Annotated in this window: 51 protein-coding genes (2 of these 51 only partly in view); 34 read left to right on the top strand and 17 right to left on the bottom strand. The window is 73.4% G+C overall.

Features of this window, described 5'->3' with window-relative positions:
- From Sdagh_RS11490 to Sdagh_RS11455, 8 genes are all read left to right on the top strand, one after another.
- A protein-coding gene (locus tag Sdagh_RS11490) for a DNA translocase FtsK (protein ID WP_190077944.1) crosses the window boundary here: on the top strand, nt 1-1985 show its 3' portion. It extends 739 nt beyond the left edge of the window; only the last 1985 of its 2724 coding nucleotides appear in the window; the start codon falls outside the window, past its left edge; its stop codon occupies nt 1983-1985.
- Between the two features lie 262 nt (nt 1986-2247).
- On the top strand, nt 2248-3120 hold the full coding sequence (locus Sdagh_RS11485) for a helix-turn-helix domain-containing protein (RefSeq protein ID WP_189420807.1): 873 nt from the start codon (nt 2248-2250) through the stop codon (nt 3118-3120).
- 118 nt (nt 3121-3238) lie between these two features.
- Entirely contained in the window at nt 3239-4774 is a 1536-nt protein-coding gene (gene rimO, locus Sdagh_RS11480) for a 30S ribosomal protein S12 methylthiotransferase RimO (protein WP_226535036.1), read from the top strand.
- Nucleotides 4771-5691, top strand: coding sequence for a CDP-diacylglycerol--glycerol-3-phosphate 3-phosphatidyltransferase (pgsA, locus tag Sdagh_RS11475; RefSeq protein ID WP_189420809.1), 921 nt, complete (start codon nt 4771-4773; stop codon nt 5689-5691). The genes rimO and pgsA overlap by 4 nt, the downstream gene beginning before the upstream one ends.
- Nucleotides 5688-6233, top strand: coding sequence for a CinA family protein (locus Sdagh_RS11470; RefSeq protein WP_189420812.1), 546 nt, complete (start codon nt 5688-5690; stop codon nt 6231-6233). The genes pgsA and Sdagh_RS11470 overlap by 4 nt, the downstream gene beginning before the upstream one ends.
- A 109-nt stretch (nt 6234-6342) precedes the next feature.
- Nucleotides 6343-6726 carry a helix-turn-helix domain-containing protein gene (locus Sdagh_RS11465; RefSeq protein ID WP_189420814.1) on the top strand — a complete coding sequence of 128 codons (384 nt, stop codon included), beginning with the start codon at nt 6343-6345 and terminating at the stop codon, nt 6724-6726.
- 224 nt (nt 6727-6950) lie between these two features.
- Nucleotides 6951-7421 carry a Dps family protein gene (locus Sdagh_RS11460; RefSeq protein WP_189420816.1) on the top strand — a complete coding sequence of 157 codons (471 nt, stop codon included), beginning with the start codon at nt 6951-6953 and terminating at the stop codon, nt 7419-7421.
- A gap of 44 nt (nt 7422-7465) precedes the next feature.
- Nucleotides 7466-7774 (top strand): hypothetical protein, encoded by a 309-nt coding sequence (locus Sdagh_RS11455; RefSeq protein ID WP_226535034.1) that lies wholly within the window; start codon nt 7466-7468, stop codon nt 7772-7774.
- Nucleotides 7775-7880: 106 nt separating this feature from the next.
- Here the strand turns inward: Sdagh_RS11455 and Sdagh_RS11450 are convergent, their stop codons facing one another.
- Complete coding sequence (locus Sdagh_RS11450; RefSeq protein WP_190077945.1) at nt 7881-8702, bottom strand: DNA-formamidopyrimidine glycosylase family protein; 822 nt, start codon at nt 8700-8702, stop codon at nt 7881-7883.
- 35 nt (nt 8703-8737) lie between these two features.
- Complete coding sequence (locus Sdagh_RS11445) at nt 8738-13762, bottom strand: ATP-dependent helicase (RefSeq protein WP_190077946.1); 5025 nt, start codon at nt 13760-13762, stop codon at nt 8738-8740.
- Between the two features lie 117 nt (nt 13763-13879).
- Between Sdagh_RS11445 and Sdagh_RS11440 the strand changes: the two genes are divergently transcribed.
- The 3 genes from Sdagh_RS11440 to Sdagh_RS11430 all read left to right on the top strand — a co-directional run bounded on the left by Sdagh_RS11440 (nt 13880) and on the right by Sdagh_RS11430 (nt 15911).
- Complete coding sequence (locus Sdagh_RS11440) at nt 13880-14776, top strand: AraC family transcriptional regulator (RefSeq protein ID WP_189420822.1); 897 nt, start codon at nt 13880-13882, stop codon at nt 14774-14776.
- A 125-nt stretch (nt 14777-14901) separates the two neighbouring features.
- Nucleotides 14902-15606 carry an AzlC family ABC transporter permease gene (locus Sdagh_RS11435; RefSeq protein ID WP_189420824.1) on the top strand — a complete coding sequence of 235 codons (705 nt, stop codon included), beginning with the start codon at nt 14902-14904 and terminating at the stop codon, nt 15604-15606.
- Nucleotides 15603-15911, top strand: a complete 309-nt coding sequence (locus Sdagh_RS11430; protein WP_189420826.1) for an AzlD domain-containing protein — start codon at nt 15603-15605, stop codon at nt 15909-15911. The genes Sdagh_RS11435 and Sdagh_RS11430 overlap by 4 nt, the downstream gene beginning before the upstream one ends.
- Nucleotides 15912-15987: 76 nt before the next feature.
- On the opposite strand, the gene Sdagh_RS11425 is transcribed toward Sdagh_RS11430, so the two are convergent.
- Nucleotides 15988-16887, bottom strand: a complete 900-nt coding sequence (locus tag Sdagh_RS11425) for a hypothetical protein (protein ID WP_190077947.1) — start codon at nt 16885-16887, stop codon at nt 15988-15990.
- Between the two features lie 79 nt (nt 16888-16966).
- Between Sdagh_RS11425 and Sdagh_RS11420 the strand changes: the two genes are divergently transcribed.
- The 4 genes from Sdagh_RS11420 (at nt 16967) to recX (ending at nt 20903) form a co-directional block, all read left to right on the top strand.
- The gene (locus Sdagh_RS11420) at nt 16967-17161 is read left to right on the top strand and encodes a DUF3046 domain-containing protein (protein ID WP_189420831.1); all 195 of its coding nucleotides are present in this window, start codon (nt 16967-16969) and stop codon (nt 17159-17161) included.
- Between the two features lie 60 nt (nt 17162-17221).
- Complete coding sequence (locus Sdagh_RS11415) at nt 17222-18565, top strand: AI-2E family transporter (RefSeq protein ID WP_226535033.1); 1344 nt, start codon at nt 17222-17224, stop codon at nt 18563-18565.
- A gap of 364 nt (nt 18566-18929) precedes the next feature.
- Complete coding sequence (recA, locus tag Sdagh_RS11410; RefSeq protein WP_189420833.1) at nt 18930-20054, top strand: recombinase RecA; 1125 nt, start codon at nt 18930-18932, stop codon at nt 20052-20054.
- A gap of 3 nt (nt 20055-20057) precedes the next feature.
- Nucleotides 20058-20903 carry a recombination regulator RecX gene (gene recX / locus Sdagh_RS11405; protein WP_190077948.1) on the top strand — a complete coding sequence of 282 codons (846 nt, stop codon included), beginning with the start codon at nt 20058-20060 and terminating at the stop codon, nt 20901-20903.
- A 601-nt stretch (nt 20904-21504) separates the two neighbouring features.
- Here recX and Sdagh_RS11400 read toward each other — a convergent pair.
- From Sdagh_RS11400 to Sdagh_RS11370, 8 genes are all read right to left on the bottom strand, one after another.
- Entirely contained in the window at nt 21505-21963 is a 459-nt protein-coding gene (locus tag Sdagh_RS11400) for a rhodanese-like domain-containing protein (protein WP_189420841.1), read from the bottom strand.
- Nucleotides 21960-22487, bottom strand: a complete 528-nt coding sequence (locus tag Sdagh_RS11395) for a cupin domain-containing protein (protein ID WP_190077949.1) — start codon at nt 22485-22487, stop codon at nt 21960-21962. The genes Sdagh_RS11400 and Sdagh_RS11395 overlap by 4 nt, the downstream gene beginning before the upstream one ends.
- A gap of 80 nt (nt 22488-22567) precedes the next feature.
- Nucleotides 22568-22654 carry a putative leader peptide gene (locus Sdagh_RS36965; protein ID WP_311605579.1) on the bottom strand — a complete coding sequence of 29 codons (87 nt, stop codon included), beginning with the start codon at nt 22652-22654 and terminating at the stop codon, nt 22568-22570.
- A gap of 285 nt (nt 22655-22939) precedes the next feature.
- Nucleotides 22940-24619, bottom strand: a complete 1680-nt coding sequence (locus Sdagh_RS11390) for an FAD-dependent monooxygenase (protein WP_190077950.1) — start codon at nt 24617-24619, stop codon at nt 22940-22942.
- 188 nt (nt 24620-24807) lie between these two features.
- A complete protein-coding gene (locus Sdagh_RS11385) occupies nt 24808-25689 on the bottom strand; it encodes an amino acid ABC transporter permease (protein WP_189420848.1) in 882 nt (293 codons plus the stop codon).
- The gene (locus tag Sdagh_RS11380; protein ID WP_189420850.1) at nt 25686-26351 is read right to left on the bottom strand and encodes an amino acid ABC transporter permease; all 666 of its coding nucleotides are present in this window, start codon (nt 26349-26351) and stop codon (nt 25686-25688) included. Before Sdagh_RS11380 ends, Sdagh_RS11385 begins: the two co-directional genes overlap by 4 nt.
- Before the next feature lie 84 nt (nt 26352-26435).
- A complete protein-coding gene (locus Sdagh_RS11375) occupies nt 26436-27269 on the bottom strand; it encodes a glutamate ABC transporter substrate-binding protein (protein ID WP_189420852.1) in 834 nt (277 codons plus the stop codon).
- A 119-nt stretch (nt 27270-27388) separates the two neighbouring features.
- Nucleotides 27389-28165, bottom strand: coding sequence for an amino acid ABC transporter ATP-binding protein (locus tag Sdagh_RS11370; protein WP_189420855.1), 777 nt, complete (start codon nt 28163-28165; stop codon nt 27389-27391).
- Between the two features lie 297 nt (nt 28166-28462).
- Between Sdagh_RS11370 and Sdagh_RS11365 the strand changes: the two genes are divergently transcribed.
- Together Sdagh_RS11365 and Sdagh_RS11360 are read left to right on the top strand one after the other, a co-directional pair.
- A complete protein-coding gene (locus Sdagh_RS11365; protein ID WP_190077951.1) occupies nt 28463-29146 on the top strand; it encodes a response regulator transcription factor in 684 nt (227 codons plus the stop codon).
- A gap of 12 nt (nt 29147-29158) precedes the next feature.
- A complete protein-coding gene (locus Sdagh_RS11360) occupies nt 29159-30556 on the top strand; it encodes a sensor histidine kinase (RefSeq protein WP_189420862.1) in 1398 nt (465 codons plus the stop codon).
- A gap of 8 nt (nt 30557-30564) precedes the next feature.
- Here Sdagh_RS11360 and Sdagh_RS11355 read toward each other — a convergent pair whose 3' ends face one another.
- Nucleotides 30565-31560 (bottom strand): TAXI family TRAP transporter solute-binding subunit, encoded by a 996-nt coding sequence (locus tag Sdagh_RS11355; RefSeq protein ID WP_189420866.1) that lies wholly within the window; start codon nt 31558-31560, stop codon nt 30565-30567.
- Nucleotides 31561-31642: 82 nt separating this feature from the next.
- Here Sdagh_RS11355 and Sdagh_RS11350 point away from each other — a divergent pair, with 82 nt between their 5' ends.
- Nucleotides 31643-32050: a pyrophosphohydrolase domain-containing protein gene (locus tag Sdagh_RS11350; protein ID WP_189420868.1), complete on the top strand. Its 408-nt coding sequence runs from the start codon at nt 31643-31645 to the stop codon at nt 32048-32050.
- Between the two features lie 200 nt (nt 32051-32250).
- Here Sdagh_RS11350 and Sdagh_RS11345 read toward each other — a convergent pair whose 3' ends face one another.
- Nucleotides 32251-33492, bottom strand: a complete 1242-nt coding sequence (locus Sdagh_RS11345) for a cation:proton antiporter (RefSeq protein ID WP_226535031.1) — start codon at nt 33490-33492, stop codon at nt 32251-32253.
- Between the two features lie 4 nt (nt 33493-33496).
- A complete protein-coding gene (locus Sdagh_RS11340; RefSeq protein WP_189420871.1) occupies nt 33497-33982 on the bottom strand; it encodes a cation:proton antiporter regulatory subunit in 486 nt (161 codons plus the stop codon).
- 224 nt (nt 33983-34206) lie between these two features.
- Between Sdagh_RS11340 and Sdagh_RS11335 the strand changes: the two genes are divergently transcribed.
- The 4 genes from Sdagh_RS11335 (at nt 34207) to Sdagh_RS11320 (ending at nt 38340) form a co-directional block, all read left to right on the top strand.
- Nucleotides 34207-35238 (top strand): HAMP domain-containing sensor histidine kinase, encoded by a 1032-nt coding sequence (locus Sdagh_RS11335; RefSeq protein ID WP_226535029.1) that lies wholly within the window; start codon nt 34207-34209, stop codon nt 35236-35238.
- Complete coding sequence (locus Sdagh_RS11330) at nt 35235-35906, top strand: response regulator (protein WP_189420877.1); 672 nt, start codon at nt 35235-35237, stop codon at nt 35904-35906. The genes Sdagh_RS11335 and Sdagh_RS11330 overlap by 4 nt, the downstream gene beginning before the upstream one ends.
- A gap of 67 nt (nt 35907-35973) precedes the next feature.
- Entirely contained in the window at nt 35974-37491 is a 1518-nt protein-coding gene (gene miaB, locus Sdagh_RS11325; RefSeq protein ID WP_189420880.1) for a tRNA (N6-isopentenyl adenosine(37)-C2)-methylthiotransferase MiaB, read from the top strand.
- A gap of 114 nt (nt 37492-37605) precedes the next feature.
- Nucleotides 37606-38340 carry a class III extradiol dioxygenase subunit B-like domain-containing protein gene (locus Sdagh_RS11320; RefSeq protein ID WP_189420885.1) on the top strand — a complete coding sequence of 245 codons (735 nt, stop codon included), beginning with the start codon at nt 37606-37608 and terminating at the stop codon, nt 38338-38340.
- A gap of 110 nt (nt 38341-38450) precedes the next feature.
- Here the strand turns inward: Sdagh_RS11320 and Sdagh_RS11315 are convergent, their stop codons facing one another.
- Both Sdagh_RS11315 and Sdagh_RS11310 read right to left on the bottom strand, forming a co-directional pair.
- Nucleotides 38451-38726 carry an antitoxin gene (locus tag Sdagh_RS11315; protein WP_189420887.1) on the bottom strand — a complete coding sequence of 92 codons (276 nt, stop codon included), beginning with the start codon at nt 38724-38726 and terminating at the stop codon, nt 38451-38453.
- A 54-nt stretch (nt 38727-38780) separates the two neighbouring features.
- The gene (locus Sdagh_RS11310) at nt 38781-39008 is read right to left on the bottom strand and encodes a hypothetical protein (RefSeq protein WP_190077952.1); all 228 of its coding nucleotides are present in this window, start codon (nt 39006-39008) and stop codon (nt 38781-38783) included.
- Nucleotides 39009-39189: 181 nt separating this feature from the next.
- On the opposite strand from Sdagh_RS11310, the gene miaA reads away from it, so the two are divergent.
- The 10 genes from miaA (at nt 39190) to Sdagh_RS11260 (ending at nt 53776) form a co-directional block, all read left to right on the top strand.
- Nucleotides 39190-40128 (top strand): tRNA (adenosine(37)-N6)-dimethylallyltransferase MiaA, encoded by a 939-nt coding sequence (gene miaA, locus Sdagh_RS11305; protein WP_190077953.1) that lies wholly within the window; start codon nt 39190-39192, stop codon nt 40126-40128.
- A 107-nt stretch (nt 40129-40235) separates the two neighbouring features.
- Nucleotides 40236-40745: a hypothetical protein gene (locus Sdagh_RS11300; protein ID WP_189421039.1), complete on the top strand. Its 510-nt coding sequence runs from the start codon at nt 40236-40238 to the stop codon at nt 40743-40745.
- Nucleotides 40746-40791: 46 nt separating this feature from the next.
- Entirely contained in the window at nt 40792-41661 is an 870-nt protein-coding gene (dapF, locus tag Sdagh_RS11295; RefSeq protein WP_189420894.1) for a diaminopimelate epimerase, read from the top strand.
- Between the two features lie 216 nt (nt 41662-41877).
- Complete coding sequence (locus tag Sdagh_RS11290) at nt 41878-44049, top strand: RelA/SpoT family protein (protein WP_189420896.1); 2172 nt, start codon at nt 41878-41880, stop codon at nt 44047-44049.
- A 97-nt stretch (nt 44050-44146) separates the two neighbouring features.
- Nucleotides 44147-45634 (top strand): M1 family metallopeptidase, encoded by a 1488-nt coding sequence (locus Sdagh_RS11285; RefSeq protein WP_190077954.1) that lies wholly within the window; start codon nt 44147-44149, stop codon nt 45632-45634.
- A gap of 261 nt (nt 45635-45895) precedes the next feature.
- Nucleotides 45896-47386, top strand: a complete 1491-nt coding sequence (gene hflX / locus Sdagh_RS11280; protein WP_189420898.1) for a GTPase HflX — start codon at nt 45896-45898, stop codon at nt 47384-47386.
- A 297-nt stretch (nt 47387-47683) separates the two neighbouring features.
- Entirely contained in the window at nt 47684-48946 is a 1263-nt protein-coding gene (locus Sdagh_RS11275) for an aminotransferase class III-fold pyridoxal phosphate-dependent enzyme (protein ID WP_190077955.1), read from the top strand.
- A gap of 136 nt (nt 48947-49082) precedes the next feature.
- Nucleotides 49083-51014: an IucA/IucC family protein gene (locus Sdagh_RS11270; RefSeq protein ID WP_372478437.1), complete on the top strand. Its 1932-nt coding sequence runs from the start codon at nt 49083-49085 to the stop codon at nt 51012-51014.
- Nucleotides 50909-51625: a GNAT family N-acetyltransferase gene (locus tag Sdagh_RS11265; RefSeq protein WP_190077978.1), complete on the top strand. Its 717-nt coding sequence runs from the start codon at nt 50909-50911 to the stop codon at nt 51623-51625. Before Sdagh_RS11270 ends, Sdagh_RS11265 begins: the two co-directional genes overlap by 106 nt.
- 168 nt (nt 51626-51793) lie before the next feature.
- Complete coding sequence (locus Sdagh_RS11260; RefSeq protein WP_190011130.1) at nt 51794-53776, top strand: ATP-dependent DNA helicase; 1983 nt, start codon at nt 51794-51796, stop codon at nt 53774-53776.
- A 140-nt stretch (nt 53777-53916) separates the two neighbouring features.
- Here Sdagh_RS11260 and lexA read toward each other — a convergent pair whose 3' ends face one another.
- Nucleotides 53917-54696 (bottom strand): transcriptional repressor LexA, encoded by a 780-nt coding sequence (lexA, locus tag Sdagh_RS11255; protein ID WP_189420901.1) that lies wholly within the window; start codon nt 54694-54696, stop codon nt 53917-53919.
- 758 nt (nt 54697-55454) lie between these two features.
- Here lexA and nrdR point away from each other — a divergent pair.
- A complete protein-coding gene (gene nrdR, locus Sdagh_RS11250; RefSeq protein ID WP_189420902.1) occupies nt 55455-56006 on the top strand; it encodes a transcriptional regulator NrdR in 552 nt (183 codons plus the stop codon).
- 164 nt (nt 56007-56170) lie between these two features.
- Nucleotides 56171-57671, top strand: the 5' portion of a protein-coding gene (locus Sdagh_RS11245) for a vitamin B12-dependent ribonucleotide reductase (protein WP_190011131.1). It continues 1391 nt past the right edge of the window; the window shows 1501 of its 2892 coding nt (coding positions 1-1501); the start codon lies at nt 56171-56173; its stop codon lies beyond the right edge, outside the window.

Here is a 57671-nt window from a genome sequence, read left to right as displayed (position 1 = left end):
TCGGCGTCCGCCTCGGCCTCGTCCGCGATCCGGTGGTCCTCACCGACGACGACGAGCGGTACGAGGAGCAGTGGCGGGAGGCGCTCCCCGCCGCCGGGTCCCGCGGACGCCGGGGGCCCGCCCCGCGGTCGTACGACCCCGACCCGGCGGAGGAGGAGGCGCTCACCACCCGGCGCCGCGGCCGGCCCCGGCGGTCCGCCCTGCCGGGGCCCGACGGGGAGCGGCAGCCGGACGCCGTGGACGTCGCCGCCGCCGCGGCGGCCGCGCTGGACGGTGCCGTGCTGCACGGGATGCCGCCGTCGCCGCTGGTCGCCGACCTCACCCAGGGCGTCGGCAGCGGGGAACGGGAGCAGACCACGCCGACCCCCCTCCCCGCGACCAAGCCGGTGCCGGGTGCCCGGTCCCAGCGGGAGAAGTCGCCCAGCGGCCCGGTCCCCGACCTCACCAAGAAGCCGCCCGCCGAGGAGCGCGAGCTGCCGCCGCGCGCCGAGCAGCTCCAGCTCTCCGGGGACATCACCTACGCCCTGCCGTCCCTGGACTTCCTCACCCGCGGCGGCCCCGGCAAGGCCCGCAGCGCCGCCAACGACGCCATAGTGGAGTCGCTGACCACCGTCTTCACCGAGTTCAAGGTCGACGCCCGGGTCACCGGCTTCACCCGCGGGCCGACGGTCACCCGGTACGAGGTCGAGCTGGGCCCCGCCGTCAAGGTCGAGCGGATCACCGCGCTGACCAAGAACATCGCGTACGCCGTCGCCAGCCCCGACGTGCGGATCATCAGCCCGATCCCCGGCAAGTCGGCGGTCGGCATCGAGATCCCGAACACCGACCGGGAGATGGTCAACCTCGGTGACGTGCTGCGGCTCGCGGAGTCCGCCGAGGACGACGACCCGATGCTGGTCGCCTTCGGCAAGGACGTCGAGGGCGGGTACGTCATGCACTCGCTGGCGAAGATGCCGCACATGCTGGTCGCCGGCGCCACCGGCTCCGGCAAGTCCTCCTGCATCAACTGCCTGATCACCTCGGTCATGATGCGGGCGACCCCGGAGGACGTCCGGATGATCCTGGTCGATCCCAAGCGCGTCGAGCTGACCGCCTACGAGGGCATCCCGCACCTGATCACGCCGATCATCACCAACCCGAAGCGGGCCGCCGAGGCCCTCCAGTGGGTCGTACGGGAGATGGACCTCAGGTACGACGACCTGGCGGCCTACGGCTACCGGCACATCGACGACTTCAACCGAGCGGTGCGCGAGGGCAAGGTCAAGCCGCCCGAGGGCAGCGAGCGCGAGCTGCAGCCGTACCCGTACCTGCTGGTGATCGTCGACGAGCTGGCCGACCTGATGATGGTCGCGCCGCGGGACGTCGAGGACGCGATCGTGCGGATCACGCAGCTCGCGCGCGCGGCCGGCATCCACCTGGTGCTCGCCACCCAGCGGCCCTCCGTCGACGTCGTCACCGGTCTCATCAAGGCGAACGTGCCCTCCCGGCTCGCCTTCGCCACCTCCTCGCTCGCCGACTCGCGGGTCATCCTCGACCAGCCGGGCGCCGAGAAGCTCATCGGCAAGGGCGACGGGCTGTTCCTCCCGATGGGCGCGAACAAGCCGACGCGCATGCAGGGCGCCTTCGTGACCGAGGAGGAGGTCGCGGCGGTCGTCCAGCACTGCAAGGACCAGATGGCGCCCGTCTTCCGGGACGACGTCACCGTCGGCACCAAGCAGAAGAAGGAGATCGACGAGGACATCGGCGACGACCTCGACCTGCTGTGCCAGGCGGCCGAGCTGGTGGTCTCCACCCAGTTCGGGTCGACGTCCATGCTCCAGCGCAAGCTGCGGGTCGGCTTCGCCAAGGCCGGCCGGCTGATGGACCTCATGGAGTCGCGGAACATCGTCGGGCCGAGCGAGGGTTCGAAGGCGCGTGACGTTCTTGTGAAGCCTGACGAACTGGACGGCGTGCTGGCCGTGATCCGGGGGGAGTCTGAAGGGTAGGGAAACGGCTGCGCCGGCTGGTTCGGACGCCGTGATCCATCCGCAATGCAACGGTGGGCAACCGTTTCCCCCCGACGCACGTCAAGTTGAGGAAAGCGACGAACGACCGCGTCATCATCGGGCTGCCGGGCCGGTCCGACGGGCCGTCCCGACGGCCATTCCGATGGCGTACAAAGTCCCACCGCCCGGTTGCCCCACCCGTTCGTACCCCCCCTAGACTGAACGTCCAGCACAGGCGGCCAACCGCTCGAAAGGCGCCCCCGTGTCCATCGGCAACTCTCCCGGCAACTCCCCCGAAGACGAGCGTCCGTTCGCAGCCGCGCCCGACGACGTGTCCGATGGCGTTACTGCGGAAGCCCGCCCCTCCATCGGCCACGTCCTGCGGCAGGCGCGGATCGCCGCCGGGCTGACCGTCGACGACATCAGCGGCGCCACCCGGGTGCGGATCGCCATCGTGCACGCCATCGAGGCCGACGACTTCGCGCCCTGCGGCGGGGACGTCTACGCCCGGGGTCACATCCGTACGCTGGCCAGGGCCGTCGGCCTCGATCCGGCGCCCCTGCTGGACCAGTACGCCGCCGAGCGCGGCGGTGTGCCGGAGCCGACCCCCGCCGCGCCGCTGTTCGAGGCGGAGCGCATCCGTCCGGAGCGGCGCGGGCCCAACTGGACCGCCGCCATGGTCGCCGCGATCGTCGCGGTGATCGGCTTCGTCGGGTTCACCATGGTCAAGGGCGACGGGGACGACGGCGCCACCGAGGCCAGCGTGGCCGAGGGTGCCACGGCGACCGCGAGCGCCTCCGCCTCCGCGTCCGCCGATCCCGTCAAGCCCGCCGCGCCCAAGCCGAGCGACAGCGCCATCGCCGCCGTACCGCAGGACAAGGTGACCGTCCAGGTCAGCGCCACGGACGGCCGCAGCTGGATCTCCGCGAAGGATCACAACGGCCGGAAGCTGTTCGACGGGGTGCTCGACCAGGGCGACTCCCAGACCTTCCAGGACAGCGAGAAGATCGAGCTGGTCCTCGGGGACGCCGGCGCGATCCAGCTCCAGGTGAACGGCAAGAAGATCGAGGACGACTTCCAGCCGGGCTCCGTGGAGCGGCTGACGTACACCAAGGGCGATCCCGAGGTCGGCTGAACAGGCCGGACAAAGGGGGCGCAACGGGGACGCGGAGCGGCGGGACGGTACGGGGGCGGCCACAATCGGCCAACCCCGTCGACGGGGGCTGTCGGCGGGACGAAGTAGTCTTGAGCCCATGCCTGAAAGCCGCACCGTCGCACTCGTCACCCTTGGCTGCGCCCGTAACGAGGTGGACTCCGAGGAGCTCGCAGGCCGTCTGGAGGCGGACGGCTGGACGCTCGTGGAGGACGCCGAGGACGCGGACGTCGCCGTGGTGAACACGTGCGGCTTCGTCGAGGCCGCCAAGAAGGACTCGGTGGACGCCCTCCTGGAGGCCAACGACCTCAAGGGCCATGGGAGAACGCAGGCCGTGGTGGCGGTGGGCTGCATGGCCGAGCGGTACGGCAAGGAACTCGCCGAGGCCCTCCCCGAGGCCGACGGCGTGCTCGGCTTCGACGACTACGCCGACATCTCCGACCGGCTCCGGACCATCCTGGGCGGCGGCATCCACGCCGCGCACACCCCGCGCGACCGGCGCAAGCTGCTGCCGATCAGCCCGGCCGCGCGGCAGGACGCCGGGGCCGCCGTGGCGCTTCCGGGGCACGGTGCGGGGGAGGTGGACGAGTCCGCGCCGGCGGATCTCCCGGAGGGGCTCGCCCCGGCCTCCGGGCCGCGCGCGCCGCTGCGCCGCCGCCTGGACGGCTCCCCGGTCGCCTCGGTCAAGCTCGCCTCCGGCTGCGACCGGCGCTGCTCCTTCTGCGCCATCCCCTCCTTCCGGGGCTCCTTCATCTCCCGCCGCCCCAGCGACGTCCTGAACGAGACGCGCTGGCTGGCCGAGCAGGGCGTCAAGGAGGTCATGCTGGTCTCCGAGAACAACACCTCCTACGGCAAGGACCTCGGCGACATCCGCCTGCTGGAGTCCCTGCTGCCCGAGCTGGCCGAGGTCGACGGCATCGAGCGGGTGCGGGTCAGCTACCTCCAGCCGGCCGAGATGCGGCCCGGCCTGATCGACGTCCTGACCGGGACGCCCAAGGTCGCCCCGTACTTCGACCTCTCCTTCCAGCACTCCGCGCCGGACGTGCTGCGCGCGATGCGCCGCTTCGGCGACACCGACCGCTTCCTGGAACTGCTGGACACCATCCGGAGCAAGGCACCCGAGGCGGGTGTGCGCTCCAACTTCATCGTGGGCTTCCCCGGGGAGACCGAGGCCGACCTGGCCGAGCTGGAGCGGTTCCTGAACCACGCGCGGCTGGACGCCATCGGGGTCTTCGGCTACTCCGACGAGGAGGGCACGGAGGCCGCCGGGTACGAGGGCAAGCTGGACGAGGACGTCGTCGCCGCGCGGCTGGCGCGGGTCTCCCGGCTGGCCGAGGAACTCGTCTCGCAGCGTGCCGAGGAGCGGGTGGGCTCGACCGTGCGGGTGCTGGTGGAGTCCACCGGCGGGGACGAGGGCGTGTACGGGCGAGCCGCCCACCAGGCCCCCGAGACGGACGGCCAGGTGCTGCTCACGAGCGGCGAAGGGCTCCGGGTCGGTCGTATGGTCGACGCGAAGGTGGTCGGCACGGAAGGCGTCGACCTGGTGGCCGAGCCGCTGGCGGGCTCGTACGAGGGTCCCGGCGAGGACGGCCGCGTCGAGGACTCGTCCGCGTGTACTGAGGAGGCGGGCAGATGACCGGAGCACCGGCGTCCGCGGCGGGAGGCTCCTCCGGCGCGCGGCGGATCGGCTCGCGTGCCGTACCCGGGGTCGTACCGGGAGCGGTGGCCGGGGCGGTTCCGGGATCGGGCTCGGGGGCGGTGTCAGGAGCGGTGCCGGGAGCGGTGGAGCGCACCGGGCACGGGCCGGGGGCCGGCCGGGGCTCCGGGAGTGAGCGCGGGGGACGGGTTTCGGGCGGGCGCGGCACCGACGCCGGTGGTGCGGCCGGGCCGGGGACGGAGGCCGAGGGGGGTGCCGGGCGCGGGGCCGCCCCGCGCGGCGGGAAGATCGTCGCCGCCGCCGTCGACCAGGCCAGTGTCTGGAACGTCGCCAATCTGCTGACGATGCTGCGCCTGGTCCTGGTGCCGGTCTTCGTCGCGCTGATGCTCGGCAACGGCGGAGACGACCCGGCCTGGCGGTCGTTCGCCTGGGCCGCCTTCGCCATCGCCATGATCACCGACCTGTTCGACGGTCACCTGGCGCGCACGTACAACCTCGTCACCGACTTCGGGAAGATCGCCGACCCCATCGCCGACAAGGCGATCATGGGGGCGGCGCTGATCTGTCTCTCCGCCCTGGGCGACCTGCCGTGGTGGGTCACCGCCGTGATCCTCGGCCGGGAACTCGGGATCACCCTCCTGCGTTTCCTGGTCATCCGGTACGGCGTCATCCCCGCCAGCCGGGGCGGCAAGCTCAAGACCCTCACCCAGGGCGTCGCCGTCGGTATGTACGTGCTGGCGCTCACGGGCCCCCTGGCGACCCTGAGGTTCTGGGTGATGGCCGTGGCGGTCGTCCTCACCGTGGTGACCGGCCTCGACTATGTGAAACAGGCCATTGTGCTGCGCAGGAAGGGAATCGCCGACCGCGAGGCGGCGTTGAAGGAGACGGAAGTTTGAGCCCCGAGGCCGCCGATGTGGTGCGACTACTGACAGTGAACGGCGCGACCGTCGCGGTCGCCGAGTCGCTGACCGGTGGCCTGGTGGCGGCGGAGATCACCTCGGTCCCCGGCGCGTCCCGGGTCTTCCGGGGATCGGTCACCGCCTACGCCACCGAGCTGAAGCACCGGCTGCTCGGGGTGGACGCCGGTCTGCTGGCGGCGCGCGGCGCGGTGGACCCGCAGGTCGCCGCCCAGATGGCGACGGGCGTACGGAAGGCGCTCGGCGCGGACTGGGGTGTCGCGACGACCGGCGTGGCCGGCCCGGACCCCCAGGACGGACAGGCGGTCGGGACGGTCTTCGTCGCCGTCGACGGACCCTCCGGCGCAGCCAAGGGTTCTGCCTCTGGCGGAAAAGTGGAGGGGCTGCGGTTGAACGGCGACCGTGCGGAAATCCGTAGGGAGAGTGTACGGAGCGTACTCGCCTTGCTTCTGCGGGAGCTGGTGGGCGAACAGACCAGGAATGAGCGGGCACAGGATACGGAACAGAACGGGGGGTTTTGATGTTTGCAGCCCTGAGTGAACACGACATCGCTCCCCGCACGGCCGCGGCGCGAGGCGGTACGGTGGGGCGAGAAGGATGCGGCTACGCGGTCCGAGGAGGGAGCCACCGATGATTCTGCTCCGTCGCCTGCTGGGTGACGTGCTGCGTCGGCAGCGCCAGCGCCAGGGCCGTACTCTGCGCGAAGTCTCCTCGTCCGCCCGAGTCTCACTCGGCTATCTCTCCGAGGTGGAGCGGGGGCAGAAGGAGGCTTCCTCCGAGCTGCTCTCCGCCATCTGCGACGCGTTGGACGTACGGATGTCCGAACTCATGCGGGAAGTGAGCGACGAACTGGCCCTCGCCGAGCTGGCGCAGTCCGCGGCGGCCACCCCGAGCGAAACCGTTCCCACGCCGGTGCGCCGTCCGATGCTGGGCTCCGTGTCGGTGACCGGTGTGCCACCGGAACGGGTGACGATCAAGGCGCCCGCCGAAGCGGTGGATGTCGTCGCCGCCTGAGCGACATGCCGTGCGGCGGTCCGCCCGGCGTGAGGAAGTGTGCAGGGCCCCGGCCAGGGCCGCTCCGAGATGGATTCGGAGCGGTGGGTCGGGGTTTTCGCATGTGTGGGTGGGGGACGAGGTCCGCGCGTTCCGGGTGCGGGTGCGGGTGCGGGTGCGTTTGCCGGTGGTCGGTGCTGCGGTCATCGTGGAGGGATGACGGGGGCAGGCCGACGGAGGTGCGGATGTACGTCGTGAAGAGCCCGCTGTCCGACGCGAGTTTGAAGACCGTGTCGGAGGCGCTGCGGGGAGCCTTGGTCGACCTGGTGGACCTGGCCCTCGTGGCGAAGCAGATCCACTGGAACGTGGTCGGGCCGCGCTTCCGATCCGTGCACCTCCAGCTCGACGAGGTGGTCGCCACCGCGCGCACGCACTCCGACACGGTCGCCGAACGTGCCGCCGCGCTGGGCGTCCCGCCCGACGGACGTGCCGCGACCGTGGCGGTCGGCAGCGGCATCGGGGCGACGCCCGAGGGCTGGATCGACGACTCGACGGCGGTGGCGGCGATCGTGGACGCCCTCGGCGCGGTGATCGGGCGGATGCGGGAGCGGATCGCGGCGACAGGTGATCCCGACCCCGTGACGCAGGACCTGTTCATCCAGGTCACGGCCGACCTGGAGAAGCAGCACTGGATGTTCCAGGCCGAGAACGGGTGAGGCCGCTCCTCCCGGGGCGTACGCGGGCCTGGAGGTGACGGAGCATGCCGGGGCGAATAGTGCGCCGGGGGGCTGCGCTGGGGCTCGGGGCGGTGTGGTGGTGGGCGGTGCTGCGGCTGACGCTGTCCTCCGACACCGGTGTGGTGGAAGGAGCGGTCGCGGCCGGCGGGTGGGGGCTGAGCGTGCTGCCGGTGCACTGTGTGGCGAGACGCCGGGCGGAAGGGGCGGTACGGGAGGGGCGGTGGCGGCGGGCTTGGCGGGTGGGAGACGCGGACGGGGCGCGGGCCGCGGGGCGGTGGGGGGATGCGGAGCAGCGGGGGGACCGGGGTGCGGATGGGCCTCGGCCCGGGTGACGGGGGCGGGGATGGCCTCGGCCCGGGTGACGGGGGTGGGGTGGGGACGTGGGGTGGAGCCATATGTGAGGGGCGGGTCCCCGCGTTTGCGGCGTGATCCGAACGCCTAGAGGCGAGGGTGTCGGTGGGCGGGCGTAGGGGCCGGGCCCGTCTGGCAGGCCGGGCACCAGTAGGTCGGGCGGTCGCGCGAGCCGTCGCCCTGGTCGGCGACGCGGATCGGGATGCCGCAGCGCAGGCACGGGCGGGGCGCGCGGCCGTAGACGAACAGGGCCGGGTTCCGGCGGCCCGTGGTGTTGCGGACCGGGCGGTCGCGGTTGGCCTCCAGGAGCCGGGCGGCGAGGGCGGGCAGGACGGCCGCGCGGTCGGCGGGCAGGTCACCGACGGGGAGCCAGGGGGTGACGCCGAGCAGGAAGCACAGCTCGCTCTTGAACACGTTGCCGATGCCGGCGAGGTTGCGCTGGTCGAGCAGGGCCTCGCCGAGCGGACGGGCGGGGTCCGCGAGGAGGTTCGCCAGGGCGCGGTCGGCGTCCCAGTCGGGGCCCAGGAGGTCCGGGCCCAGGTGGCCGACGGCCCGTTCCTCCTCGGCGGTGCGGATCAGCTCCAGAACCGGCAGCCGGTAGCCGACGGCGGTGCGGTCGTGCGTGCCGAGGACGACGCGGATCTGGTGGGCGGGGCCGCCGCTCCAGCGCCGGCCGGGCGCGAACACCTTCCAGGTGCCGTCCATCCTGAGATGAGAGTGGAGGGTCAGCCCGCCTTCGATCCGGGTGAGCAGGTGCTTGCCGCGCGGTGTGACGTCGAGGACGGCACGGCCGGTGAGGTCGACGGTGGCGTACTGGGGCACACGGAAGTCGGTGTGGGTCAGCACCCTGCCCGCGAGGGCCGCGTGCAGCCGCTTCGTGGCCTGCCAGACCGTGTCTCCTTCGGGCATGGGTCAAGGGTGGCACGAGGGCGCGCGGCTGTGCCTCACCCGCGGACGCGCAGGCCCCGGGGGGTGGCGACGAACCCCGCTTCCTCCAGGAGGGTGCCCAGCGGGGAGGTCAGCGCGGCCGTGCCGTTGACCCGCTCCACGGTGACCGTGCCGACCGCGCCGTCGCGCGCGGCGGCCGCCAGTGCCTCGGTGGCCGCGCGCAGCCGGACGTCGTCGGTCGCGGCCGTCTCGGGGTCCGCGGGCCAGGCCAGCAGCGTCTTGCCGCCGCGCTCCATGTAGAGGGCCAGGTCGCCGTCGACCAGCACCACCAGGGAACCCGCCTTGCGGCCCGGTTTGTGTCCGGCGCCGGTCGGGGGCTCGGGCCAGGGAAGTGCGGCGCCGTAGGCGTTGGCCGGGTCGGCGGCGGCCAGGACGACGGCCCGGGAGCCGGGGGTGGAGGAGCGGTCGGGGCGGTCCCGGCGACCGGGGTGGCCGGCGCGCCCGTGGGATGCGCGGGGGAAGCCGGGGCCCGGGGCCGCGTAGGGCGTGCCGCCGCCGCGGGGGCCGCCGGCACCCGGTGCGGGGTAAGGGCCGTAGTCCCCGTACTCGCCCTCGGGCGCCGGGGCGGCGAAGTCGGTGTCGAGCGCGGGGAAAGGGGCGTCGGTGGACCAGTCGGGTTCCGTGGGGGTTCCCGGGGCCGCGTGGGCGTCGGCGCCCGGCGCGGGCTGGATGCCGTACGGGTTGGTGTCCGCCGGGTGCTGGTCGCCGTACGGGCCGGAGTGTGTCGAAGACTGGTTGCCGTAGGGGCTGCCGCCTGGCGTGGGTGCGGGGCCGGTGCCGCGGTCGCGGGCGTTGGCCACCGCGCGGAGCCGGTCCACGGCGCCGTCCATCGCGAACTGGGCCGCGCCGAGGCCCTCCACCACGTAGCCCCGCCGCGCCTGGCCGCTCTCCTCGAAGACCGACAGCACGCGGTACGTCGCCGAGAAGCCGCCCTCGACGCCCTCCGCCGAGACGGCGCCCCGGGTCACCACGCCGTGCCGGTCGAGGAGCGTGCGGGCCAGGGCGTGGGCCCGGACGGTGGTGTCGGTCGCGCGGGCCGGCAGGAGCGACCAGCGGCCGGCGACGGTCGGCGGGCCCGTACGGGAGGCGGGGCGGGCCGCGGCCGAGAGGGAGCCGTAGCGCCCGCGCGGGACTCCGCGTCTGGCGCGGTGGGCGGTGGAGCCCGCGGTGCGGCCCGAGCCCAGGAAGGAGCGCAGCGGGGCGAGCGTGTCGTTGGTCAGCAGGCCGGTCCAGGCCAGGTCCCACAGGGCGTCGGCCAGCTGCGGATCGGTCGCGTCGGGGTGGGTCGTGGCCCGGACCTGGTCGGCGATCTGGCGGAAGAAGAGCCCGTAGCCGCCGGCGAGGGCGTCCAGAACGGACTGGTGCAGGGCCGTGGTCTCCAGGGGGTGCGGCGGGGGCAGGAGCACGGGGGCGTTGTCCGCCAGGTAGAGGGAGAGCCAGCCGTCCTTGCCGGGCAGGGAGCCCGCGCCCGCCCACACCACCTCCCCGGCGGCGGTCAGCTCGTCGAGCATCGCGGGGCTGTAGTCGGCCACCCGGGACGGCAGGACGAGCTTCTCCAGGGCGGAGGCCGGTACCGACGCCCCCTGGAGCTGCTCGACCGCGCGGACCAGACCGTCGACACCGCGCAGCGCGTGGCCCTTGCCGATGTGCTGCCACTGGGGGAGGAACTGGGCGAGCGCGGCCGGCGGCACCGGCTCCAGTTCGTGCCGCAGCGCGGCCAGGGAGCGGCGGCGCAGGCGGCGCAGCACGGTCGCGTCGCACCACTCCTGGCCGATGCCGGCCGGATGGAACTCGCCCTGGACGACCCGGCCCGCCGCCGTCAGCCGTTGCAGCGCGCCGTCGGTGACGGCGACGCCCAGGCCGAAGCGGGCGGCGGCGGTGGCCGAGGTGAAGGGGCCGTGCGTGCGGGCGTAGCGCGCCAGGAGGTCACCGAGGGGGTCCTTGACGGGCTCGGTGAAGGCCTCGGGCACGCCGACGGGCAGGGCCGTGCCCAGGGCGTCGCGGAGCCGTCCCGCGTCCTCGATCGCCGCCCAGTGGTCGGCGCCGGCGATCCTGACCTTGATCGCGCGGCGGGCGGTGGCCAGCTCCGGGGCCCACTGCGGCTCGGCACCCCGCTCGGCCAGCTCGGCGTCGGTGAGCGGCCCGAGCACGCGCAGCAGGTCGGCCACGCCCTCCACGTCCTTGACGCGGCGGTCCTCGGTGCGCCACTGCAGCTCGCGCTCCAGCTCGGTCAGCACCTCGGCGTCGAGGAGCTCGCGCAGCTCCGCCTGGCCGAGCAGCTCGGCCAGCAGCCGGGAGTCGAGGGAGAGGGCGGCGGCGCGGCGCTCGGCGAGCGGCGAGTCACCCTCGTAGAGGAACTGGGCGACGTAGCCGAAGAGGAGGGAGCGGGCGAAGGGGGAGGGTTCCGGGGTGGTGACCTCGACCAGGCGGACCTTGCGGGCCTCCAGGTCGCCCATCAGCTCGACCAGTCCGGGGACGTCGAACACGTCCTGGAGGCACTCGCGGACCGCCTCCAGCACGATCGGGAACGAGCCGAACTCGCTCGCCACCTCCAGGAGCTGCGAGGCCCGCTGGCGCTGCTGCCACAGCGGGGTGCGCTTGCCGGGGCTGCGGCGCGGCAGCAGCAGCGCGCGGGCGGCGCACTCGCGGAACCGGGACGCGAACAGCGCCGAACCGCCGACCTGGTCCGTGACGATCCGGTCGACCTCGCCCTTGTCGAAGACGACATCGGCGGCACCGACCGGGGACCGCTCCGCGTCGTACTCGGTGCCGGACCTGCCCGGCTCCCGGTCGAGGAGGTCGAGGCCCATCAGGTCGGCGTCCGGCAGGCGCAGCACGATGCCGTCGTCGGCGTGCATCACCTGCGCGTCCATGCCGTACCGCTCGGACAGCTTGGCGCCGAGGGCGAGCGCCCACGGGGCGTGCACCTGGGCGCCGAACGGGGAGTGGACCACGACGCGCCAGTCGCCCAGCTCGTCGCGGAAGCGCTCGACCACGATCGTGCGGTCGTCGGGGACGTGACCGCAGGCCTCGCGCTGCTCGGCGAGGTAGCCGAGGACGTTGCCGGCGGCGCGGTCGTCCAGTCCGGCGGCGAGCAGGCGCAGCCGGGCGTCCTCCTCGGTGAGCGAGCCGACCTCGCGCAGGAAGGCGCCCAGGGCCCGGCCCAGCTCCAGCGGGCGGCCCAGTTGGTCGCCCTTCCAGAACGGCAGCCGCCCCGGCACACCGGGGGCCGGCGAGACCAGGACGCGGTCACGGGTGATGTCCTCGATGCGCCAGGAACTGGTGCCGAGCGTGAAGACGTCCCCGACCCGGGACTCGTACACCATCTCCTCGTCCAGCTCGCCGACCCGGCCGCCGCCCTTCTTCGGGTCGGCCCCGGCGAGGAACACCCCGAACAGGCCCCGGTCGGGGATCGTGCCGCCCGAGGTGACGGCGAGGCGCTGCGCGCCGGGGCGGCCGGTGACCGTGCCGGCGACCCGGTCCCACACCACGCGCGGGCGCAACTCGGCGAAGGCGTCGGACGGGTAGCGGCCCGCGAGCATGTCCAGGACCGCGGTGAACGCGGACTCCGGGAGCGAGGCGAAGGGCGCGGCCCGGCGGACGGTGGCGAGCAGGTCGTCGACCTGCCAGGTGTCCAGGGCGGTCATCGCGACGAGCTGCTGGGCGAGGACGTCCAGCGGGTTGGCGGGAATCCTGAGGGACTCGATGGCGCCGGTGCGCATCCGCTCGGTGACGACGGCGGCCTGGACGAGATCGCCGCGGTACTTCGGGAAGACCACGCCGGTGGAGACCGCGCCGACCTGGTGGCCGGCGCGGCCCACGCGCTGGAGGCCGGAGGCCACGGACGGCGGCGACTCGACCTGGATGACGAGGTCGACCGCGCCCATGTCGATGCCCAGCTCCAGGCTGGAGGTGGCGACCACGGCGGGCAGCCGGCCGGCCTTGAGGTCCTCCTCGACCTGGGCGCGCTGCTCCTTGGAGACCGAGCCGTGGTGGGCGCGGGCGATCACGGGCGGGGCGCCCTGGGCCGCGCCCGAGCCGCCCATCAGCTCGGCGGGGGAGTGGTGCTCCTCCAGGGACTCGCCGGTCGCGCGCTCGTAGGCGATCTCGTTGAGCCTGTTGCACAGGCGCTCCGCCAGGCGGCGGCTGTTGGCGAAGACGATCGTGGAGCGGTGGGACTGGACGAGGTCGGTGATCCGCTCCTCGACGTGCGGCCAGATGGAGGGGCGCTCCGCGCCGTCGTTGCCGTCCGCCACCGGGGAACCGCCCAGTTCGCCCAGGTCGTCGACCGGGACGACGACGGAGAGGTCGAACTCCTTGCCGGACGGGGGCTGGACGACCTCGGCCTTGCGGCGCGGGGAGAGGAAACGGGCGACCTCGTCGACCGGGCGGACCGTCGCGGAGAGGCCGATACGGCGGGCGGGGCGCGGGAGCAGCTCGTCGAGCCGCTCCAGGGAGAGGGCGAGGTGGGCGCCGCGCTTGGTGCCGGCGACCGCGTGGACCTCGTCCAGGATCACCGTCTCGATGCCGGTCAGCGCGTCGCGGGTGGCGGACGTCAGCATCAGGAAGAGGGACTCGGGCGTGGTGATCAGGATGTCCGGGGGGCGGGTGGACAGGGCGCGGCGCTCGGCGGCCGGGGTGTCGCCGGAGCGGATGCCGACCTTGATCTCCGGCTCGGGCAGGCCGAGGCGGACGGACTCCTGCCGGATCCCGGTGAGCGGACTGCGGAGGTTGCGCTCCACGTCGACGGCGAGGGCCTTGAGGGGCGAGACGTACAGAACGCGGCAGCGCTTCTTCGGGTCGGCCGGCGGGGGCGTCGAGGCGAGCTGGTCCAGGGCGGCGAGGAAGGCGGCCAGGGTCTTGCCGGAACCGGTCGGGGCGACCACCAGCACGTCCGACCCCTCGCCGATGGCCTGCCACGCGCCCGCCTGGGCGGCGGTGGGCGCGGAGAAGGCACCCGCGAACCAGCCGCGGGTCGCGGGGGAGAAGCTGTCCAGGGCTCGGTGCGCGGAGCTGACCATGCGTCCATCGTGCACCCCGGCACTGACAATCGACTGCCGGCGGTCCCGGCCCGCGGCGCAGGGCCCCACCGTGGCGGGCCCCGGGGCGCGGCCGGCCCGCCCGAGGACAATGGGCGGATGGGACACGGCGAGCGGGCGCGGCACTGGCGCTTCGCCGCGCTGCCGGGCGTCGACCTGCTGCGGGCGCGGTACATACGGCAGACGTTCGTACGGCACACCCACGAGCACTTCGTCATCGCCGCCATCTACGACGGCGTGGAGGTCTTCCACCACGGCGGCGGCGATGTGTCCGCCGGGGCCGGTGAGCTGGCCCTGGTCAACCCGGACACCCCGCACACCGGCCGGGCGGGGGTGCCGGACGGCTGGCGGTACGGGGCCGTCTATCCGTCGCCCGAGGTGGTGGCGGCGATCGCCGGTGAGACCACCACCTTGCGGGGGACGCCGGGGTTCGTCCGCCCGGTCGTGGCCGATCCGCACGCCGTCGAGCTGGTCCGGCGGGTGCTGTCGGCGGCGGACGCGGGTGACGCGCTGGCCGCCGACACCCTGCTGCGGGTGGCCGTGACCCGGCTGCTGCGGCGGAACGGCGGGGCACTGCCGCGCCGGGAGGTGCGGTCGGCGGGGGCCCGGGTCGCGGCACGCGCGCGTGACGTGCTGGAGGAGCGGATGGCCGACCCGCCCGGCCTGGAGGCCCTGGCGACCGGCCTGGGGAGCAGCCCGTTCGCCCTGCTGCGGGCCTTCAGGGACGTCTACGGCATGCCGCCGCACACCTGGCTGACCGACGCGCGGGTGCGTCGCGCGCGCCGGCTGCTGGACGCCGGGACGGCTCCGGCCGAGGCCGCCGCCCTGGTGGGCTTCACCGACCAGCCGCATCTCAACCGGCACTTCACCCGGATCGTGGGGGTGCCTCCGGGCGCCTACCAGCGTGAGCGCAAGAACGTACAAGACGCGCGGCGGCGGCTCCGCCTACCGTCCGGGACGTGGCAGCAGAACAGGCAGCGGTCCCGGACGCCGTAGAACCGGACGCCGTACGACAGGACACCTTGAGAACCGACGCCCCAAGGACGCAGGGCGCCGTGAGAACCGACGCCTCAGGGGCGCGGGACGCCGTGAGAACCGACGCCTCAGGGGCGCGGGACGCCATGGGTACGAGGGACAGCCCGGGGGAGAAGCCCGACTCGGCGGTCGTGCGGGACGCCCTGGGCGTCGGTGTCGCCGTGGGCCTGTCCGGGTTCGCCTTCGGGGTGACCGCGGCGGGCGGCGGGCTCACCGTGGCCCAGACCTGCGCGCTCAGCCTCCTGGTCTTCACCGGGGCGTCCCAGTTCGCGCTCGTCGGCGCGCTCGCGGCGGGCGGCAACCCCTTCACGGCCGCGGCCGGAGCCTTCTTCCTGGGGGTGCGCAACGCCTTCTACGGACTGCGCCTGTCGCAGTTGCTGGCGCTGCCGCGGGCGGTGCGGCCGTTCGCCGCGCAGTGGGTCATCGACGAGACGACCGCGGTGGCGCTGGCCCAGCCCACCCGGCGGGCCGTCCGGATCGGGTTCACCGTCACCGGAGCGAGCCTCTACGCGCTGTGGAACCTGACCACCTTGCTCGGTGCCCTGGGGGCGGAGGCGATCGGGGACACCGACGCCTGGGGGCTCGACGCGGCCGGCCCCGCGGTCTTCCTCGCCCTGCTCGCGCCGATGCTGAAGGGCACGGTCGAGCGGACGGTCGCCGCGCTGGCCGTGGTGCTCGGGCTCGGCCTGCTGCCCGTGCTGCCGGCCGGTACGCCGGTCTTGGTCGCGGCGCTGGCGGCACCGGCCGTCCTCTGGGCGCGGGGGCGGCGCGGACGGGAGGACGCGCGGTGAACGTCTGGATCGCGATCGCCCTGACCGCCCTGGGGTGCTACGCCGTCAAGCTGGCCGGGCTGCTGGTGCCCGCGGGGGCGCTGGAGCGGCCGGTGGTGCGCCGGCTGGCCGCGCTGCTCCCCGTTGCCCTGCTCGCCGCCCTCACGGCGCAGCAGACCTTCGCCGAAGGGCACGCGCTCATGCTGGACGCGAGGGCCGCTGGAGTCGCGGCGGCGGCCGTCGCGCTGCTGCTGCGCGCCCCGTTCCTGCTGGTCGTCACGGTGGCCGTGGTGGTGACCGCGGGGGTGCGGGCCGTGGCGGGATAGCCCCTCGGGGCCGGGGGACCCCTCGGCGTCCGTGGCCCGGTGAGCACGCGCGACCGCGCCGGCGTCCGCGGCGCCGTCAGCCGATGGGGCGGCCGTACGCGCGAAGGGTGCGCAGGGCGCTGATGGCCGCTGCCGGGCGGGACTCCAGGACGACCGACGGCGGTCCCGCACAGGGGGCGGGCCAGCCGCCGTCCTCCTCCTGCGCGGCCGCGAGGACGTCGAGGGAGCGCGCCATCTCGGCGTCGGTGAACCACGCGCGTGCGCAGGACCCCGGTACGCGCGCGTACTCGTGCGGGAGGAGGCGGCGCCGCTCACCGGGGGCGGGCGGTGCCGTGTCGCGGTCGTCCGGGTCGAGGACGGCGAGGCGGTGCTCACGCAGCAGCCGGCCCAGGCGGTCGGCGGTCGCCTCCGCGCGCGGGCGGTCGGGTGCGGAGTCCAGGAAGGCCACCGCCGCCTGGATCTCGTACGGGTCGATGCTCCGGGGTGACTCGCTGAGCCGCCAGCAGAACTCCGTGGCCCGGAAGAGCCAGGCGTGCCACACCCGGTTGCGGTGCAGCAGGCCGACGACCGGGCCGGTGGCGGTCAGCGCGCCGGGAGTGCCGGGGGCGGGCCGCGCGGAGGCCGGCAGGGCGCCGTCCGGGGCGGAGACGGAGGCCAGGTACCGGCAGGTGTGCTCGATGCGCGGCCCGTCGCAGCGCCCCACCGCGTCCAGGACCCGCAGGGCGCGCGCGGTGTGCGGCACCTGGCTGTCCGGGCCCCGCAGCAGGGGCTCCAGCGCGTGGCCGTAGCCGCCGTCCGGGTTGCGGTAGGCGTCGAGCGCGGTCTGTACCGGGGCGGGGTCGCCGTCTCGGAAGTGGTACGCGAACAGGTGCTGGTCCAGTACGCGCGCGGTGAGCCGCACGAACTGCTCGGCGCGGGCCAGCGGGGAGCGCGCCGTGGGCATCGGGGGGAGCGGGTGGACTCCGGTTTCGGCCATGAGTCAGACCGTAGGGCGGAAAGCGGTCTCCGCAGGCGGCCCGGCCCGGGGCCACACCCGGGGGCGGGATACTGGGGACATGCGGTTGACGGTCTTCTGGCAGCGGATGGCGGAACAGTTCGGTTCCGGGTACGCCGACACCTTCGCGCGCGACCACGTGATGACGGAACTGGGCGGGCGGACGGTGAACGAGGCGCTGAACGCGGGCTGGGACGCCAAGGACGTGTGGCGCGTGGTCTGCACGGTCATGAACGTGCCACAGGACAAGCGCTGAATCGTCACGAAGATCGCCGGACGGCGCCCGGCTGTCAGTGGCGTGGGCGAGACTGGGACCGTGGCATCCACTGACGAGACCGGGCGGGCAGCCCCGCACGCATCCCCGGCCGGCCCGACGCCGCCCGCCGGACCCCCGGCGGGCCCCGCCGGGCCGGCCGCCCGCATGCCACGCTGGCTGCCCCGGGCCATGGTGCTCGCCCTCACGCTCTATGCCGTCTTCCAGCTCAGCAGCTGGGCCTTCCACCAGCTCACCGGGCTGTTGATCAACGTCCTCATCGCGTTCTTCCTGGCCCTGGCCATCGAGCCCGCGGTGAGCTGGATGGCCGGGCGCGGCCTGCGCCGGGGACTGGCCACCTTCCTCGTCTTCCTCGGCGTACTGATCGCCACCGCCGGATTCGTCACGCTGCTCGGCTCCATGCTCGCGGGGCAGATCGTGAAGATGGTCGAGGAGTTCCCCGAGTACCTCGACTCCGTCATCAACTGGGTCAACGGCCACTTCCACACCGAGCTGAGACGGGTCGACATCCAGGAGGGCCTGCTCCGCTCCGACTGGCTGCGCAACTACGTGCAGAACAGCGCCACCGGCGTCCTGGACGTCTCCACCCAGGTCCTCGGCGGGCTGTTCCGGCTGCTGACGATCACGCTGTTCGCGTTCTACTTCGCGGCCGACGGCCCCCGGCTGCGCCGCGCGCTCTGCTCCGTCCTGCCGCCCGCCCGGCAGGCCGAGGTGCTGCGCGCGTGGGAGATCGCCGTGGACAAGACCGGCGGTTACCTGTACTCGCGCGGCCTGATGGCGCTGATCTCCGGCATAGCGCACTACATCCTGCTGGAGATCCTGGCGGTGCCCTACGCGCCCGCGCTCGCCGTGTGGGTGGGGCTGGTGTCCCAGTTCATCCCGACCATCGGCACCTACCTCGCCGGCGCCCTGCCGATGCTGATCGCCTTCACGGTCAATCCCTGGTACGCGCTGTGGGTGCTGGGCTTCGTCGTCGTCTACCAGCAGTTCGAGAACTATGTGCTGCAGCCCAAGCTGACCTCGAAGACCGTCGACATCCACCCCGCGGTCGCCTTCGGCTCGGTCATCGCGGGCACCGCGCTCCTCGGTGCCGTCGGCGCGCTGATCGCCATCCCGGCGGTCGCCACGCTCCAGGCGTTCCTGGGCGCGTACATCAAGCGGTACGCCGTGACGGACGACCCCCGCGTCCACGGGCGCCGGGACCGGAACCAGACAGCGGGGCCGGGACCGCTCACCCGCCTGTGGCGCCTGTGGGCCGCCGGACGGGCGGCGGCGGAGCGGCCCGGGCGGACGGGGGCCTCCGCAGGGCCTGGAGCCACGGGAGACCGGCGGAGTCCCGGAGGGCCGGGGGGCGCCGGCGGGCCGGAGGCCGGAGAGGGCCGGTAGGTCCTTCGGCCGGGTGGCGCGGCGACGCCGACGGTGCCGCGGACGGGGCGGCCCGACGCCTTCGAGGCCGCCGCCTCCCAGCCCCCTGGACACCTGGACACCTGGACGCCTGGGCACCTGCGCAGCCCGGCTGCATCAGGGGCGCCGGGGTGCCGCGTGATGCGCGTGATGCGCTTGACACAAAAATCGAACATCCATTCTTATGGAAGCTCCAGCGGCGCTCACGATGGGCGATATGGCTGGCTATCGGCGGAGATGCACCCGAGTTATCCACAGGCAGGACCTGCGTCGGGGCGCATTGTCAGTGGCAGGCGTTAGCGTCTTTGACGTGAAGCGATCGACTCAAGCAAATCGGGTGGAACCCATGGCAGGAACCGACCGAGAGAAGGCCCTGGACGCCGCTCTCGCACAGATCGAACGGCAATTCGGCAAGGGCGCGGTCATGCGCATGGGTGACCGGACGAACGAGCCCATCGAGGTCATCCCCACCGGATCGACCGCGCTCGACGTGGCCCTCGGCGTCGGAGGACTCCCGCGCGGCCGCGTCGTGGAGATCTACGGCCCCGAGTCCTCGGGCAAGACGACCCTGACCCTGCACGCGGTGGCCAACGCCCAGAAGGCCGGCGGCCAGGTCGCCTTCGTGGACGCGGAGCACGCCCTCGACCCCGAGTACGCCAAGAAGCTCGGCGTCGACATCGACAACCTCATCCTCTCCCAGCCGGACAACGGCGAGCAGGCCCTGGAGATCGTGGACATGCTGGTCCGCTCCGGCGCCCTCGACCTCATCGTCATCGACTCCGTCGCCGCGCTCGTCCCGCGCGCGGAGATCGAGGGCGAGATGGGCGACAGCCACGTCGGCCTCCAGGCCCGGCTGATGAGCCAGGCCCTGCGGAAGATCACCAGCGCGCTCAACCAGTCCAAGACCACCGCGATCTTCATCAACCAGCTCCGCGAGAAGATCGGCGTGATGTTCGGCTCCCCGGAGACCACGACCGGTGGCCGCGCGCTCAAGTTCTACGCCTCCGTGCGCATCGACATCCGGCGCATCGAGACCCTGAAGGACGGCACGGACGCGGTCGGCAACCGCACCCGCTGCAAGGTCGTCAAGAACAAGGTCGCGCCTCCCTTCAAGCAGGCCGAGTTCGACATCCTCTACGGCCACGGCATCAGCCGCGAGGGCGGCCTGATCGACATGGGCGTGGAGCACGGCTTCGTCCGCAAGGCCGGAGCCTGGTACACGTACGAGGGCGATCAGCTCGGCCAGGGCAAGGAGAACGCCCGGAACTTCCTGAAGGACAACCCCGACCTCGCCAACGAGATCGAGAGGAAGATCAAGGAGAAGCTGGGCGTCGGTGTGCGTCCCGCGGAGCCCGCCGCCGAACCGGCCGCGGACGCCACGGTCCCCGCCGTGCCGGCCACCGCGGCCACGGCGGTGCCCGCGCCCGCGGCCAAGGCCACCAAGTCCAAGGCCGCGACCGCCAAGAGCTGACCCGTGACACGACGAACCGACTGGGCCGAGTACGCCCACCCGGCCGCCCCGGCGCAGGAGCGGGACCCCCGCCGCGCGCGACGGGGCGGACCGGGCGACGAAGGCTTCGCCGGGACGGACGGTGACGGGCAGGACGGCGACACGTACGGCGGCCGGGGCACGGGGGGACCGGGAGGTCCGGGCGACTTCCGGGCTCCGGGCGGCTTCGGGGACACGGACGACGCCGCGGGCGGCGCGAACGGGGGCCGCGGGCGACGGCGCGCGCGCAACCGCGGGCAGCGGCTGTCCGCCGAGGACGGAGGCACCCCTTCCTCGTCGAGGGCCGAGAAGGCGGAGCCTCCGCGGGACCCGGTCGAGCAGGCACGGGCGCTCTGCCTGCGCCTGCTCACCGGGACCCCGCGCACCCGCAAGCAACTGGCCGACGCCCTGCGCGAACGCGGGATTCCGGAGGAGGCCGCCGAGGAGGTGCTGTCTCGGTTCGAGGAGGTCGGGCTGATCAACGACAGCGCCTTCGCGGACGCCTGGGTGGAATCCCGGCACCACGGCCGTGGCCTGGCCCGGCGCGCGCTCGCCCGGGAGCTGCGGACCAAGGGGGTCGACGCCACCCTCATCGACGCGGCGGTCTCCCGGCTCGACTCCGAGCAGGAGGAGGCGACCGCGCGGGAGCTCGTCGCCCGGAAACTGCGCGCCACCCGGGGACTCGACCGCGACAAGCGACTGCGCCGCCTCGCGGGCATGCTGGCCCGCAAGGGGTACCCCGAGGGCCTGGCCCTGAGGGTGGTCCGGCAGGCACTGGAGGCGGAGGGGGAGGACGCGGACTTCCTGGAGGACGGGGACACGGCGTACTGACCGGGGTGTGCGAGGAGGCACCGGCCGGCGTGGGCCTGCTCCGGCCCCGACGACATCCTCGGGGCCGTCGTGGACCTGGAGGCGGTGGGCCGGCCCGACGCGCCCGGTGGATCGCGCGCGACGCCGAGGACCGGCCGGTGAGCGTCGGAGTGATCGCCGGGATGATCGCCGGGGCGCCCGGGTGCCGCATCCGATCTGCTCGTCGGCGGTTTCACCGAGGCGCTGCCCGACAATGCCGAGGTCGTCGCCGACCCGCCCGGGAGGTACAACGTCGGCACGGTCCGGGAGGTCGCCGCGACCGTGATCCGCGACCATCGGGACCTGGACTACGCCTTCGCCGCGAACGAGGAGATGGCGTGCGCCGCCCGCGCGGCGTTCGACGCGGCCGGCGCACGCCGGGTGCCGCGTGACCGTCGACGGAACCGACCGGGCGTCGGCCGCGCTCAAGGACGGACGGTCCTCCGCGACCTTCGCCAACTCCGCCGGACCGGCGAACTGGCCGTGCGGAACGCCACCGCCCTGTTGCGCGGCAGGCAGACGGAGGAGGTCGCCAGGACGCCGATCCGGTTGATCACCAGGAGCACCGGGACACGGCACCGTCCTACTGCGACCCGGACGCCTGACCGCCCACGGCCCGCACCGGCAGCCCGGCCGCCCGCCAGGCCTGGAAACCGCCGATCAGATCGGTGGCCCGGCGCAGCCCCAGCCGGTGCAGGGACTCCGCCGCCAGACTGGAGGCGTACCCCTCGTCACAGATGACGACGGCCCGCAGGTCGTGCCCGGTGGCCTCGGGGACGCGGTGGCTGCCCCGGGGGTCCAGCCGCCACTCCAGTTCGTTGCGCTCGATCACCAGGGCGCCGGGGACGAGACCGTCCCGTTCGCGCAGCGCGGCGTACCGGATGTCCACCAGCAGGGCGTCGCCGGCCCGGGCGGCCTCGTAGGCCTCGCGCGGTCCGACCCGCTCGTAGCCCCGGCGTACCCGTTCCAGCAGGCCGTCGATGCCCTCGGGGCCCGTAGAGAGCCCTTCTGCGGAGCCGTCGCGTTCCCCGGCGGCGCTCACTGCCAGTCCTCCGGGCGCTCGACCTGCTCCAGGCGGAGGACCGGGCCGGTGCGGCTGTAGCGGCGCATCAGCGGCAGCGGTGGGTAGTAGGCGTGGACCGAGACGGCGTGCCGGTCCAGGGACTCGTTGAGGACCTCGTGCACGTGGTGCCGGCCGAAGGCGCGCCCCTGCCCGGCCGTCAGACGGCGTGACCGGTCCACGCCGTCGGCCAGTTCCAGGGTGCGCCAGGCGTGGGTGGGCAGCCGGGCGGCGAGGGCGTTCTCCTTCAGCTCGCCGGCGGCGGTCACGAACGCGCCCACCGAGTCGGCGTGGTCGTGCCAGCCGGTGCCGGTGCCGGGCGGCCAGCCGATCAGCCATGCCTCGCTGCCGCCCGGGCCGTCCAGCCGGACCCAGGTACGGCCCTGCGGGTCGAGGGGGAGTGAGGAGACGAGGGTGGTGTCGGCGGCGGCCCGGCGCGCGAAGGCGAGCAGTTCGGCCTGGGTGGGCGCGGTGACGCGGGCGGAGGCAGGGGCGGGGAGAGACACGGGTACCGTCCTGAGGGGGTTCGCGTGAGGAACGCGCGCGACGGCGTACGGAACGGTGCGCGCGGGAGAAGCAGGCGAAGTCAGCAGGACGGACGACACACGCAGCCCGCGTAACGGACGAGGTCCATATGGACCCTCCGCCACAGGCGCACATCGGTGTCGGTCATGGTCCGGAGTGAACCATGGCGGCCCGCACCGGTCAACTCACCGTCACCATGCGGACGGTGTGACGCGGGGACGGTCACCGAGCGTGCCCGCCCCCGCCTCCGGCATCTCGCCCGCACCGCTTCCCGCGCCGCCCCGTACCGCTTCCCGCGCCGCCCCGCACCGCCCCGCACCGCTTCCCGCGCCGCCCCGTACCGCCTTTTCGCGCCGTCCCCGTACTGTCTCCCGCAGCGCCCCCGCATCCCAGCCCACTCCCGTACCGCCCCTCCCGCTCCGCCCCGCGACGCCTACGCCCTGTCCCCCGGCGACGCCCCGGCCCCCGAAGCCGATCCCACCGACGCGCCACCCGCCGCGGCCCCCGCCGGGGCCCCCTCCGGCTCGGCGCCTCGCTCCGCCGTGCGGCCCAGTGCCGCCTCGGCCGCCGTGTACAGGTCGGCCGGGCGGACGCCGTTCAGGGCCGTGACCAGGTGGCCGTCGGGCCGTACCAGCAGCACCGTGTGCGCACCGGCGCCCGGATAGCTCTCGGTGACCAGCAGCTCGGCGCGGTGCGGCAGCGCCGTCACCGCGGCCGCCAGCCGGGGCATGACACCGGCGGTCACCCAGTGCCGCCGCTCCCACACCCCCGTACCCGGCGCGACCAGCACCACGAGCAGCGCCCCGCGGCCCAGCCGGTCGCGGAGCCGGACGAAGGTGCCGTCCTCCGCGGTCACCCATACGTCCGTGACCTGCTCGCCCGGTGCCGTACCGACCGCGATCTCCCCGTCGAGGGGCGGTGGTGCGAGCGGTGAATCGGCGTACGCCCCCGGCGCGCCGAGCAAGCCGCGCCCCAAGTGACCGTCCGTGAGCAACGCGTCGTGCCCGCGGGCCGGGCCGCGGACGTAACCGCGCAGCCCGCCGCCACCACGCAGCAGCGGCAGGGCCTGGTCGGCGGCGCGCAGCCGGGCCGCGACCGCGGTACGCCGCTCCGCCTGGTAGCTGTCGAGGAGCGCGTCGTGCGGTCCCGGGCCGTGGTGCCAGGCCAGCGCCAGTTTCCAGGCCAGGTTGTCGGCGTCCCGCAGCCCCTCGTCGAGACCCTGTGTGCCCAGCGCGCCCAGCAGGTGCGCCGCGTCCCCGGCGAGCAGGACCCGGCCGACACGCCAGCGCCGGGCCAGCCGGTGGTGGACGGTGTGGACACCGGTGTCGAGGAGTTCGTACGCCGGGGTGGACCCGTCGCCGCTCCAGCCGGTGAGGGTCTCGCGGACGCGGTTGACCAGCAGCTCGGGGGTGACCAGGTCCTTGCCCGGCGGCAGCAGCCAGTCCAGGCGCCACACCCCGTCGGGCAGCGGGCGGCCGGTGATCTCGCCGGCCGAGGGGCCCGACATGCGCCACGGCGGTGAGCGGTGGAGCAACGCCTCGTCGCTCCAGGGCAGTTCCGTGCGCAGCGCGGCGACCGCGTGCCGCTCCACCGCGGTGCGGCCGGGGAAGCGGATGTCCTGGAGCTTGCGCACGGTGGAGCGGGGGCCGTCGCAGCCGATCAGGTAACTGCCGCGCCACCAGGTGCCCTTGGGGCCGCGGGTGTGGGCGGTGACGCCGGAAGGCTCCTGCTCCAGGGCGTCCAGCCGGCTCTCCACCGCGATCCGAGCCAGGGGCTCGCCGGCCAGCGCCGCGCGCAGCGCGCCGGTCAGGAGGTGCTGGGCGATGTGCAGCGGCGCCGGGTCGGTCTCGTCGAAGGTGATCTCGCGCGTCACCTGCTTGCGCCGCATCGACCGCCATCCGGCCCAGCGGAAGCCCGCCCGGCCGAGCGGTGTCCCGGTGAGCCGTTCCAGCAGGGCGACGGTGTCCTCGGGCAGGACGACGGTCCGCGCCGGGCGAGGCTCGTCCTTGCCGGGGCCCTCGTCGAGGACGACGCAGGGCACCTCCTGACGGGCCAGGGCCAGGGCGAGCGTCAGCCCGACGGGCCCCGCCCCGACGATGATCACCGGGTCCACGGCGCGGCGCCCCCTGCCCGGCGCGGTGTCCCGGCGGACACAGGTGAACAGGACGTTGGAGCAGGGTGCACGATCACAGAACGTATGCAACAGACTGCCGGTGCCCCCGTCAAGCGACCGGGGGCAGTGGCGATCATGCCACTGCCCCCTGGTCAGCCATGCCGACGAGGCTACGACGTGACCGGTCGTCAGGCCGCGACCGCGCCGGCGTTCGGCTGGTTGTCGTCGGCGGTCAGGACGGCGCCGGTCGACTTCTTGCCCTGCCTCAGCCGGCGCTCCAGCCAGCTCGCGAAACTGGTGAGGGCGAAGTTGAGCGCGATGTAGATCACCGCGATCACCGTGTAGCTGGCGATGGTGTTGGCGCCGTAGAAGCCGCTCATCGTGTTGGCCGAGGAGAGCAGCTCGGAGTAGGTGAGGACGGCACCGCCGAGGGCGGTGTCCTTCACGATGACGACGAGCTGGCTGACGATGGCCGGCAGCATCGCGGTGACCGCCTGCGGCAGCAGGACGAGCCGCATGACCTGGCCCTTGCGCAGGCCGATCGCCATGGCCGCCTCGGACTGGCCCTTGGGCAGGGTGAGGATGCCGGCCCGGACGATCTCGGCGAGGACGGAGGCGTTGTAGAGGACCAGGCCCGTGACGACCGCGTACAGCGGACGGTCGTCGGAGCTGACGCTGGTGTACTCGGCGAACAGCGCGAGACCGAAGATCATCAGGACCAGCACGGGGATGGACCGGAAGAACTCGACCACGACGCCGGCCGGGACGCGGACCCAGGCGTGGTCCGAGAGCCGGGCGATACCGAAGACCGCGCCGAGCGGCAGCGCGATGATCACCGACAGCGCCGCGGCCTTCAGGGTGCTCCACAGGCCCGGCAGGATGTACGTCGTCCAGGCCTCGGAACCCGTGAAGAACATCTCCCACTTGGCCCAGTCGAGCTGGCCCTTGTCCCACAGGATCCCTATGACCCACCACAGCAGGAGGGCGACGAGGACGAGGAAGACCACGGTGAGCAGGACGTTGCGCCGCTTGGCGCGGGGGCCCTGGGCGTCGTAGAGAACGGAGCTCATCGCTTCACCGCCACCTTCTTGCCCACCCAGCCCAGGATCAGGCCGGTCGGCAGCGTCAGAATCACGAAACCGACGGCGATGATCGCGGAGATCAGCAGCAGCTGGGCCTCGTTCTCGATCATCTCCTTCATCAGCAGCGCCGCCTCCGCGACACCGATCGCGGCGGCCACCGTGGTGTTCTTGGTGAGCGCGATCAGGACGTTCGCCAGCGGGGTCACCGAGGAGCGGAACGCCTGGGGGAGCACCACCAGGGTCAGCACCTGGCCGAAGCTGAGGCCGATCGCCCGCGCCGCCTCCGCCTGGCCGACCGGCACCGTGTTGATGCCGGAGCGCAGCGCCTCACAGACGAAGGCCGCGGTGTAGACGATGAGGCCGAGGACGGCGAGCCGGAAGTTGATCGAATCGAAGTCGTCGGCACCCAGGTTGATGCTCAGCGTCTGGCTCAGCCCCAGGGACGCGAACAGGATGATGACGGTGAGCGGAATGTTCCGCACGATGTTCACGTACGCGGTTCCGAAACCGCGCATCAGCGGCACCGGACTGACGCGCATGGCGGCCAGCAGGGTGCCCCAGATCAGGGAGCCGACGGCCGACAGCAGGGTGAGCTGCACCGTCGTCCAGAAGGCTCCCAGCAGGTCGTAGTCTTCCAAGAAGTCGAACACGATCTCCCGCGCTTCCGCGTGTAGGAATGCCCGGACCGGTGCGCCGCCCCCCACCCGGGGCGGCGCACTCCGTCAGGCGCTGCCTCAGCTCTTGATGTCGCCGATCTTCGGCGCGGGCTCGTTCTTGTAATTCGCGGGGCCGAAGTTGTCCTTCACGGCCTTGTCCCAGGAGCCGTCGGAGACCATGGCCTCCAGGGCGGTGTTGATCTTGGCCTTGAGGTCGCTGCCCTTCTTGACGCCGATGCCGTAGTTCTCGTTGGTCATCTTCAGGCCGCCGAGCTTGAACTTGCCCTTGAACTGCGACTGGGAGGCGTAACCGGCGAGGATCGAGTCGTCGGTGGTCAGCGCGTCGATGGCGCCGTTCTGGAGACCGTTCAGACAGGCCGAGTACGTCGGGTAGTTCTGGAGCTGGGCCTTGGGAGCGAGCTTGTCCTTGACGTTCTGGGCGGAGGTGGAGCCGGTGACCGAGCAGAGCTTGGCGTTGTTCAGGTCCTCGGCCGACTTGATCTTGTTGTCGTCGGCGCGGAGCAGCACGTCCTGGTGGGCCAGCAGGTACGGCCCGGCGAAGTCGACCTTCTCGGCGCGCTCGTCGGTGATCGAGTAGGTCGCGGCGATGAAGTCGACGTCACCGCGCTGGAGCATGGTCTCGCGGTCGGCGCTCTTCGACTCCTTCCACTCGATCTGGTCCTCGCCGTAGCCGAGCTTCTTCGCGACGTACGTGGCGACGTCGACGTCGAAGCCCTCGTAGCCGTCCGGGGTCTTCTGGCCGAGGCCCGGCTGGTCGAACTTGATGCCGATGGTGATCTTCTTGCCGTCCCCGGAGGAGCCGCCGTCGTCGTCGCCGGAACCGCAGGCGGTGGCGGACAGGGCGAGGGCGAGGACGGTGGCCGAGGCGGCGGTGACCTTGCGGAGCTTCATGGTGGACATCCTTTGGCTGTGTTCGGACGAGCGATGAGGGCCGACGGGCGCGGGTGACATGGTCCGGGTGCGGGCCGGTGGTGCCGGTGACGACACCGTCCGGGTGCGGGCCGGTGGTGTCAGTGGTGCAGGATCTTCGACAGGAAGTCCTTGGCGCGGTCGCTGCGCGGATTGCTGAAGAACTGGTCCGGCGTGGCTTCCTCGACGATCCGGCCGTCCGCCATGAACACCACGCGGTTGGCCGCCGACCGGGCGAAGCCCATCTCGTGGGTGACGACGATCATCGTCATGCCGTCCCGGGCCAGCTGCTGCATGACCTCCAGGACCTCGTTGATCATCTCCGGGTCCAGGGCCGAGGTCGGCTCGTCGAAGAGCATGACCTTCGGGTCCATCGCCAGCGCGCGGGCGATCGCGACGCGTTGCTGCTGACCGCCGGAGAGCTGCGCGGGGTACTTGTCGGCCTGCGCGCCCACCCCGACCCGGTCGAGCAGGGCGCGGGCCTTCTCCTCGGCCTTCTGCTTGTCCGCCTTGCGGACCTTCACCTGGCCCAGGATCACGTTGTCGAGCACCGTCTTGTGCGCGAAGAGGTTGAACGACTGGAAGACCATGCCGACGTCGGCCCGCAGCCGCGCCAGCTCCCGGCCCTCCTGGGGCAGCGGCTTCCCGTCGATCGTGATCGTGCCGGAGTCGATGGTCTCCAGGCGGTTGATGGTGCGGCACAGGGTGGACTTACCGGACCCGGAGGGCCCGATCACCACGACGACCTCGCCGCGGGCGATCGTCAGATCGATGTCCTGGAGCACGTGCAACGCGCCGAAGTGCTTGTTGACATTCCTCAGTGCGACCAGGTCGCCGGTCGCGGCCACGTCGTCCTTGGCCACCGATACTTCGGTCATCGCTCTTGAAGCTCCGTCCTCCTCGGTTTTGGAGGACAGTAGTGACGCCGTGCGACCTGCGTCATTACATCTGAGGGGAATCTGAGCATCACGATCGGATAGCAATCGGACACGTGTCGTAGCACTTCGGGCAAGGCGCGTATCGGCCGGATAACTTCGGGGGGCCCGCGACCCGAACCCCCTTGACGCCGTCCCTGTCCATCAGCGTGACTGCACGGGTACGCGCGCGTGTGCCGACGCGTTCGTGATCGTTGTACTCGTGCCGGGCGTACGGCGGGTGAACCGAAGGGGGACCGGATGAGACTGCTGCTCGTCGAGGACGACAACCACGTCGCCGCCGCCCTGTCCGCGGTACTGTCACGCCACGGTTTCGACGTCACCCACGCGCGCAGCGGCGAGGAGGCCCTGCGCGCCCTGGTCCCCGAGAGCGACGGCTTCGGGGTCGTCCTCCTCGACCTCGGCCTGCCCGACCAGGACGGATACGAGGTCTGCGGCAAGATCCGCAAGCGCACCGCCACCCCGGTGATCATGGTGACCGCCCGTGCCGACGTCCGCTCCCGCATCCACGGCCTCAACCTCGGCGCCGACGACTACGTGGTCAAGCCGTACGACACCGGGGAACTGCTCGCCCGTATCCACGCGGTCAGCCGGCGCACCGCCCACGAGGACGCGCCGAGCACGGAGCACGAGGTGCGGCTCGGAGCCGTGCACATCGAGCTGGCCACCCGCCAGGTACGGGTGGACGGTACGGCCGTCCAGCTCACCCGCAAGGAGTTCGACCTGCTCGCCCTGCTCGCCCAGCGCCCCGGGGTGGTCTTCCGCCGGGAGCAGATCATCAGCGAGGTGTGGCGCACGAGCTGGGAGGGCACAGGGCGCACTCTGGAGGTGCACGTCGCCTCCCTGCGCTCCAAGCTCCGCCGGCCGGCGCTGATCGAGACCGTCCGCGGCGTCGGCTACCGCCTCGTCGCCCCCGCCGCGTAGCGGGCCGGCCGGGTGCGCGCGCGTCTGCTGCCCCTGCTCATCGTCCTGCTGGCGGCGGTGCTGCTCGCCTTCGGCGTGCCGCTCGCCGTCAGCGTGGCCCGCGCCGAACAGCAGGAGACGGTCGTCGACCGCATCGACGACACGGCGCGCTTCGCGGCGCTCGCCCAGTTCGTCGGGGACGCCCCCTCCGGGTCCCGCACCACGCCCACCGAGCGGCTGGAGACCCTCCAGAGCGAGCTGACCAGTTACTACGAGGTCTACGACATCCGGGCCGCGGTCTTCTACACCAATCACATCCCCATGGCCAACGCCCCGACGACCTGGTTCCTCCCCCAGGAGGGCGAGGTGCGCGACGCCTTCGACGAGGCGCTGCTCAGCCGCCGCAGCCACGACCCCGCCCAGGTGTGGCCCTGGGAGAGCGGCCGGCTGGTGGTGGCCTCGCCGGTCATCCGGGACGGCGACGTCGTCGCGGTGGTGGTCACCGACTCGCCCACCGGCCCGATGCGCTCGCGCACCCTGGACGGCTGGCTGGTGATCGCCGCCGGGGAGATCGCCGCGATGGCCCTGGCCGTCGGCGCCGCCCTGCGGCTCACCGGCTGGGTGCTGCGCCCCGTACGGGTCCTGGACGCCACCACCCACGACATCGCCACCGGACGCCTCAAGTCCCGGGTCGCCCCCTCCGGGGGGCCGCCGGAGCTGCGGCGCCTGGCCCGGTCGTTCAACGAGATGGCGGACAACGTCGAGAACGTCCTGGAGCAGCAGCGCGCCTTCGTCGCCGACGCCTCCCACCAGCTGCGCAACCCGCTGGCCGCGCTGCTGCTCCGCATCGAGCTGCTCGCCTTCGAGCTGCCCGAGGGCAGCGCGGAGATCGCCTCCGTCCAGACCGAGGGCAAGCGCCTGGCCCGGGTCCTGGACGACCTGCTCGACCTGGCGCTGGCCGAGCACGCCGCACCCGACCTGCGGATCACCGACATCGGCGCGCTGGCCTCCGAACGGGTCGCGGCCTGGTCGCCGACCGCCGCCGCCAAGGGCGTGGTGCTGGCCGGCGACTGCCCGCCCACCACCGCCTGGGCGGACCCGGTGGCCCTCTCCAGCGCCCTCGACGCGGTCGTCGACAACGCGCTGAAGTTCACGCCCGAGGGCGAGACCGTGCAGGTCACGGTCGCCTCCGACGGCAGCTCGTCGACCGTCGTCGTCGCCGACCGCGGCCCCGGCCTGACCGACGAGGAACTCTCCCGCGTCGGGGACCGTTTCTGGCGCAGCGGCCGGCACCAGAACATCAAGGGCTCCGGGCTCGGCCTGTCCATCTGCCGCGCCCTGCTCGCGGCGGGCGGCGGCACGATCACCTACGACCACCACCACCCGCACGGGCTGAAGGTGACGGTGACGGTGCCCCGGCACCAGCCGTGAGCGGGCGGTCAGGGCTTGACGGAGGCGTAGTACCGCCGGGCGCCCTCGTGGAGCTGGAGGGGGTCGGTGTAGATCGCCGTACGCAGGTCGACCAGTTGCGCGGAGTGGACGTGCGCGCCGATGCTGTCCCGGGTCTCGATCACCGTACGGGTCAGCCACTCGGTGATCCGGGGGTCGGCGTCGTCCCGGGCGATCAGTACGTTGGCCACCGCCATGGTCTCCAGCGGGTAGCCGTTCTGGACCGTGGGGTAGGCCGACTCGGGCATGTTGGTGGACCGGTAGTAGCGGGTGGGGCCGGGCTGGTCGTGCAGCTCGGCGACGACGTCCTCCTCGATCGGAACGAACCGGAAGGACGGCGTCCGGGCGATCCGCTGCAATCCGTCCGTGGGCAGCCCGCCCGACCAGAAGAACGCGTCCAGGCCCTGCCCGAGCCGCTTGGGCCCGGTGTCGATGCCGTCGGCGGACGGTGTGATGTCCGTCTCCGGGTCGATGCCCACGGCCTCCAGCACCCGGGTGGCGATCAGCCGCACGCCCGAGTCGGGCAGCCCGATGGCGACCCGCTTGCCCCGCAGGTCGGCGACGGACTGGATGGTGGAGTCGACCGGGACGACGAGCTGGACGTAGTCGTCGTACAGCCGCGCCACGCCGCGCAGCCGGTCCGCGCCGGGGCGGTCGTCGAAGGCGTACGTCTCCACCGCGTCGGCCGCGGCGACCGCGTAGTCGGCCGCGCCGGTCGCCACCCGCTCGACGTTCTCCTGGGACCCCGCGCTGGTGAGCAGCCGCACCTTCAGCCCCGGCATGTCCTTGCGCAGCTCGGCGCGGAGCAGGTCGCCGTACTCGTGGTAGACCCCGGCGCGGGTGCCGGTGCTGAAGGTGATCGTCCCGCTCGGCGGTTCCTCGCCCAGGGGCAGCAGCCACCACAGCAGCAGGCCGAACGCGACGACGGCCGCCGCGGCGGCGGTCAGGAGCCGGCGCGGGCCGAACCGGGAGAACAGCGTGGGCATGGCCGCGATCCTGCCAGCCGGTCCGTCCGCTGACCAGGGCGGTCGGACGGGACTGTCGGAGGGGATCGTTACAGTCGGGTCCATGAGTTCCTCCCCCGCAGACCTGGTCCGTGCCTTCCACCACGCCTTCGGACTGGCCGCGCGCAGCACCCCGGCGCGCGTGGCGCCGGAACTCGCCGCGCACCGCGCCGAGCTGCTCGCGGAGGAGGCCGCCGAGGTCGCGGAGGTCTCCGTGGACGGCCCGCTGGACCGGCTCGCGCACGAACTGGCGGACGTGGTCTACGTCGCCTACGGCACGGCCCTGGTCCACGGCATCGACCTGGACGCGGTGATCGCGGAGATCCACCGGTCCAACATGACCAAGCTGGGCCCCGACGGCCAGGTCAGCCGCCGGGCCGACGGCAAGGTCCTCAAGGGGGAGCACTACGAGGCGCCGGACGTGGCGGGGGTGCTGCGGCGGCAGGGGTGGGTGCCGGCCGAAGGCGACTGAAGGGCGGGGCGCCCGGTCCTCCGGACGCGCCCCGCCCGGAGGACCGGGCCCCCGGCCCGCCTCCGCCCGATCCGGGGAACCGGCGTGGCCCGGCCCCCCTCCGCCGCGCCCGCCTCCGCCCGGTCCGCCCCGCCCCCGGGGCTGACCCCGCCCCGGCCCGGTCCGACCCCGTGCGGCTCCCCGTGCGGCGGGACCCCGCCTCAGTCCGCCACCGACGACGCCTCCGCGCCCGCCGGCCGCGACGCCTCCCGCGGCACGTCCGGGCGGCGGTCCTGCCGGTCGTTCCGGCGCCGGGCCAGCCAGGTCGCGACGGACTCGGTGTAGCGGGCGGTGAGCGGCCCGAGGATCACCAGGATCAGGACGTACGCCGTCGCCAGCGGGCCGAGGGACGGCTCGATCCCGGCCGACACCGCCAGCCCGGCGATGACGATCGAGAACTCGCCGCGGGCCACCAGCGCGCCGCCCGCCCGCCAGCGTCCCTTGACCGAGATCCCGGCGCGCCGCGCGGCCCAGTACCCGGTGGCGATCTTCGTCAGCGCGGTCAGGACGGCCAGCGCCAGCGCGGGCAGCAGCACCGGCGGGATGCTCGCCGGGTCGGTGTGCAGCCCGAAGAAGACGAAGAACACCGCCGCGAACAGGTCCCGCAGCGGACTCAGCAGCGTGTGCGCGCCCTCCGCGACCTCCCCGGACAGGGCGATGCCCACCAGGAACGCCCCGACCGCCGCCGACACCTGGAGCTGCTGGGCCACGCCCGCCACCAGAATCGTCAGCCCCAGCACCACGAGCAGCAGCTTCTCCGGGTCGTCACTGGAGACGAACCGCGAGATCAGCCGGCCGTAGCGGACCGCCACGAACAGCACCAGCCCGGCCGCGCCCAGCGCGATCGCCAGGGTGACGCTGCCCGTCATCAGCCCGGCCCCGGCCACCAGCGCCGTGACGATCGGCAGGTACACCGCCATCGCCAGGTCCTCCAGGACCAGCACGCTGAGGATGACCGGGGTCTCCCGGTTGCCGACCCGGCCGAGATCGCCGAGCACCTTGGCGATCACCCCGGACGACGAGATCCACGTGACACCGGCGAGGACGACGGCGGCCACCGGGCCCCAGCCCATCAGCAGCGCCGCGATCGCGCCCGGCAGGGCGTTGAACGCGCAGTCGACGAGACCCGCCGGATAGTGCGACTTCAGGTTGGTGACCAGGTCACCGGCGGTGTACTCCAGGCCCAGCATCAGCAGCAGCAGGATGACGCCGATCTCGGCGCCGGTCGCGACGAACTCCTCGCTCGCGCCCAGCGGCAGCAGCCCGCCCTCGCCGAAGGCCAGCCCGGCGAGCAGGTACAGGGGAATGGGGGAGAGCCCGAACCGCCCGGCGAACCGGCCGAGCAGGCCGAGACCCAGGATGATGGAACCGAACTCGATCAGCAGAACCGCGGAAGAGTGCACCGGATCACTCCCGCCCGAGTATCGCCGCGGCGGCGTCGACGCCTTCTCGGGTGCCGATGACGATCACCGTGTCCCCGCCCATCAGACGGAAGTCCGGCGTGGGGGACGGGACCGCCTCGGCGTGCCGCAGCACGGCCACGATCGACGCGCCCGTCTCCGTCCGCATCCGCGTGTCACCCAGCAGCCGCCCGTTCCACTGCGAGGTCGCGGACACCTCGATCCGCTCCGCCACCAGCCCCAGGTCGGAGGTGTGCAGCAGGCTGGCGCTGTGGTGCGACGGCTTCAGCGCGTCGATCAGCGCCCCCGCCTCCGAGGAGGTCAGCTTCAGGGACTGGGCGCAGGAGTCGGGGTCGTCGGCCCGGTACACGTTGACCGTGCGGGCGCCGTCACGGTGCGCCACCACCGACAGCTGGCGGTGTTCGCGGGTCACCAGGTCGTACTGGACCCCGATACCCGGCAGCGGCGTCGCCCTCAGGCGTGGAGCGGACACGTGTCTTCCCCTCGTTCGTTCTCTCGCTGTGCCGCGCCGCCGGCCCGTACGGGTGTCCGATGACGCGTCGCCATGCTGTCACCCGCGCGTACGGTGGCGATATGGGTGTCGTGACGGATATACGCAACCGGCCGGGAGTACGGAGACTGCTCCCGGCGGTGTCGCGCGCCGGATCGGAGCGGCCGACGGGACCCGCGCGAGCCGGAGGGAGCGGGAAGACGACCGTGTCGCTGTTCTGGCGGATCTTCTCGCTCAACGCCGCGGGCCTGGTCCTGGCCACCGCGCTGCTGCTCGGGCCGGTCACCGTCTCCACCCCCGTCCTGCCGCACGAGGCGCTGATCCTCCTCGGCGGGCTGGCCGCGCTCCTCGTCGGCAACGCGGTCGTGCTCCGGGTCGGGCTCGTCCCCCTGCGCCGGCTCGGGCGGGCCATGTCCACCGCCGACCTGCTGCGCCCCGGCGCCCGCCCCGAGGTGTCCGGACCGGCCGAGGCCGCCGAGCTGATCGCCACCTACAACACGATGCTCGACCGGCTCCAGGCGGAGCGCGCGGCCGGGGCCGGGCACGCCCTGCACGCCCAGGAGCGCGAGCGCCACCGCATCGCCCGGGAACTGCACGACGAGGTCGGCCAGACCCTCACCGCCGTCCTGCTCCAGCTCAAGCGGGTCGCCGACCGGGTCCCCGCCGACCTGCGCGACGAGGTGAGCCAGACGCAGGAGGCCACCCGGGCCGGGCTGGACGAGATCCGCCGCATCGCCCGCCGGCTGCGCCCCGGCGTCCTGGAGGAACTGGGCCTGGCCAGCGCCCTGCGGTCGCTCGCCGCCGAGTTCACCCACCACGGACTCACCGTCCGCCACCACGTCCCCGGTGACCTGCCGCCGCTCTCCCCGGAGGCGGAACTGGTGATTTACCGGGTCGCCCAGGAGGGCCTGACCAACACCGCCCGGCACTCCGCCGCCGACCGCGCCGAGATCACCCTGCGCAGCCTGCCCGACGCCGTCGACCTCCTTGTCCGCGACAACGGCACCGGCCTGGGCGACGCCCCCGAGGGCGCGGGGCTCGCCGGCATGCGCGAGCGCGCCCTGCTGGTGGGAGCCGACCTGAGCGTGGGCCCCGGACCGGGCGCGCGGGGCACCGACGTACGCCTGCGGGTGCCCCTCGCGCCCGCCGGAACCGATCCCCACGCGCGCGTGCCCGCCGTCCCCGCCGGAACCGGCTCCCACGCGCGCGTGCCCCCCGACACCGGAGGCCACCGATGAACGCCCATTCCCCGCCGCGCCCCCCGATCCGCGTCCTGCTCGCCGACGACCACACCCTCGTACGCCGGGGGGTACGCCTGATCCTGGACGGCGAGCCCGACCTGACGGTCGTCGCGGAGGCGGGGGACGGCGCCGAGGCGGTCACGGCGGCCCGCGCCGGCGACGTGGACCTCGCCGTCCTGGACGTGGCGATGCCCCGCATGACCGGCCTCCAGGCGGCCCGCGAACTCTCCCGCCGCCTGCCCGACCTGCGCATCCTCATCCTGACGATGTACGACAACGAGCAGTACTTCTTCGAGGCCCTCAAGGCGGGCGCCTGCGGATACGTCCTCAAATCGGTCGCCGACCGCGACCTGGTCGAGGCGTGCCGGGCCGCCGTCCGCGACGAGCCCTTCATCTACCCGGGCGCCGAGCGCGCCCTGGTCCGCGCCTACCTCGACCGTCTGCACCGGGGCGACGGCCTGCCCGCGCGGCCGATCACCGAGCGCGAGGAGGAGATCCTCAAGCTCGTCGCCGAGGGCCACACCTCGAAGGAGATCGGCGAACTGCTCTTCATCAGCGCCAAGACCGTCGAACGCCACCGCGCCAACCTGCTCCAGAAACTCGGCGTGCGCGACCGCCTGGAGCTGACCCGGTACGCGATCCGGGCGGGCCTGATCGAGCCCTGACCAGCGGCTGGAGCGGTTGTCCACCGGCCGCCGGGGTCACTGCCGCGGACCGCCTACCCTTATTGCCATGACCAGCATCGACCGGAGCCAGACCGTGGGCGCCCCCCGCACGTACGAGGTACGCACCTACGGGTGCCAGATGAACGTCCACGACTCCGAGCGATTGTCCGGTCTGCTGGAGGACGCGGGTTACGTCCGCGCCCCCGAGGGCGCCGACGGCGACGCCGACGTCGTCGTCTTCAACACCTGCGCGGTGCGCGAGAACGCGGACAACAAGCTGTACGGCAACCTGGGCCACCTCGCCCCGCGCAAGGCGAGCCGCCCCGGCATGCAGATCGCGGTCGGCGGCTGCCTGGCCCAGAAGGACCGCGACACCATCGTGAAGCGCGCCCCCTGGGTCGACGTCGTCTTCGGCACGCACAACATCGGCAAGCTGCCGGTGCTCCTGGAGCGCGCCCGCGTGCAGGAGGAGGCGCAGGTCGAGATCGCCGAGTCCCTGGAGGCGTTCCCGTCCACGCTGCCGACCCGCCGCGAGAGCGCCTACGCCGCCTGGGTCTCCATCTCGGTGGGCTGCAACAACACGTGCACCTTCTGCATCGTCCCCGCCCTGCGCGGCAAGGAGAAGGACCGCCGCCCCGGCGACATCCTCGCCGAGGTCGAGGCCCTGGTCGCCGAGGGCGTCTCCGAGATCACCCTCCTCGGGCAGAACGTCAACGCGTACGGTTCCGACATCGGCGACCGCGAGGCGTTCAGCAAGCTGCTGCGGGCCTGCGGCACGATCGACGGCCTGGAGCGGGTCCGCTTCACCTCCCCGCACCCGCGCGACTTCACCGACGACGTGATCGCCGCCATGGCCGAGACGCCGAACGTGATGCCGCAGCTGCACATGCCGCTCCAGTCCGGCTCCGACCCGGTCCTCAAGGCGATGCGCCGCTCCTACCGCCAGGAGCGCTACCTCGGCATCATCGAGAAGGTCCGTGCCGCCATCCCGCACGCCGCGATCACCACCGACATCATCGTGGGCTTCCCCGGTGAGACCGAGGAGGACTTCGAGCAGACCCTGCACGTCGTCCGCGAGGCCCGGTTCGCCCAGGCGTTCACCTTCCAGTACTCCAAGCGCCCCGGCACCCCGGCCGCCGAGATGGACGGCCAGATCCCCAAGGCGGTCGTCCAGGAACGCTACGAGCGGCTGGTCGCCCTCCAGGAGGAGATCTCCTGGGAGGAGAACAAGAAGCAGGTCGGCCGCACCCTGGAGCTGATGGTCGCCGAGGGCGAGGGCCGCAAGGACGGCTCCACCCACCGCCTCTCCGGCCGCGCCCCCGACAACCGCCTGGTCCACTTCACCAAGCCCGACCAGGAGGTCCGCCCCGGCGACGTGGTCACCGTCGAGATCACCTACGCCGCCCCGCACCACCTCCTCGCCGAGGGCGCCGTCCTCGACGTGCGGCGCACCCGCGCGGGCGACGCCTGGGCCAAGCGCACCGCGACCGAGCAGGCCAAGCCCGCGGGCGTGCTGCTGGGGCTGCCGAAGGTCGGCGTCCCCGAGCCGCTGCCGGTCGCGGCGAGCGGCTGCGGCTGCGACTGACAGCACGCCGAGTCCGGGCGCCGGGTCCCGCCGGGGATACGGCCGCGGAAGGCCGCTGCTGGGGAAGGGCGCCGGACGCAGCACCCGCTCCCCGACGGGGATACGCTGCCGATCATGCTTGTCGCCGCCGCCGTCTGCCCTTGCCCGCCCCTGCTGGTCCCGGAGGTCGCCGCGGGCGCCGCGCCCGAGCTGGAACCGGCCCGAGCCGCGTGCGCGGACGCGCTGGGCGTCCTCGCCGCCGCCCGCCCCGACCGCCTGGTCGTCGTCGGCCCGGCGGAGGGCGGCGGACCCGAGGTGTACCCGGCCGGCACCCGGGGCTCGTTCCGCGGCTTCGGCGTCGACGTCGACGTACGGCTCGGCGCGGGTGAGGACGGGACCGGCGGCGGGGCCGTCGCGGAGCCCCTGGGGGAACTGCCGTACGGGCTCGCCGTGGGCGCCTGGCTGCTGGCCCGCACCGGCCGGGCCGGCGCCCCGGTCGAAGGGCTCGGCGTCGGGCCGTCCCTCACCGCCGAGCGCTGCGTGGCCCTGGGGCGGGACCTGGCCGGGCGGCCGGGCCGGCTGGCGCTGCTCGTCCTGGGCGACGCCAGCGCGTGCCGCACGGTCAAGGCACCCGGGTACCTCGACGAGCGGGCGGCGCCCTTCGACGCGGCGGTCGCCCGAGCGCTGGACGCCGCCGACCCGGCCGCCCTCCAGGCCCTCGACGCGGAGCTGGCGCGCGAGCTGAAGGTGTCGGGGCGGGCGCCCTGGCAGGTCCTCGCGGGCGCGGCCGAGGGCGCGGACCTCGCCGGGACGCTGCTGTACGAGGACGCGCCGTACGGGGTCGGCTACCTGGTGGCCGCCTGGTCGTAGCCCCCGGGGCGCTCGCGCACCGCGGGGCGCCGCACACGACGGCGGACGGCCGGGAGCGAGTGCCGCTCCCGGCCGTCCGCCGTCGTGTGCCCGGTCGGTCCCGCGTCCGTTCAGCCGGCCGGTGGCGTCGGACCCGCCGGGGGAGTGCCCCCGCCGCCGGAACCGGGCCCCGGGTCGTCCTGGTGGGCGAGGCGGTCCACGGCGTCCTTCGCCTTGCCGGTACCGGACCGGATGCGGTCGCTGTACTTGCCCTTGGTCTTCTCGTCGACGGTCTGCGCCGCCTTGTCGAGCCCGTGCTGGATCTTGTCCCCGTGCTGCTGCGCGAGGTCGGAGACCTTGCCCTTCGCCGGGCCCAGCTTGGCCTTCAAGTTGTCCAGGAGACCCATGGTCCACCTTCCTACGCGAGTGGTGCGGTCAGGCGCTGGCCGCCAGGTGCCGTGCTAGGTGCGGGCGCCCTCGCCGGCCTCGTGGCCGGCGGCCTCCCCGGCGGACTGCTGGGGGATCTCCACGGCGCCGGCCCCGGCGGCCTCCTGCTCCGCCGGTTCCCGCCCGGTGCCCACCGCTTCCCCGGCGGCGGTCGCCCCGGCAGCCGTGCCGGACCGCGCGCCGGCGTCCGACGCCTCCTCCGTGGCCTTCGACCTCCGAAGAAGTCGTGCAAGAACGCCCATATCAACTCCATACGCTACTCGTGCGGGCGGATTCCCGCGTCGCCCGGCGCGTCCGTTCGCGCGAGCCGGGCCACCGCCTCCGTGCGCCGGGGCGGGAACCTCGCAACGGGCAACGAACCCCGGGAGCCCACGTCACGTAACTCGTTCGAGGCCACGGCCACGGGTTTGCGAGACTGGGGCGGTGAGCAGTGCACCCCCCGCCCCCCGCGTCATCGCCGTCGTCGGACCGACCGCGGCCGGAAAGTCCGATCTGGGCGTCTTCCTGGCCGAGCGGCTCGGCGGCGAAGTCGTCAACGCCGACTCCATGCAGCTCTACCGAGGGATGGACATCGGCACCGCCAAGCTGACGCCCGAGGAGCGCGCGGGAGTCCCGCACCACCTCCTGGACATCTGGGACGTGACCGTCACCGCATCCGTCGCCGAGTACCAGCGCCTCGCGCGGGAGCGGATCGACGCCCTGCTGGCCGCCGGGCGCTGGCCGATCCTCGTCGGCGGCTCCGGCCTCTACGTCCGGGGCGCCGTCGACAAGATGGAGTTCCCCGGCACCGACCCCGAGGTCCGGGCCCGGCTGGAGGAGGAGCTGATCCTGCGCGGCTCCGGGGCGCTGCACGCCAGGCTCGCCGCCGCCGATCCCGAGGCCGCCCGTGCCATCCTGCCCAGCAACGGCCGCCGGGTCGTCCGCGCCCTGGAGGTGATCGAGATCACCGGCCGCCCCTTCACCGCGAACCTCCCCGGCCACGACTCCGTCTACGACACCGTGCAGATCGGCGTCGACGTGGCCCGCCCGGAACTGGACGCCCGTATCGCGCGCCGGGTCGACCGGATGTGGGACGCCGGTCTCGTGGAGGAAGTGCGCGCACTGGAGGCGCAGGGGTTGCGCCAGGGGCGTACGGCGTCGCGCGCCCTCGGCTACCAGCAGGTGCTCACGGCGTTCGCCGGCGGGTGCACCCTGGAGGAGGCCCGGGAGGAGACCGTACGGGCCACCAAACGCTTCGCGCGCCGTCAGGATTCGTGGTTCAGGCGCGATCCCCGGGTGCACTGGTTGAGTGGGGCCGCGGCGGACCTCGGGGAACTTCCGCGGCTCGCGCTGTCGTTGGTCGAACGACCGGTTACAGCCTGATCACGTCATGGCATCGGGACGCCCCGGCCGTCATCCCGGTCCACGGCGGCGTGCCATCATCAAGCTCGATCGACCAAGTGGAGTCCTAGTGGGGAGGGCGCGTGGCGATGGAGGCCGGCCCTCGTGACACCGCACCGAGCACCGAGCACGTGGCCGTCGGCGGCCCGGAACCGGAGCCGGACGACGGTCCCCTGCTGAGCCCGGACGGCCCCGACGAGACCCGGGGCGGGGTCGCCGCCGACGGCCCGGAGCCCGACGAGATGTACCCGGTCGGCGAGGAGGTCGAGGTCGAACTGCGGCCGCAGCGGCGGCTGCGCGTCTGGCAGCTCGCGCCCATCGTCTGCCTGGCCGCGGTCGGCTCGCTGATGTTCGCCTTCCCGCTCGCCTTCGACTTCGGCGACAGCGGCGCGATGATCGCGATGCTGGGCCTGCTGATCTGTTCGTGCGCCGCGGGCTGGGGCATGATGGCCGCCCGCCGCGTGGGCCACACCTGGCCCGGCCTGCCGCAGCGCGGCTCGGGCCGCCGCCCCGACTGGCGGGTGGTCCTCGCCTACGTCGTCGTGGTCGCCGCGGTGGTCGTCCTCGCCGTGTGGCGCGTGGCCCGGCTGCGCGGCTGACGCCCTGTCCCGCGGTCTTGCCCGCCCGACCCCGTACGATCGAGGAATGAGCACGCGGATCGCTTTCCTCAAGGGCCACGGCACCGAGAACGACTTCGTGATCGTGCCCGACCCGGAGAACGCCGTCGCGCTGCCCCCGGCTGCCGTCGCCGCCCTGTGCGACCGCCGCGCCGGCCTCGGCGGCGACGGACTGCTGCACGTGGTGCGGTCCGCCGCCCACCCCGAAGCCCGGCACCTGGCCGCCGAGGCCGAGTGGTTCATGGACTACCGCAACGGCGACGGGTCGGTCGCCGAGATGTGCGGCAACGGCGTACGCGTCTTCGCGCGCTACCTCCAGCACGCCGGGTATGCGACCGAGGGAGACCTCGCCGTCGCCACACGCGGGGGCGTGAAGACCGTGCACCTCGCGAAGGACGGTGACATCACCGTCGGCATGGGCCGGGCCGTGCTCCCCGAGGGCGAGGTCACCGTGCGCGTCGGCGAGCGCGCCTGGCCCGCCCGGAACGTGAACATGGGCAATCCGCACGCCGTCGCCTTCGTCGCCGACCTCGCCCACGCCGGGGAACTGCGCGCCGCCCCGCCGGTCACCCCGGCCACGGCCTACCCCGACGGGGTCAACGTCGAGTTCGTCGCCGACCGCGGCCCCCGGCACGTCGCGATGCGGGTGCACGAGCGCGGCTCCGGGGAGACCCGGTCCTGCGGCACCGGCGCGTGCGCCGTCGCCGTCGCCGCCGCCCGCCGGGACGGCACCGACCCGGCCGTCACGGGCACCCCGGTGACGTACACGGTCGACGTGCCCGGCGGCACCCTGGTCATCACCGAGCGGCCGGACGGCGAGATCGAGATGACCGGCCCGGCGGTGATCGTCGCCGAAGGGGAGATCGACCCGGAGTGGTGGGCAGGGGCCGCCGTGTGAGCACCAGCGCGAACCTCGGCGGCCCGCTCGGAAACGTAAACCCGTCACCTATCGCTCGAATGGGTGATCCGTTTCACGCTGGACGAGAGGCGGTCGGCCGTACGTGATGGGCTCGATAGCATCAAGCACCGGCTCGGGCGGGGGACCCCTGCCGCCCCCCGCGCCCTGCCCGCTCCGGGGCGGCCCGCCCGCCGGTCGACGCAGCCGGAGGTGCCCATGAACGCGGAGGCCGCGAAACCAGCGAGCCCAGCTCCCGTGCCGCCCGTGACCGCCCTCGGCGCCGTCACCCCGCCCGCGCCCCGGCGCAAGTCCCGCCCCCGCCTCGACCTGCGCCGCCTGGGCCGCGCGGCGCTGCTCGGGTCGGGCACCCGCGGCCGGCTGCCCGACGCCATCGGCCATGTGGTCGAGGCCCACCGCGCCCACCACCCCGACGCGCCCGTCGACCCGCTGCGCCGCGCCTACCTGCTCGCCGAGTCCTCCCATCGCGGCCAGATGCGCAAGAGCGGCGAGCCGTACATCACCCACCCGCTCGCCGTCACCCTCATCCTCGCCGAACTCGGCGCGGAGACCACGACCCTGACCGCCTCCCTCCTCCACGACACCGTCGAGGACACCGACGTCACGCTCGACCAGGTCGGCGCGGAGTTCGGCGAGGAGGTCCGCTACCTCGTCGACGGCGTCACCAAACTGGAGAAGGTCGACTACGGCGCCGCCGCCGAGCCCGAGACCTTCCGCAAGATGCTCGTCGCCACCGGCAACGACGTCCGCGTGATGTCGATCAAACTCGCCGACCGGCTGCACAACATGCGCACCCTCGGCGTCATGCGCCAGGAGAAGCAGGAACGCATCGCCAAGGTCACCCGCGACGTCCTCATCCCGCTCGCCGAACGGCTCGGCGTGCAGGCGCTCAAGACCGAGCTGGAGGACCTCGTCTTCGCCGTCCTGCACCCCGAGGACCACCGGCGCACCAAGGAACTCATCGCCGAGAACGCCGCCCGCGCGGACGACCCGCTGGCCGCCACCGCCGACGAGGTGCGCGCCGTGCTCCGCGAGGCCGACATCCCCGCCGAGGTGCTCATCCGGCCCCGCCACCACGTCTCCGTGCACCGCGTGGGCCGCAAACGCGGCCGGCTCGACGCCACCGACTTCGGCCGGCTGCTGGTCCTGGTCAACGAGGACGCCGACTGCTACGCCGTCCTGGGCGAACTGCACACCTGCATGACACCCGTGGTCTCGGAGTTCAAGGACTTCATCGCCGTACCCAAGTTCAACCTGTACCAGTCGCTGCACACCGCCGTCGCCCGTGAGAACGGCGGCCAGGTCGTCGAAGTCCTCATCCGCACCCACCAGATGCACAAGGTCGCCGAGGCCGGGGTCGTCGCGCTCGGCAACCCCTACACCGCCCCGCCCGAGGACCAGGCCGGCGGCGACGGCGAGCGCGTCGACCCCACCCGCCCCGGCTGGCTCTCCCGCCTCCTCGACTGGCAGCGGGCCGCCCCCGACCCCGACACCTTCTGGTCCACCCTGCGCGAGGACCTCGCCCAGGACCGCGAGATCACCGTCTTCCGCCCCGACGGCGGCACCCTGGGCCTGCCCGACGGCGCGACCTGCGTGGACGCCGCGTACGCGCAGTACGGCGAGGACGCCCACGCCTGTATCGGCGCCCGCGTCAACGGCCGGCTGGCCACGCTGAGCACCGTGCTGCGCGACGGCGACACCGTGCAGCTCCTCATGGGGCAGGACCCGGCCTCCGAGCCCTCCCGGGAGTGGCTGGAGCACGCCCACACGCCCGCCGCCCGGATCGCCATCCAGCGCTGGCTCACCGCCCACCCGGGGCGCGGGGACACCGCCGAGGACGACGGGTCCGCCCGGCCGGGCACCGACGAGGGCCTGGTCGTACGGCGTACCGAGGACACCCCGGGCGGCGGCGCGGACGCCCCCGCCGTCCTCGCGGACCTGCCGGACGCCACCGTACGGCTGGCCGGGTGCTGCACCCCCGTACCGCCCGACGAGATCACCGGGTTCGCCGTGCGCGGGGGAGTGGTCACCGTGCACCGCGCCGGCTGCGCCGTGGTCGCCCGGATGAAGAGCGGGGGGCGCGCGGAGATCGGCGTGCGCTGGGGTGACACCACCGGCGGCCGGGTGACCCTGCTCGCCGAATCGTTCGTCCGTCCGCACCTGCTGGCCGACCTCACCGAGGCGATGGCCCTGGAGGGCGCCGAGATCGTCTCCGCCACCGTCGAACCCCCGGACCGTCAGCGGGTCCGCCACACCTACACGGTGCGCCTCCCGGACGCGACCCACCTGCCCGCTCTCATGCGCGCGATGCGCAATGTGGCGGGCGTGTACGACGTGAGCCGGGCACAGCCGCAGGCGGCGGGCGGCTGACCCGTGGGGGCCGGCCCTTGAGGGGTGTGGGAGCCGTTCGGGTGCGCCGGGCGCGCGTCGTCGCCGACCCGTACGGGTGCGCTGGTAGCGGTGGGGGATGCCGTACACAACCCCCAGCCCGCTGACCCGGCTCCGCGCGGCGGTGGTGCTCGCCCCGGCCGTCTCCGTCTGCCTGGTCGCCGCGAGCGCCCCGCCGGTCCCGCTCGGCGTCGGCGACCGCCTCTTCCCCCACCTGGGCAACCCCGGCTACGACGTCATGGCCTACGACCTGTCGTTCACCTATTCGGGGGACGCCACCGAGCCGCTGGGGGCCGTCACCACCATCAGCGCCCGTGCGACGGCGGACCTGGACCGGATCAACCTCGACTTCGCGCACGGCACCGTGGACTCGGTGGAGGTCGACGGCGAACCCGCCGGGTTCGCGAGCGCGGGCGAGGACCTGGTGATCACGCCCGAGGACGCGCTGGATGAGGGCGACCGGACCCGGATCACCGTGCGGCACACCAGTGACCCCGTCCACCCCGAGAACCGCCAGGGCGGCTGGGTGCGCACGGCGGACGGCCTCGCCATGGCCAACCAGGCCGACGCCGCCCACCTGGTCTTCCCTTGCAACGACCACCCCTCCGACAAGGCGTACTTCACCATCAGGGTCACCGCGCCGGACGGGCACACGGCCGTCGCGAGCGGGCTGCCGGAGGGCCGGTACCCGGCCGGCGACGGGGCCACCACCTGGACGTACCGCACCCGGCACCCCATGGCCACGGAACTGGCCCAGGTCTCCGTCGGCCGCACCACGGTGCTGCACCGCACCGGCCCGCACGGGCTTCCCCTACGGGACGTCGTCCCCACCCGGTACCGCGCCGCGCTGGAGCCCTGGCTGGAGAAGACGTCCGGGCAGATCGCCTGGATGGAGAGCAAGGTCGGACGCTACCCGTTCGAGACGTACGGCCTGCTCATGGCCGACGCGTCGACCGGCTTCGAACTGGAGACGCAGACCCTCTCCCTCTTCGAGCGGAGGCTCTTCACCGAGCCCGCCCACCCCGTCTGGTACGTCGAGTCGATCATGGTGCACGAACTGGCCCACCAGTGGTTCGGCGACAGTGTCAGCCCGCGCACCTGGTCCGACCTGTGGCTCAACGAGGGGCACGCCACCTGGTACGAGGCCCTGTACGCCGAGGAGAGGGCCGGCCGGACGCTCACCGCGCGGATGAAGGCCGCCTACGGCGCCTCCGACCGCTGGCGTGCCGCGGGCGGCCCGCCGGCCGCGCCCGAGCCGCCCGAACCCGGCCGCAAGACGGGCATCTTCCGGCCCAACGTCTACGACGGCTCCGCCCTCGTCCTGTACGCCCTGCGCCAGACCATCGGCGTGCCGGCCTTCGACCGGCTCGAACGGACCTGGGTGACCCGCCACCGCGACTCCTCCGCGACGACGGCCGACTTCGTCCGGCTCGCCTCCGAGGTGTCCGGCCGCGACCTGGACGCCTTCTTCGACGCCTGGCTCCACGGAGAGAAGACCCCGCCGATGCCCGGCCACCCCGACTGGAAGGCGACGGAGGCCACCGCGCCGCCGGCCGCCGCGAAGTAGGCGCGGCTCCCGGGAAATAAGCCGGTGACGAGACGGGCCGTACCGTGGGAACATCGTTCGCGACGGCGCGGCAGGGCCGCACCCCGTGACGACACACCACGACACGGCGGCACGGCGGTACGGCACGGCAGAGCGACGCGCGGATCGCACGCCCGCGGGATTGCCGCGCGCTTCGCGGGGGAATCTCCCCGTGACCCCGCGCGTTGTGCGAAGTGACGCGCAGAGCGCCGAAGCAACCGATTCCAGAGACGTAAGGATCCAATGACCTCCTCTTCTTCCCCTTCCCAGGACACCAAGCGCCTCGCGCACACCTACCCCGAGGGTCTTCGGGCCGATGCCCTGATGGAAGAGGACGTCGCCTGGAGCAACGGAAACGGCGCGGAGTGGGACGGCGACCAGTTCGACCGCTCCGACCGCGCCGCCCTGCGCCGTGTGGTCGGGCTCTCCACCGAACTGGAGGACGTCACCGAGGTCGAGTACCGGCAGCTCCGGCTGGAGCGCGTCGTCCTCGTCGGCGTCTGGACCACGGGCACCGCCCGCGACGCGGAGAACTCCCTCGCCGAGCTGGCCGCCCTCGCGGAGACCGCGGGCGCGCTCGTGCTCGACGGCGTCATCCAGCGCCGCGACAAGCCCGACCCGGCCACGTACATCGGCTCCGGCAAGGCGCAGGAGCTGCGCGAGATCGTGCTGGAGACGGGCGCGGACACCGTCATCTGTGACGGTGAGCTGAGCCCCGGCCAGCTCATCCAGCTCGAGGACGTCGCCAAGGTCAAGGTCATCGACCGCACCGCCCTGATCCTGGACATCTTCGCCCAGCACGCCAAGTCCCGCGAGGGCAAGGCACAGGTCGCGCTCGCGCAGATGCAGTACATGCTGCCAAGGCTCCGCGGCTGGGGCCAGTCGCTGTCCCGGCAGATGGGTGGCGGTCGCGGCGGCCTCGCGACCCGCGGCCCCGGTGAGACCAAGATCGAGACGGACCGGCGCCGGATCCGCGAGAAGATGGCCAAGATGCGCCGGGAGATCGCGGAGATGAAGACCGGCCGCGAGGTCAAGCGCCAGGAGCGCCGGCGCCACAAGGTGCCGTCCGTCGCCATCGCCGGCTACACCAACGCCGGCAAGTCCTCCCTGCTCAACCGCCTCACCGGCGCGGGGGTCCTGGTCGAGAACGCGCTGTTCGCGACCCTGGACCCGACCGTGCGCCGCGCGGAGACGCCGAGCGGGCGGCTGTACACCCTGACGGACACCGTCGGCTTCGTCCGGCACCTGCCGCACCACCTGGTCGAGGCGTTCCGCTCCACGATGGAGGAGGTCGGCGACGCCGACCTGATCCTGCACGTGGTGGACGGCTCGCACCCGGTGCCGGAGGAGCAGCTCGCCGCCGTGCGCGAGGTGATCAGGGACGTCGGCGCCACCGACGTACCCGAGATCGTCGTGATCAACAAGGCGGACCTGGCGGACCCGCTGGTCCTCCAGCGGCTGCTGCGGGTCGAGAAGCACTCGATCGCGGTCTCCGCCCGGACCGGCAAGGGCATCGACGAGCTGCTCGCGCTGATCGACAGCGAGCTGCCCCGCCCGTCGGTGGAGATCGAGGCCCTGGTGCCGTACACGCGCGGCAAGCTGGTCGCCCGTGCCCACGACGAGGGCGAGGTGATCTCCGAGGAGCACACCCCGGAGGGCACCCTGCTCAAGGTGCGGGTGCACGAGGAACTCGCGGCGGAACTCACGCCGTACGTCCCGGCCCCGCTGGCCTGATCCGCCCCCGAGGCACCTGACGAGGGCCCGCCCGCTGCTCACCGGCAGCGGGCGGGCCCTCGCCGCGTTTCCCGGCGGTGTCCATGGGCGCCGCACCGCCCGGCCGCGCCGCCCGGGCGGCCCGGTCGCGTCCGCGACGCGGTCGGCCGGCTGCAGACCGTAACTCCATGAGCGATCGGCGGTTGTAGCGGTGAGGAGCGGCCTGCTGCGGCCGCGCCGACTCGCCTCTGGACAGCGGGAGGACAGGGAACCGTGGCCGAATCCGGGTGCGGGGGGCCGGGGGCCGAAGACGCCCCCATGACGCTGACGGCGCGCACGGCGCCCGCGGCGATGACGAGGCGCCCGGCGCACGATGGCGGCGCGCGGCGGCAGACGGGGCGTGAGGCGGGGACCCGTACCTACCCCCGTGCCCTGCCGATCGTCCCCGTCCGGGCCCGCGGCCTCACCGTCGAGGGCGCGGACGGCCGCCGTTACCTGGACTGCCTGTCCGGGGGCGGGACGCTGCCCCTGGGGCACAACCACCCGGTCGTGCTGGAGGCGATCCGCACGGTGCTCGACTCGGGCGCCCCCCTGCACGCCCCCGACCTGGCGTCGCCGGTCCGGGACGCCTTCGTGGACGAGCTGCTCGGCACGCTGCCGCCCGCCCTGGCCCGGCACGCCCGCGTGCGGTTCTGCGGCCCCGGGGAGGCGGACGCGGTGGCGACGGCCGTCACACTGGTCCGCGCCGCCACCGGACGGACGGGCATCGTCCGGTACGCCGAGGGCATGTCCGACGCGGCGCTCACCGGCGTCGGGGCCGACCTCGGTACCGATACCGGCCCCGACGCCGGCCCCCGCGCCCGGCCCGCCGGAGTGCTGCTGGCACCGGTCTCGGAGGAGGGGGTGGTCCCCGTCCCCGACGACCGGACGCGCCGTGTCCGGCGGCTGACCGCCGAGCGGTCCGTTCCGCTCATCGCCGACGAGACCGGCACGGGCGTAGGCCGCACCGGCGCCTACTGGGCGGTGGACCACGCCGGGATCGTGCCCGAGGTGATGGTGTTGTCCAAGGCGGTCGGCGGCAGCCTGCCGCTGTCGGTCGTCGTCCACCACGAGGACCTGGCCCCCGCCCGTCGCGGCTCCCGTCCCGGCGCCTTCAGCGGCAACCACCTGGCCCTGGCCGCCGGTACGGCGACCCTCGCCCACGTCCGCGCCCACCGGCTGGCCGCGCACGCGGACGCCCTGGGCTCCGGCATGCTCCGCCGGCTGCGGGAACTGGCCGCCGCGCATCCGTGCGTCGGTGCCGTACGCGGGCGCGGACTGATGCTCGGCATCGAGTTCGTGGGCGCCGGGGGCGCCGGCGCCCACGCGCCCGGAGTCGCGGCCGCCGTCCAGCGGGCGTGCCTGCGCCGCGGCCTCATCGTGGACGCCGGAGGCCGGCCCGCGCACGTCGTCCGGCTGCTGCCGCCGCTGACCACCACGGAGGAACAGGCGGCGGCGGTACTCGACCGCCTGGCCGACGCCGTCGAGTCGGTGGCCCGTGGCGGCTCGGGCCCCGCCTCCCCGGAGCCGCGTCCCCGCTGAGGCCCTGCCCGGCCCCGAGACGGCACCGCCGCGCCGTGCCGCCTCGGGGCACACCCGTACCCCGTTGCCGTACATCCGTATGACAAACCGCAGTCCACCCGTATGAAAAAACGTTCGTTCTGAGGATCGATCCGCCGTGAACCCCCTCGTGAACCCCCTCCACCCGTCCGAGAACCCCGTCTGCCCGCAGCCGTCGCAGCCGTCTGTGTCGTCGGAGCCGTCGAGGCCGCCCGGCATCGCCGAGGCCGTACCCGAGCCCCGGGCCGCGCGGCCCCCGACCGGGCCGCCGCAAGCACCGGTGGCCCCCGCCCGGGACGCCGGGCCCTCGGCTCGCCCGGACCCCCTGGACGACCCGGACCCGCACAGCGCGGCCCAGGCCGCCGCCGTCGAGAACCTGCTGCGCTGCCGGCTCCGGGAGAGCGGGTCGGCCGAACCGGAGGAGGGCCTCCTCCGCGTCCCTCTGCCCGCCAGCGGGACCGCGCTGCTCGTCCCGGTGCGCTACTGGTCACCGACCGGCTGGCACCGCTTCGGCGCCCCGCGCCTGGCCGGCGCGCCCGGCCCCGGCCGCCCGGTGGACGCGGTGACGCTCGCCGCGCTGCTCGCCAGGGAGTCGACCGGCGCCACCCAGGCGACCGCCCTCGACCTCGTGGCCCGGGTCGCCGACTCCGTCCGCCGCACCGCCCTCTTCATCGCCGACCGCCGGGCCCGGCCCGCCGACCCTCCCGACCGCTTCCTCGCCGCGGAGCAGGCCCTCGTGCACGGCCACCCCACGCACCCCACCCCCAAGAGCCGCGAGGGACTCTCCGAGCACGAGACGCGCCGGTACTCACCAGAGCTGCGGGGCTCCTTCCCCCTGCACTGGATGGCCGTCGCGCCGTCCCTGCTCAGCACCGACTCCGCCTGGACCGAACGCGGCCGGACCGTACCGGCGTCCCGGCTCACCGCCCGGCTGGGACCCGTAGGGGAACTCCCGGACGGATACGCCGCCCTGCCCCTGCACCCCTGGCAGGCCCGGGAGCTACGGCACAGACCCGAGGTCGAGGCCCTGCTGGACGCGGGGCTGCTGCGCGACCTCGGCCCCCAGGGGCCGCCCTGGCATCCGACCTCCTCCGTGCGGACCGTCCACCGCACCGACGCGCCCGCCATGCTGAAGCTCTCCCTGGGCCTGCGCATCACCAACTCCCGGCGCGAGAACCTCCGCAAGGAACTCCACCGCGGCGTCGAGGTCCACCGCCTGCTGCGGCGCGGTCTGGCGGACCGGTGGCGCGCGGCCCACCCTGGCTTCGACATCGTCCGCGACCCGGCCTGGCTCGCCGTGGACGGCCCGGACGGCGCTCCCGTGCGCGGACTCGACGTGGTCGTCCGGCACAACCCCTTCGGGCCGTCCGACGACGTCTCCTGCGTCGCCGGACTCGTCGCCCCCGGAGCCGGGGGTCCGGGAGACCCGTACGGGTCCCGGCTGGCCCGGGTCGTCACCGGTCTGGCCGCCCGGACCGGCCGCACCCCCGGCGCCGTCGCCGCCGAGTGGTTCCCGCGCTACCTCGAACAGGTCGTACGGCCCCTGCTCTGGCTGGACGGCGAGGCGGGCATCGCCCTGGAGGCGCACCAGCAGAACACGCTGCTCCTCCTGGACGCCGACGGCTGGCCCGCCGGCGGCCGTTACCGGGACAACCAGGGCTACTACTTCCGCGAGTCCCGCCGCGCCGAACTCGACGCCCGGCTGCCCGGCATCGGGGAGCGCAGCGACACGTTCGTCGCCGACGAGGTCGCCGACGAGCGGTTCGCGTACTACCTGGCCGTCAACAACGTCCTCGGGCTCGTGGGCGCCCTCGGCTCCCAGCGGCTCGCCGACGAGACGCTGCTCCTCGGGATCTTCCGGGCCTTCCTGCGCGAGGCCGCCGCCGGACCGCGCCGGCTGCCCGGCACCCTGCCGGCCCTGCTCCTCGACTCACCCGTCCTGCGCTGCAAGGCCAACCTGCTGACCCGCCTGCGCGGCCTGGACGAGCTCGTCGGCCCGGTCGACACCCAGTCCGTCTACGTCACCCTGCCCAACCCGCTGCACCGCTGACCCACGTCGAGAGGAACGAGCCCGTGCCCCGCACCGAGGCGAGCCCCCGCCCCGCCGGCGTCGAGGCCGTCACGCGGGAGGCCGCCCACACCCCGGCCGGCGTGTTCCGGCTTCTCCCCGTCGACCTGGCGCGGGACCTGCCGCTGCTCGGCCGCTGGATGAACGATCCGGCGGTCGCCAGCTTCTGGGAGCTGGCCGGACCCTGGCACCTGACCGCCGCCCATGTGCGGGCCCAGCTCACCGGAGCGGGACACAGCGTGCCGTGCCTCGGTGTCCTGGACGGCAGGCCGATGAGCTACTGGGAGATCTACCGCGCCGACCTCGATCCACTGGCCCGCCACTGCCCGGTACGGCCGCACGACACCGGCCTCCACCTGCTGATCGGCGACGCGGCCGACCGGGGGCGGGGACTCGGCACCCTGCTGATCGGCGTGGTCACCGGCCTCGTGCTGGCGGGGCTGCCCGCGTGCACCCGGGTCCTCGCCGAACCGGACGTGCGCAACGCGCCCTGTGCCGCCGCTTTCCGGAACGCCGGTTTCCGGCCGTCCGGCGAGATCGTCCTGCCGGGCAAGCGCGCGGCCCTCATGATCCGGGACCGCTGCCCGGAGTGAGGCCGCCGGTCCTCCTTCGGCGCAGCTCGGCGAAGGAGACCCCGCCTCGGGCACGCCCCGTGCGCCCTCCTTTCCTCCCCTGCGCCCCCTCCGGTCGTTCCGCGGTCCGTCCCGCCCCGCGGCCTTCCTCACCCGTTTGTCACTGCCGGGCCGTAGGGTGGTCGCGCTATGACGAAGCCCTCACTCCCTGAACTCCTGCACGCCGCCGTCACCGCCGTCGGCGGCACGGAGCGCCCCGGCCAGGTGGCCATGGCCGAAGCGGTCGCGGAGGCGATCGACGACGGTTCGCACCTGCTGGTCCAGGCCGGCACCGGCACCGGCAAGTCGCTCGGCTACCTCGTGCCCGCGCTCGCCCACGGGGAGCGGGTGATCGTGGCGACCGCGACCCTGGCCCTTCAGCGCCAGCTCGTCGAGCGGGACCTGCCGCGCACGGTGGACGCCCTCCACCCGCTGCTGCGCCGCCGCCCGGAGTTCGCGATGCTCAAGGGCCGGTCGAACTACCTGTGCCTGCACCGGCTGCACGAGGGCGTCCCGCAGGACGAGGAGGAGGGCCTCTTCGACCAGTTCGAGGCCGCCGCCCCGACCAGCAGGCTCGGCCAGGACCTGCTGCGCATGCGGGACTGGGCCGACGAGACGGAGACCGGTGACCGCGACGACCTGACGCCGGGCGTGTCCGACCGGGCCTGGGCGCAGGTGTCGGTCTCGTCCCGGGAGTGCCTGGGCGCCTCGAAGTGCGCGTACGGCGCCGAGTGCTTCGCCGAGATGGCCCGGGAGCGCGCCAAGCTCTCCGAGGTCGTCGTCACCAATCACGCGCTGCTGGCCATCGACGCCATCGAGGGCGCCCCGGTCCTGCCGCAGCACGAGGTGCTCATCGTCGACGAGGCGCACGAACTGGTCTCCCGGGTCACCGGCGTCGCCACCGGTGAACTCACCCCGGGTCAGGTCAACCGCGCGGTGCGCCGGGCGGCGAAGCTGGTCAACGAGAAGGCCGCCGACCAGCTCCAGACCGCCTCCGAGGGCTTCGAGCGGGTCATGGAGCTGGCCCTGCCCGGCCGCCTGGAGGAGGTCCCGGAGGACCTCGGCTACGCGCTGATGGCCCTGCGGGACGCCTGCCGTACGGTGATCTCCGCGATCGGCACCACCCGCGACAAGTCCGTCCAGGACGAGGACGCCGTCCGCAAGCAGGCCCTCGCCTCCGTGGAGTCCGTGCACGACGTGGCGGAGCGGATCGCCAACGGCTCCGAGTGGGACGTCGTCTGGTACGAGCGGCACGACCGTTTCGGCGCGTCCCTGCGGGTCGCCCCCATGTCGGTCGCCGGGCTGCTGCGGGAGAAGCTCTTCGCCGACCGGTCGGTCGTCCTGACCTCGGCGACCCTGAAGCTGGGCGGTGACTTCAACGGGGTCGGTGCCTCCCTCGGCCTCGCCCCCGAGGGCACCCAGGGCGAGGACGTCCCGCAGTGGAAGGGCGTCGACGTCGGCTCGCCCTTCGACTACCCCCGGCAGGGCATCCTGTACGTCGCCAAGCACCTGGCCCGCCCGGCGCGCGACGGCGACCGCGCCGACATGCTGGACGAACTGACCGAGCTGATCCAGGCGGCGGGCGGACGGACGCTCGGGCTCTTCTCGTCGATGCGGGCGGCCCAGCTGGCCGCCGAGGAGCTGCGGACGCGGATTCCCGAGTTCCCGATCCTGCTCCAGGGCGAGGAGACGCTCGGTGAGCTGATCAAGAACTTCGCGGCCGATCCGCGGACCTGTCTGTTCGGCACGCTCTCGCTCTGGCAGGGCGTCGACGTCCCCGGCCCCAGCTGCCAGCTGGTCGTCATGGACAAGATCCCGTTCCCGCGCCCGGACGACCCTCTGATGAGCGCCCGGCAGAAGGCCGTGGAGGAGGCGGGGGGCAACGGCTTCATGGCGGTGGCCGCCACCCACGCGGCCCTGCTCATGGCCCAGGGCGCGGGCCGGCTGGTGCGGGCCTCCGGGGACCGGGGTGTGGTCGCCGTACTGGACCCGCGTCTGGCCACGGCCCGGTACGGCAGCTATCTGAAGGCGTCGCTGCCCGACTTCTGGTACACCACGGACCGTAACCAGGCGCGGAAGTCGCTGGCCGCCATCGACGCGGCGGCGAAGCAGGCGGAGACTCAGGCCGGGTGATCGGCGGAGCGCGCCGTCCCGCGGTCCGCTGATGCCGGACCCGGCGGTTCCCTGGACAGCACAGGGCCCCGGAACCGGCGCAGGGGTCCCGGGGCCCGGTCAGGACGGCGGGGCCCCGTAAGGCCCGCTCGCCGTGACGGTCAGACGCGGCGCAGGACGGCCACCACCTTGCCGAGGATGGTCGCGTCGTCGCCGGGGATCGGCTCGTAGGCCGCGTTGTGCGGGAGGAGCCAGACGTGGCCGTCCTCGCGCTTGAAGCGCTTCACGGTGGCCTCGCCGTCGAGCATGGCGGCCACGATGTCGCCGTTCTCCGCGACCGGCTGACGGCGGACCGTGACCCAGTCGCCGTCACAGATGGCGGCCTCGATCATCGAGTCGCCGACCACCTTGAGGACGAACAGCTCACCGTCGCCGACGAGCTGCCGGGGCAGCGGAAAGACGTCCTCGACGGACTCCTCCGCGAGGATCGGGCCACCGGCGGCGATGCGCCCGACGAGCGGGACGTACGACGCGGCGGGCTTGCCCGCGGTGTCCGTCGGCTGCACGGAGGCGGCCTGGTCGGAGCCGCGCACCTCGTAGGCGCGCGGGCGGTGCGGGTCGCGGCGCAGGAAGCCCTTGCGCTCCAGCGCCATCAGCTGATGGGCGACGGAGGACGTGCTGGAGAGGCCGACGGCCTGGCCGATCTCCCGCATCGACGGCGGGTAGCCCCGGCGCTGCACCGAGTCCCGGATGACCTCGATCACCCGGCGTTGCCGGTCGGTGAGTCCCGAGCTGTCCGCCCGGATGCCTGGAGGTCGGCCCGGCATGGAGCGCTTGGCTCCGTCGGGATTCGTGGCTTCGTTCATCGCGTGCACCGGCTCGATTCGCCCCGGGGAGCGGTCCTGGGCGGTGATGGCGGCACTGTCTGCGGTGGTGGTCACGTCGGCCCCTCTCGATGGTCTCCCTGCTGGACAACGGTAGTTGCTTTCGAAAGGTTGCGCCAAACACACGTTCGAGTGAAAAAACGCGAATTACCTGACGTGATCACGTGTCCAGGTGTATTGCCCCGCACTGTTCGACGGACATAAGGGCCCATTGTTGTACCCTTCACCGCCGGGGTGGTCGCTCGCGGACCGGTGCCCAGTCTGCCATTCGGTCTTCCGTCCGGCGGGGCGCGGTCCTCATCTGTGCGGGAGTCCCACCTCGCCTCCCCGCGGCGACCACGGTATCTCCGCACGCGCCGCACCGGCGCCGCCGCGCGTCACGCGCGCGTGGCGTCGCATCCGGAGGCGCGTCGCGGCTCGCGCGAGGTGTGGCGTCCGACCGGCTTCGCAGTCGTACACGCGGAAGGGGGCCGGTGCCGCTCGCGCCGGCGGCCCGCGCGAGGGGCCGTGCGGCGGCCCGGGAGCGCGCTCCCCGCGCCCCTCCCGGCGGCTCCCGGGGCGGCCCCGGCCCGCGGGGGCCCGGTTCGCCGAGGTGAACGGACGGGCGGCGCCCGCTCCGACGGCCGCGACACGCGTGACGGCGTGGGTGTATGAGCCAATCCCCATATGTAGTGGTTGGATTGCACCAGTGGCCCACAAGTTGTGGTCCCCCCGGTCTTGAGGCTGGAGGCGATCGCCTATGCTGGGGGCTGCTTCGAGGGGCCTGAGGGCCCTTGTGAGGCCAATGAGTCTGCCGTGAGGAGGGTTGGAGTCCCATGCACTGCCCCTTCTGCAGGCACCCCGACAGCCGTGTCGTCGACAGCCGTACGACGGACGACGGCACGTCGATCCGCAGGCGCCGCCAGTGCCCTGACTGCTCTCGCCGGTTCACGACCGTGGAGACCTGCTCGCTGATGGTGGTCAAGCGGTCCGGGGTCACCGAACCGTTCAGCCGCGCCAAGATCATCAACGGCGTGCGCAAGGCGTGTCAGGGGCGGCCCGTCACCGAGGACGCGCTCGCCCAGCTCGGCCAGCGGGTCGAGGAGGCGGTGCGGGCCACCGGGAGCGCCGAGCTGACCAGCCACGACGTGGGGCTGGCCATACTCGGCCCGCTCCAGGAGCTGGACCTCGTCGCGTATCTGCGGTTCGCCTCGGTCTACCGGGCGTTCGATTCGCTCGACGACTTCGAGGCCGCGATCGCGGAACTCAGGGAAGAGACCGGGCGGCCCGGCGGGGACGGCGACGACGCCGGCGCGGGGAGCCAGGAGGACGGCCCCGGGCCAGGAGGGACCGCCCAGGTCCCCGAGCCCGCGGGCGCCGCCGACTGACCGGCGGGCCGGGCCCGGACCGAGGAACCGGGGACCGGCCGGACGGCGGCGGAGAAGAAGACCTGCTGCGGACGGAGCGAGGTGTCCGCAGCACCAGACAGAACACCGTGCCACGGGAACATCGGGGCACTTCAGGGCGTTTTCGCCCGTATCAGGGAGGCGGCATGACAGAGACGGCGAGCGGTCCGGCACGGAGTTCCCGCGCCAAGGGCACGAAGGCGAGCAAGGGGCTCCGCGTCGAGCGCATCCACACCACCCCGGGGGTGCACCCCTACGACGAGGTGGCCTGGGAGCGTCGTGACGTCGTCATGACCAACTGGCGCGACGGCTCGGTCAACTTCGAGCAGCGCGGCGTCGAGTTCCCCGACTTCTGGTCGGTGAACGCGGTCAACATCGTCACCAGCAAGTACTTCCGGGGCGCCGTCGGCACCCCGCAGCGCGAGACCAGCCTCAGGCAGCTGATCGACCGCATCGTGAAGACGTACCGGAAGGCCGGCGAGGACTACAAGTACTTCGCCTCGCCCGCCGACGCCGAGATCTTCGAGCACGAGCTGGCCTACGCCCTCCTGCACCAGATCTTCAGCTTCAACAGCCCCGTGTGGTTCAACGTGGGCACGCCCCAGCCGCAGCAGGTCTCCGCCTGCTTCATCCTGTCCGTCGACGACTCCATGGAGTCGATCCTCGACTGGTACAAGGAAGAGGGCATGATCTTCAAGGGCGGTTCCGGCGCCGGCCTGAACCTGTCCCGCATCCGCTCCTCCAAGGAGCTGCTCTCCTCCGGCGGCAACGCCTCCGGCCCGGTCTCCTTCATGCGGGGCGCCGACGCCTCCGCCGGCACGATCAAGTCCGGTGGCGCCACCCGCCGTGCGGCCAAGATGGTCATCCTGGACGTCGACCACCCCGACGTCGAGGACTTCATCGAGACCAAGGTGAAGGAAGAGGAGAAGATCCGCGCCCTGCGCGACGCGGGCTTCGACATGGACCTGGGCGGCGACGACATCACGTCCGTCCAGTACCAGAACGCCAACAACTCGGTCCGGGTGAACGACGAGTTCATGAAGGCGGTCGAGCAGGGCGGCAAGTTCGGTCTGCGGGCCCGGATGACCGGTGAGGTCATCGAGGAGATCGAGGCCAAGAGCCTCTTCCGCAAGATGGCCGAGGCCGCCTGGGCCTGCGCCGACCCGGGCATCCAGTACGACGACACCATCAACCACTGGCACACCTGCCCGGAGTCCGGCCGGATCAACGGCTCGAACCCCTGCAGCGAGTACATGCACCTGGACAACACGTCCTGCAACCTCGCCTCGCTGAACCTGATGAAGTTCCTCAAGGACGACGGCAAGGGCCACCAGTCCTTCGAGACCGAGCGGTTCCAGAAGGTCGTCGAGCTGGTCATCACCGCGATGGACATCTCGATCTGCTTCGCGGACTTCCCCACCGAGAAGATCGGTGAGAACACCCGCGCCTTCCGCCAGCTCGGCATCGGCTACGCCAACCTCGGCGCCCTGCTGATGGCCACCGGCCACGCCTACGACTCCGACGGCGGCCGCGCGCTCGCCGGTGCCATCACCTCCCTGATGACCGGCACCGCCTACCGCCGCTCCGCCGAGCTGGCCGCGGTCGTCGGCCCGTACGACGGCTACGCCCGCAACGCCGACGCCCACA

It is taken from the genome of Streptomyces daghestanicus (genome assembly GCF_020521275.1).
GTDB classification, from domain to species: Bacteria; Actinomycetota; Actinomycetes; order Streptomycetales; family Streptomycetaceae; genus Streptomyces; species Streptomyces griseoviridis.
Note: the sequence above shows the minus strand (reverse complement) of the source record. Positions and strands in the feature narration are given on the sequence as shown.

Coding starts and splice junctions, on each gene's coding strand:
- Sdagh_RS11330 (WP_189420877.1), top strand. CDS start 35,235: ATGAACGCCCATTCCCCGCCGCGCCCCCCGATCCGCGTCCTGCTCGCC.
- Sdagh_RS11455 (WP_226535034.1), top strand. CDS start 7,466: ATGCCGGGGCGAATAGTGCGCCGGGGGGCTGCGCTGGGGCTCGGGGCG.
- Sdagh_RS11275 (WP_190077955.1), top strand. CDS start 47,684: ATGACGCTGACGGCGCGCACGGCGCCCGCGGCGATGACGAGGCGCCCG.
- rimO (WP_226535036.1), top strand. CDS start 3,239: ATGCCTGAAAGCCGCACCGTCGCACTCGTCACCCTTGGCTGCGCCCGT.
- Sdagh_RS11445 (WP_190077946.1), bottom strand. CDS start 13,762: ATGGTCAGCTCCGCGCACCGAGCCCTGGACAGCTTCTCCCCCGCGACC.
- Sdagh_RS11440 (WP_189420822.1), top strand. CDS start 13,880: ATGGGACACGGCGAGCGGGCGCGGCACTGGCGCTTCGCCGCGCTGCCG.
- Sdagh_RS11435 (WP_189420824.1), top strand. CDS start 14,902: ATGGGTACGAGGGACAGCCCGGGGGAGAAGCCCGACTCGGCGGTCGTG.
- Sdagh_RS11285 (WP_190077954.1), top strand. CDS start 44,147: ATGCCGTACACAACCCCCAGCCCGCTGACCCGGCTCCGCGCGGCGGTG.
- Sdagh_RS11385 (WP_189420848.1), bottom strand. CDS start 25,689: ATGAGCTCCGTTCTCTACGACGCCCAGGGCCCCCGCGCCAAGCGGCGC.
- pgsA (WP_189420809.1), top strand. CDS start 4,771: ATGACCGGAGCACCGGCGTCCGCGGCGGGAGGCTCCTCCGGCGCGCGG.
- nrdR (WP_189420902.1), top strand. CDS start 55,455: ATGCACTGCCCCTTCTGCAGGCACCCCGACAGCCGTGTCGTCGACAGC.
- recA (WP_189420833.1), top strand. CDS start 18,930: ATGGCAGGAACCGACCGAGAGAAGGCCCTGGACGCCGCTCTCGCACAG.
- Sdagh_RS11365 (WP_190077951.1), top strand. CDS start 28,463: ATGAGACTGCTGCTCGTCGAGGACGACAACCACGTCGCCGCCGCCCTG.
- Sdagh_RS11315 (WP_189420887.1), bottom strand. CDS start 38,726: ATGGGTCTCCTGGACAACTTGAAGGCCAAGCTGGGCCCGGCGAAGGGC.
- Sdagh_RS11260 (WP_190011130.1), top strand. CDS start 51,794: ATGACGAAGCCCTCACTCCCTGAACTCCTGCACGCCGCCGTCACCGCC.
- Sdagh_RS11375 (WP_189420852.1), bottom strand. CDS start 27,269: ATGAAGCTCCGCAAGGTCACCGCCGCCTCGGCCACCGTCCTCGCCCTC.
- Sdagh_RS11465 (WP_189420814.1), top strand. CDS start 6,343: ATGATTCTGCTCCGTCGCCTGCTGGGTGACGTGCTGCGTCGGCAGCGC.
- dapF (WP_189420894.1), top strand. CDS start 40,792: ATGAGCACGCGGATCGCTTTCCTCAAGGGCCACGGCACCGAGAACGAC.
- Sdagh_RS11460 (WP_189420816.1), top strand. CDS start 6,951: ATGTACGTCGTGAAGAGCCCGCTGTCCGACGCGAGTTTGAAGACCGTG.
- Sdagh_RS11425 (WP_190077947.1), bottom strand. CDS start 16,887: ATGGCCGAAACCGGAGTCCACCCGCTCCCCCCGATGCCCACGGCGCGC.
- miaB (WP_189420880.1), top strand. CDS start 35,974: ATGACCAGCATCGACCGGAGCCAGACCGTGGGCGCCCCCCGCACGTAC.
- Sdagh_RS11450 (WP_190077945.1), bottom strand. CDS start 8,702: ATGCCCGAAGGAGACACGGTCTGGCAGGCCACGAAGCGGCTGCACGCG.
- Sdagh_RS11290 (WP_189420896.1), top strand. CDS start 41,878: ATGAACGCGGAGGCCGCGAAACCAGCGAGCCCAGCTCCCGTGCCGCCC.
- Sdagh_RS36965 (WP_311605579.1), bottom strand. CDS start 22,654: ATGACCGACACCGATGTGCGCCTGTGGCGGAGGGTCCATATGGACCTC.
- Sdagh_RS11355 (WP_189420866.1), bottom strand. CDS start 31,560: ATGCCCACGCTGTTCTCCCGGTTCGGCCCGCGCCGGCTCCTGACCGCC.
- Sdagh_RS11370 (WP_189420855.1), bottom strand. CDS start 28,165: ATGACCGAAGTATCGGTGGCCAAGGACGACGTGGCCGCGACCGGCGAC.
- Sdagh_RS11310 (WP_190077952.1), bottom strand. CDS start 39,008: ATGGGCGTTCTTGCACGACTTCTTCGGAGGTCGAAGGCCACGGAGGAG.
- Sdagh_RS11320 (WP_189420885.1), top strand. CDS start 37,606: ATGCTTGTCGCCGCCGCCGTCTGCCCTTGCCCGCCCCTGCTGGTCCCG.
- Sdagh_RS11350 (WP_189420868.1), top strand. CDS start 31,643: ATGAGTTCCTCCCCCGCAGACCTGGTCCGTGCCTTCCACCACGCCTTC.
- Sdagh_RS11300 (WP_189421039.1), top strand. CDS start 40,236: ATGGAGGCCGGCCCTCGTGACACCGCACCGAGCACCGAGCACGTGGCC.
- Sdagh_RS11420 (WP_189420831.1), top strand. CDS start 16,967: ATGCGGTTGACGGTCTTCTGGCAGCGGATGGCGGAACAGTTCGGTTCC.
- hflX (WP_189420898.1), top strand. CDS start 45,896: ATGACCTCCTCTTCTTCCCCTTCCCAGGACACCAAGCGCCTCGCGCAC.